General features: G+C 35.8%; 60 protein-coding genes and 1 pseudogene (1 of these 61 running past the window's edge). 36 read left to right on the top strand and 25 right to left on the bottom strand.

Going from position 1 to position 57,671, the window contains the following annotated elements; all coding sequences use genetic code 11:
* The 9 genes and pseudogenes from IW15_RS22775 to IW15_RS10240 all read left to right on the top strand — a co-directional run.
* The coding region (locus IW15_RS22775; protein ID WP_034711124.1) for a hypothetical protein at window positions 1-262 on the top strand (262 nt) is incomplete at its 5' end.
* 373 nt (window positions 263-635) lie between these two features.
* Window positions 636-1,580 (top strand): annotated as a pseudogene (locus IW15_RS10205) (IS3 family transposase).
* A gap of 1 nt (window position 1,581) precedes the next feature.
* Window positions 1,582-2,349 (top strand): hypothetical protein, encoded by a 768-nt coding sequence (locus IW15_RS10210; protein ID WP_131368541.1) that lies wholly within the window; start codon window positions 1,582-1,584, stop codon window positions 2,347-2,349.
* Window positions 2,331-2,972, top strand: coding sequence for a hypothetical protein (locus IW15_RS10215; protein ID WP_034711128.1), 642 nt, complete (start codon window positions 2,331-2,333; stop codon window positions 2,970-2,972). Before IW15_RS10210 ends, IW15_RS10215 begins: the two co-directional genes overlap by 19 nt.
* A 215-nt stretch (window positions 2,973-3,187) precedes the next feature.
* A complete protein-coding gene (locus IW15_RS23155; protein ID WP_051881927.1) occupies window positions 3,188-3,919 on the top strand; it encodes a hypothetical protein in 732 nt (243 codons plus the stop codon).
* Window positions 3,916-4,350 (top strand): hypothetical protein, encoded by a 435-nt coding sequence (locus IW15_RS10225; RefSeq protein ID WP_034711131.1) that lies wholly within the window; start codon window positions 3,916-3,918, stop codon window positions 4,348-4,350. Before IW15_RS23155 ends, IW15_RS10225 begins: the two co-directional genes overlap by 4 nt.
* A gap of 4 nt (window positions 4,351-4,354) precedes the next feature.
* Window positions 4,355-4,561, top strand: coding sequence for a hypothetical protein (locus tag IW15_RS10230; RefSeq protein ID WP_034711133.1), 207 nt, complete (start codon window positions 4,355-4,357; stop codon window positions 4,559-4,561).
* A 302-nt stretch (window positions 4,562-4,863) separates the two neighbouring features.
* On the top strand, window positions 4,864-5,217 hold the full coding sequence (locus tag IW15_RS10235; protein ID WP_034711134.1) for a hypothetical protein: 354 nt from the start codon (window positions 4,864-4,866) through the stop codon (window positions 5,215-5,217).
* Window positions 5,165-5,638 (top strand): hypothetical protein, encoded by a 474-nt coding sequence (locus tag IW15_RS10240; RefSeq protein WP_034711135.1) that lies wholly within the window; start codon window positions 5,165-5,167, stop codon window positions 5,636-5,638. The genes IW15_RS10235 and IW15_RS10240 overlap by 53 nt, the downstream gene beginning before the upstream one ends.
* 266 nt (window positions 5,639-5,904) lie before the next feature.
* On the opposite strand, the gene IW15_RS10245 is transcribed toward IW15_RS10240, so the two are convergent.
* The 5 genes from IW15_RS10245 to IW15_RS10265 form a co-directional block, all read right to left on the bottom strand.
* Window positions 5,905-7,083 (bottom strand): M28 family peptidase, encoded by a 1,179-nt coding sequence (locus IW15_RS10245; RefSeq protein ID WP_034711137.1) that lies wholly within the window; start codon window positions 7,081-7,083, stop codon window positions 5,905-5,907.
* Window positions 7,084-7,169: 86 nt separating this feature from the next.
* Window positions 7,170-8,354 carry a M28 family peptidase gene (locus IW15_RS10250; RefSeq protein WP_034711138.1) on the bottom strand — a complete coding sequence of 395 codons (1,185 nt, stop codon included), beginning with the start codon at window positions 8,352-8,354 and terminating at the stop codon, window positions 7,170-7,172.
* Window positions 8,355-8,457: 103 nt separating this feature from the next.
* A complete protein-coding gene (gene rplT, locus IW15_RS10255; protein WP_034711139.1) occupies window positions 8,458-8,802 on the bottom strand; it encodes a 50S ribosomal protein L20 in 345 nt (114 codons plus the stop codon).
* 119 nt (window positions 8,803-8,921) lie between these two features.
* On the bottom strand, window positions 8,922-9,119 hold the full coding sequence (gene rpmI / locus IW15_RS10260; RefSeq protein ID WP_034711140.1) for a 50S ribosomal protein L35: 198 nt from the start codon (window positions 9,117-9,119) through the stop codon (window positions 8,922-8,924).
* Between the two features lie 547 nt (window positions 9,120-9,666).
* The gene (locus IW15_RS10265) at window positions 9,667-10,488 is read right to left on the bottom strand and encodes an alpha/beta fold hydrolase (RefSeq protein WP_034711141.1); all 822 of its coding nucleotides are present in this window, start codon (window positions 10,486-10,488) and stop codon (window positions 9,667-9,669) included.
* A gap of 448 nt (window positions 10,489-10,936) precedes the next feature.
* Between IW15_RS10265 and IW15_RS10270 the strand changes: the two genes are divergently transcribed.
* Both IW15_RS10270 and IW15_RS10275 read left to right on the top strand, forming a co-directional pair.
* A complete protein-coding gene (locus IW15_RS10270) occupies window positions 10,937-13,144 on the top strand; it encodes a tetratricopeptide repeat-containing sensor histidine kinase (protein ID WP_034711142.1) in 2,208 nt (735 codons plus the stop codon).
* A 3-nt stretch (window positions 13,145-13,147) separates the two neighbouring features.
* Window positions 13,148-13,777: a response regulator transcription factor gene (locus tag IW15_RS10275; protein WP_034711144.1), complete on the top strand. Its 630-nt coding sequence runs from the start codon at window positions 13,148-13,150 to the stop codon at window positions 13,775-13,777.
* Between the two features lie 85 nt (window positions 13,778-13,862).
* On the opposite strand, the gene IW15_RS10280 is transcribed toward IW15_RS10275, so the two are convergent.
* Together IW15_RS10280 and IW15_RS10285 are read right to left on the bottom strand one after the other, a co-directional pair.
* Entirely contained in the window at window positions 13,863-14,429 is a 567-nt protein-coding gene (locus tag IW15_RS10280) for a hypothetical protein (protein ID WP_034711145.1), read from the bottom strand.
* Between the two features lie 135 nt (window positions 14,430-14,564).
* Window positions 14,565-15,644 (bottom strand): hypothetical protein, encoded by a 1,080-nt coding sequence (locus IW15_RS10285; protein WP_034711147.1) that lies wholly within the window; start codon window positions 15,642-15,644, stop codon window positions 14,565-14,567.
* Window positions 15,645-15,808: 164 nt separating this feature from the next.
* On the opposite strand from IW15_RS10285, the gene IW15_RS10290 reads away from it, so the two are divergent.
* Entirely contained in the window at window positions 15,809-16,372 is a 564-nt protein-coding gene (locus tag IW15_RS10290) for a hypothetical protein (protein WP_131368542.1), read from the top strand.
* A 106-nt stretch (window positions 16,373-16,478) separates the two neighbouring features.
* Here the strand turns inward: IW15_RS10290 and infC are convergent, their stop codons facing one another.
* Both infC and thrS read right to left on the bottom strand, forming a co-directional pair.
* On the bottom strand, window positions 16,479-17,039 hold the full coding sequence (gene infC / locus IW15_RS10295; RefSeq protein ID WP_084681414.1) for a translation initiation factor IF-3: 561 nt from the start codon (window positions 17,037-17,039) through the stop codon (window positions 16,479-16,481).
* Window positions 17,040-17,080: 41 nt separating this feature from the next.
* Window positions 17,081-19,000, bottom strand: a complete 1,920-nt coding sequence (gene thrS, locus IW15_RS10300) for a threonine--tRNA ligase (RefSeq protein ID WP_034711151.1) — start codon at window positions 18,998-19,000, stop codon at window positions 17,081-17,083.
* 94 nt (window positions 19,001-19,094) lie between these two features.
* Here thrS and IW15_RS10305 point away from each other — a divergent pair, with 94 nt between their 5' ends.
* Window positions 19,095-20,288, top strand: a complete 1,194-nt coding sequence (locus IW15_RS10305; RefSeq protein WP_034711152.1) for a DUF4932 domain-containing protein — start codon at window positions 19,095-19,097, stop codon at window positions 20,286-20,288.
* A 28-nt stretch (window positions 20,289-20,316) separates the two neighbouring features.
* A complete protein-coding gene (locus tag IW15_RS10310) occupies window positions 20,317-21,285 on the top strand; it encodes a dipeptidase (protein ID WP_034711153.1) in 969 nt (322 codons plus the stop codon).
* 4 nt (window positions 21,286-21,289) lie between these two features.
* On the opposite strand, the gene IW15_RS10315 is transcribed toward IW15_RS10310, so the two are convergent.
* Complete coding sequence (locus IW15_RS10315; RefSeq protein WP_034711154.1) at window positions 21,290-22,834, bottom strand: hypothetical protein; 1,545 nt, start codon at window positions 22,832-22,834, stop codon at window positions 21,290-21,292.
* Window positions 22,835-22,981: 147 nt separating this feature from the next.
* Here IW15_RS10315 and IW15_RS10320 point away from each other — a divergent pair, with 147 nt between their 5' ends.
* Genes IW15_RS10320 through leuB form a run of 4 tightly spaced genes read left to right on the top strand, consistent with a single transcriptional unit; the run spans window position 22,982 to window position 27,284 of the window.
* On the top strand, window positions 22,982-24,145 hold the full coding sequence (locus IW15_RS10320; RefSeq protein WP_051881931.1) for a 2-isopropylmalate synthase: 1,164 nt from the start codon (window positions 22,982-22,984) through the stop codon (window positions 24,143-24,145).
* Between the two features lie 21 nt (window positions 24,146-24,166).
* On the top strand, window positions 24,167-25,552 hold the full coding sequence (gene leuC, locus IW15_RS10325) for a 3-isopropylmalate dehydratase large subunit (protein ID WP_034711155.1): 1,386 nt from the start codon (window positions 24,167-24,169) through the stop codon (window positions 25,550-25,552).
* 18 nt (window positions 25,553-25,570) lie between these two features.
* On the top strand, window positions 25,571-26,170 hold the full coding sequence (gene leuD / locus IW15_RS10330) for a 3-isopropylmalate dehydratase small subunit (protein WP_034711156.1): 600 nt from the start codon (window positions 25,571-25,573) through the stop codon (window positions 26,168-26,170).
* Window positions 26,160-27,284, top strand: coding sequence for a 3-isopropylmalate dehydrogenase (gene leuB / locus IW15_RS10335; protein ID WP_034711158.1), 1,125 nt, complete (start codon window positions 26,160-26,162; stop codon window positions 27,282-27,284). Before leuD ends, leuB begins: the two co-directional genes overlap by 11 nt.
* A 65-nt stretch (window positions 27,285-27,349) precedes the next feature.
* Here the strand turns inward: leuB and IW15_RS10340 are convergent, their stop codons facing one another.
* The 9 genes from IW15_RS10340 to IW15_RS10380 all read right to left on the bottom strand — a co-directional run bounded on the left by IW15_RS10340 (window position 27,350) and on the right by IW15_RS10380 (window position 36,035).
* Window positions 27,350-27,535, bottom strand: coding sequence for a hypothetical protein (locus tag IW15_RS10340; RefSeq protein ID WP_034711159.1), 186 nt, complete (start codon window positions 27,533-27,535; stop codon window positions 27,350-27,352).
* Between the two features lie 186 nt (window positions 27,536-27,721).
* Window positions 27,722-28,327: a DUF4230 domain-containing protein gene (locus tag IW15_RS10345; RefSeq protein WP_034711162.1), complete on the bottom strand. Its 606-nt coding sequence runs from the start codon at window positions 28,325-28,327 to the stop codon at window positions 27,722-27,724.
* Window positions 28,328-28,329: 2 nt separating this feature from the next.
* Window positions 28,330-28,896: a TlpA family protein disulfide reductase gene (locus IW15_RS10350; protein WP_034711164.1), complete on the bottom strand. Its 567-nt coding sequence runs from the start codon at window positions 28,894-28,896 to the stop codon at window positions 28,330-28,332.
* Window position 28,897: 1 nt separating this feature from the next.
* Window positions 28,898-29,365, bottom strand: a complete 468-nt coding sequence (locus IW15_RS10355; protein WP_034711166.1) for a pyrophosphohydrolase domain-containing protein — start codon at window positions 29,363-29,365, stop codon at window positions 28,898-28,900.
* Window positions 29,366-29,630: 265 nt separating this feature from the next.
* Window positions 29,631-30,050 carry a hypothetical protein gene (locus tag IW15_RS10360; RefSeq protein ID WP_034711169.1) on the bottom strand — a complete coding sequence of 140 codons (420 nt, stop codon included), beginning with the start codon at window positions 30,048-30,050 and terminating at the stop codon, window positions 29,631-29,633.
* A 13-nt stretch (window positions 30,051-30,063) separates the two neighbouring features.
* Complete coding sequence (locus IW15_RS10365) at window positions 30,064-30,777, bottom strand: glycohydrolase toxin TNT-related protein (protein ID WP_034711171.1); 714 nt, start codon at window positions 30,775-30,777, stop codon at window positions 30,064-30,066.
* 464 nt (window positions 30,778-31,241) lie between these two features.
* The gene (locus IW15_RS10370; RefSeq protein WP_034711173.1) at window positions 31,242-34,172 is read right to left on the bottom strand and encodes a reprolysin-like metallopeptidase; all 2,931 of its coding nucleotides are present in this window, start codon (window positions 34,170-34,172) and stop codon (window positions 31,242-31,244) included.
* Between the two features lie 202 nt (window positions 34,173-34,374).
* On the bottom strand, window positions 34,375-34,872 hold the full coding sequence (locus IW15_RS10375) for a DinB family protein (protein ID WP_034711175.1): 498 nt from the start codon (window positions 34,870-34,872) through the stop codon (window positions 34,375-34,377).
* A 23-nt stretch (window positions 34,873-34,895) separates the two neighbouring features.
* A complete protein-coding gene (locus tag IW15_RS10380; protein ID WP_034711178.1) occupies window positions 34,896-36,035 on the bottom strand; it encodes an acyl-CoA dehydrogenase family protein in 1,140 nt (379 codons plus the stop codon).
* A gap of 190 nt (window positions 36,036-36,225) precedes the next feature.
* Between IW15_RS10380 and IW15_RS10385 the strand changes: the two genes are divergently transcribed.
* From IW15_RS10385 to purF, 5 genes are all read left to right on the top strand, one after another.
* Window positions 36,226-38,127, top strand: a complete 1,902-nt coding sequence (locus IW15_RS10385) for an endonuclease (protein ID WP_034711179.1) — start codon at window positions 36,226-36,228, stop codon at window positions 38,125-38,127.
* 157 nt (window positions 38,128-38,284) lie between these two features.
* Window positions 38,285-38,890 carry a SatD family protein gene (locus IW15_RS10390; protein ID WP_034711181.1) on the top strand — a complete coding sequence of 202 codons (606 nt, stop codon included), beginning with the start codon at window positions 38,285-38,287 and terminating at the stop codon, window positions 38,888-38,890.
* A gap of 3 nt (window positions 38,891-38,893) precedes the next feature.
* Window positions 38,894-39,589 (top strand): DUF3307 domain-containing protein, encoded by a 696-nt coding sequence (locus IW15_RS10395; protein WP_034711185.1) that lies wholly within the window; start codon window positions 38,894-38,896, stop codon window positions 39,587-39,589.
* Window positions 39,590-39,620: 31 nt separating this feature from the next.
* Window positions 39,621-40,340 (top strand): phosphoribosylaminoimidazolesuccinocarboxamide synthase, encoded by a 720-nt coding sequence (gene purC, locus IW15_RS10400; protein WP_034711186.1) that lies wholly within the window; start codon window positions 39,621-39,623, stop codon window positions 40,338-40,340.
* Between the two features lie 118 nt (window positions 40,341-40,458).
* Entirely contained in the window at window positions 40,459-41,958 is a 1,500-nt protein-coding gene (gene purF, locus IW15_RS10405; RefSeq protein ID WP_034711188.1) for an amidophosphoribosyltransferase, read from the top strand.
* An 83-nt stretch (window positions 41,959-42,041) separates the two neighbouring features.
* Here purF and IW15_RS10410 read toward each other — a convergent pair whose 3' ends face one another.
* The 3 genes from IW15_RS10410 to IW15_RS10420 all read right to left on the bottom strand — a co-directional run bounded on the left by IW15_RS10410 (window position 42,042) and on the right by IW15_RS10420 (window position 44,372).
* Window positions 42,042-42,755: a porin family protein gene (locus tag IW15_RS10410; protein WP_034711189.1), complete on the bottom strand. Its 714-nt coding sequence runs from the start codon at window positions 42,753-42,755 to the stop codon at window positions 42,042-42,044.
* Between the two features lie 281 nt (window positions 42,756-43,036).
* A complete protein-coding gene (locus IW15_RS10415) occupies window positions 43,037-43,603 on the bottom strand; it encodes a porin family protein (protein ID WP_165585182.1) in 567 nt (188 codons plus the stop codon).
* Between the two features lie 118 nt (window positions 43,604-43,721).
* Window positions 43,722-44,372: a porin family protein gene (locus IW15_RS10420; RefSeq protein ID WP_034711190.1), complete on the bottom strand. Its 651-nt coding sequence runs from the start codon at window positions 44,370-44,372 to the stop codon at window positions 43,722-43,724.
* Window positions 44,373-44,828: 456 nt separating this feature from the next.
* On the opposite strand from IW15_RS10420, the gene IW15_RS10425 reads away from it, so the two are divergent.
* Complete coding sequence (locus IW15_RS10425; protein WP_131368543.1) at window positions 44,829-45,575, top strand: hypothetical protein; 747 nt, start codon at window positions 44,829-44,831, stop codon at window positions 45,573-45,575.
* A gap of 89 nt (window positions 45,576-45,664) precedes the next feature.
* On the opposite strand, the gene aroB is transcribed toward IW15_RS10425, so the two are convergent.
* Window positions 45,665-46,711: a 3-dehydroquinate synthase gene (gene aroB / locus IW15_RS10430; protein ID WP_034711194.1), complete on the bottom strand. Its 1,047-nt coding sequence runs from the start codon at window positions 46,709-46,711 to the stop codon at window positions 45,665-45,667.
* A 103-nt stretch (window positions 46,712-46,814) separates the two neighbouring features.
* Here aroB and IW15_RS10435 point away from each other — a divergent pair, with 103 nt between their 5' ends.
* The gene (locus tag IW15_RS10435; RefSeq protein ID WP_228384340.1) at window positions 46,815-48,005 is read left to right on the top strand and encodes a pseudouridine synthase; all 1,191 of its coding nucleotides are present in this window, start codon (window positions 46,815-46,817) and stop codon (window positions 48,003-48,005) included.
* Between the two features lie 111 nt (window positions 48,006-48,116).
* On the opposite strand, the gene pncA is transcribed toward IW15_RS10435, so the two are convergent.
* Complete coding sequence (gene pncA, locus IW15_RS10440; RefSeq protein WP_034711196.1) at window positions 48,117-48,722, bottom strand: bifunctional nicotinamidase/pyrazinamidase; 606 nt, start codon at window positions 48,720-48,722, stop codon at window positions 48,117-48,119.
* Between the two features lie 205 nt (window positions 48,723-48,927).
* Here pncA and IW15_RS10445 point away from each other — a divergent pair, with 205 nt between their 5' ends.
* The 5 genes from IW15_RS10445 (at window position 48,928) to IW15_RS10465 (ending at window position 52,268) form a co-directional block, all read left to right on the top strand.
* Window positions 48,928-50,070, top strand: coding sequence for a DEAD/DEAH box helicase (locus tag IW15_RS10445; protein ID WP_034711198.1), 1,143 nt, complete (start codon window positions 48,928-48,930; stop codon window positions 50,068-50,070).
* Between the two features lie 236 nt (window positions 50,071-50,306).
* Window positions 50,307-50,843 (top strand): YfiT family bacillithiol transferase, encoded by a 537-nt coding sequence (locus tag IW15_RS10450; RefSeq protein ID WP_034711830.1) that lies wholly within the window; start codon window positions 50,307-50,309, stop codon window positions 50,841-50,843.
* Window positions 50,840-51,298 (top strand): DUF1569 domain-containing protein, encoded by a 459-nt coding sequence (locus IW15_RS10455; protein ID WP_228384341.1) that lies wholly within the window; start codon window positions 50,840-50,842, stop codon window positions 51,296-51,298. Before IW15_RS10450 ends, IW15_RS10455 begins: the two co-directional genes overlap by 4 nt.
* Window positions 51,295-51,675 (top strand): bacillithiol system redox-active protein YtxJ, encoded by a 381-nt coding sequence (gene ytxJ / locus IW15_RS10460; RefSeq protein WP_034711200.1) that lies wholly within the window; start codon window positions 51,295-51,297, stop codon window positions 51,673-51,675. The genes IW15_RS10455 and ytxJ overlap by 4 nt, the downstream gene beginning before the upstream one ends.
* On the top strand, window positions 51,675-52,268 hold the full coding sequence (locus IW15_RS10465) for a Crp/Fnr family transcriptional regulator (protein WP_034711202.1): 594 nt from the start codon (window positions 51,675-51,677) through the stop codon (window positions 52,266-52,268). The genes ytxJ and IW15_RS10465 overlap by 1 nt, the downstream gene beginning before the upstream one ends.
* Before the next feature lie 3 nt (window positions 52,269-52,271).
* Here the strand turns inward: IW15_RS10465 and IW15_RS10470 are convergent, their stop codons facing one another.
* Entirely contained in the window at window positions 52,272-53,684 is a 1,413-nt protein-coding gene (locus IW15_RS10470; RefSeq protein ID WP_034711204.1) for an aminotransferase-like domain-containing protein, read from the bottom strand.
* 94 nt (window positions 53,685-53,778) lie between these two features.
* Here IW15_RS10470 and IW15_RS10475 point away from each other — a divergent pair, with 94 nt between their 5' ends.
* The 6 genes from IW15_RS10475 to IW15_RS10500 form a co-directional block, all read left to right on the top strand.
* Window positions 53,779-54,663, top strand: coding sequence for a DMT family transporter (locus tag IW15_RS10475; protein ID WP_034711206.1), 885 nt, complete (start codon window positions 53,779-53,781; stop codon window positions 54,661-54,663).
* Window positions 54,664-55,001: 338 nt separating this feature from the next.
* On the top strand, window positions 55,002-55,601 hold the full coding sequence (locus IW15_RS10480) for a Crp/Fnr family transcriptional regulator (protein ID WP_034711209.1): 600 nt from the start codon (window positions 55,002-55,004) through the stop codon (window positions 55,599-55,601).
* Between the two features lie 41 nt (window positions 55,602-55,642).
* A complete protein-coding gene (locus IW15_RS10485; RefSeq protein ID WP_051881936.1) occupies window positions 55,643-56,257 on the top strand; it encodes a Crp/Fnr family transcriptional regulator in 615 nt (204 codons plus the stop codon).
* A 201-nt stretch (window positions 56,258-56,458) separates the two neighbouring features.
* The gene (locus IW15_RS10490) at window positions 56,459-56,761 is read left to right on the top strand and encodes a hypothetical protein (protein ID WP_034711210.1); all 303 of its coding nucleotides are present in this window, start codon (window positions 56,459-56,461) and stop codon (window positions 56,759-56,761) included.
* Between the two features lie 13 nt (window positions 56,762-56,774).
* On the top strand, window positions 56,775-57,161 hold the full coding sequence (locus tag IW15_RS10495; RefSeq protein WP_034711212.1) for a hypothetical protein: 387 nt from the start codon (window positions 56,775-56,777) through the stop codon (window positions 57,159-57,161).
* Between the two features lie 31 nt (window positions 57,162-57,192).
* A protein-coding gene (locus tag IW15_RS10500) for a CinA family protein (RefSeq protein ID WP_034711214.1) crosses the window boundary here: on the top strand, window positions 57,193-57,671 show its 5' portion. It continues 22 nt past the right edge of the window; the window shows 479 of its 501 coding nt (coding positions 1-479); it begins with the start codon at window positions 57,193-57,195; its stop codon lies off the right edge, out of view.

The raw sequence follows: 57,671 nt of genomic DNA on the forward strand, positions 1-57,671 counted from the left end.
GAATAATGGATATGAATTTAAATTTTATTTTCCAAAGTATAAAGATGAAAAAACCAGAGTGGAATTTAATTATATGACAAAAAATAATAATACTATTGAAGATAAAAGGATCGATTGTAAAACCGAAAATGGTTATTACATATGTTTTATTCCTGGGGAAAAAAAAGAAAAATCAATTGCAGGGGTTGCAACATTTTTTTCCGAAAGTGAAAATAAAAAAGAAACAACTTTTTCATCTGTAAGTATGTTTGTTAATAATTAAAGTTCCACCGCTCTGCGAAGTTTGTAACTTCGTAGCAGATAATAAAAAACCACCGCTTCGCAAAGTCTGTGACTTTGAGCTGATAACAATAAACCACTGCAATTGCGGTGGTTTTATTGTCTCCCAATGCTTGAAAATAAATCAATAAAAACACAATAATTGATAAATCTGCAACATAAAGGTATATACTCTATTATTCTATACTTACTAGATATAGATCTACATCTACATACTACTAATAGCTATCTGATTGATTACTAAAATGCTGTTTTTATTTTTTTCAATAAAAATTGCAGTCATTTTTAATAGAAAAGTTTGGATATCCTAATTTAGCGTCCAGTTAAAGTTAAGCATAAAACCTTAATTTTAACTTATGAAACGAGAGCGAAAAATCTACGATCCAGCTTTTAAAACCAAAGCCGTTCAATTAAGTAATGAGCGAACTAATATCTCGGAACTCGCACGAGAACTCGGAATTGCAGTCACATTACTCTATAAATGGCGTAAAGAGTACGAAGAATTTGGTGAAGGCAGCTTTCCTGGTAACGGAAATTTAAAGCATTGCTTTTGAAAGAAAATAAAAGAGCAAATAACTTCAATTTATTTTTTATCAAAACAACGCTATGGAAGCCCTAGGATTACCTTTGAATTAAATTCGTTGGAATATAGAATATCACAAATTACGGTAGCTAAATATATGAAAGAGCTGGGTTTGAGAAGTAAACTAAGTAAGAAATTTAAAGTAACAACCAATTCAAAGCACAATTATTTGGTGGTAGAAAACGTGTTGAACCGGAATTTCATTACAGAAAAACCTGCGCAAGTTTGGGTTTCTGACATCACATATATTCAAACCAGAGAAGGATTTTTGTACTTGACAACCGTTATGGATTTATACGATCGGAAAATAATTGGCTGGAGTTTAAGTGACACAATGAGTACCGAAGAAACAAGTCTTGCAGCTTGGAAAATGGCTGTCAAAAACAGGAAAATAGCTGATGGATTAATTTTCCATTCTGATCGAGGTGTACAATATGCAAGTAAGAAATTTGCGAATACCGTTGAATTTTATGGTGTTACAAGAAGTATGAGTCGCAAAGGAAATTGCTGGGATAATGCCGTGGCTGAGAGCTTTTTCAAATCACTAAAAACGGAACTCATTTATGGCAACAAGCTCATTACAAAAGAAAAAATGAAACTGGAAATCTTTGAATACATCGAAGTCTGGTACAATAAAAAAAGACGTCACAGCTCACTAAACTACAAGACAATAGAAGAGTTTAACAAGCAAAATAGAATCTATAAAAATGTAGCTTAACTTGTACTGGACTTTTTATTTGCATATCCAAAATTTTATTGATCCTGATGGTCGTGGGGCAGAAAGTACTCATACAGATAAATTTGGAAATGTAGTAAAGGTTATAGAAGACGGAGATTTAGGGGTCTATCGTCATAATAGTAATGCTAAAGAAACCCAACAGGAGCTTAATCAAAAATATTCAAAAGATAATACTTCGGGAGGTGGTGAGAAAATGGGAAGAACACTTGTTTGGAATTCATTTACTCAGTTTGATGGAGATAAAACACCAGCAGGTAAAATAAATTTTGGATCTTTCCAGGCAAGAGATTGGCTTAATAATTTTAGTAATGATGTTTCTAACGATACTGAAGCCAATGGAGGATTTGTGGCACGGATGAATTATGCATGGAATGGTGGCGGTGGTGATAAGTATGATTATAAGACTCAAAATGGCGGCGGGTTATACGCAGGTTCACAAATAGCAGACGGGGTATACGTTTCAGCAAGAGATGTCGGAAATTTTGCAGCAGGCAGAGCGGCTGCAATAACAGGACAAAATAAAATGGATTTCATGCTGAATGCAGGAGGTTTTAACATATCAGGTAATAGTAAAATGGGGCTTATATTTAACAATTCACACTGGAAAAGCAAAGCTCAGGAGCGAGGTTTTCCAGCTTACGGAGAACATTTTAACTCCAATTTATTTCAGCGTTTAGGTTATGAAAATGTAACGACAGCTGAAGGGATGATCAAAAAAAGTAAAATAATATGGGGGGACAAAAAATAAAAAGTATCTATCTGTTTTTACCATTATTGCTATCACTTATAGGATGTGGAAATTCCAATTTTGATAAATTGGAAGGCACCGGTTTTTCTTATCAAATAAGTGCAGGCAAAACAGATATAGTGCGTGTTAGATATACTACTGATGAAGGAGCACCTACAATTCAGCGTTTTGATACAAAAGGAAACCTTAAAGAAAAAGTTACTATTACTCCTTATAGTGGGTTAGGAATGACCGCAATGAAGAATGACACCATACAAATGACTTATATTATTGGACAGAGTGACCTTAATATGTTTTTACCTTGGTTCGAGAGAAACAAATATATTAATCCTAGTCGAATAGGCAATTATTCTATTCGCTATAACTACGAAATACAAAATGAATATAATATAGATCAAGATTCAGTACAGGTAGATTCATTGTATATTAATAAGCGCACACAAATTATGTCTTTGTTTTTAAAACAAAAATTAATTGCTAAAAAACCGATGTACTTATTTAGAGTTAAGTCTTCTGAAATAACACTTTATGATCCGGTAAGTAAATCGCATACACCGTATACATTTGCAGACAATAAGAATATTGTTGAGGAGTATTTTAAAAAAGTTCTTGCTTTGTATTAATCGTTAATATATATAAAAGTCATCAAATTGATGACTTTTATATACTTTAATTTAAAGAAACAACTTCTGAGATCATTGAGGAAAACTACTATTACCCGTTTGGATTAAAGTAAGAAAAGTATAACCAATTTTCAGGAAATCCAGCATATCAATACAAGTATAACGGTAAGGAATTGCAAGAGACTGGTTTTTAATCGTTTAAATGGAGAAACTATATGCCAGATGTAGGACGATTCTTTAATATAGATCCTCTTGCGGAAAAATATCAGTATAATTCTACTTATGCGTTTCAGGAAAATAAAATGGGTTTGGGTAAAGAATTAGAAGGAGCTGAATTATTGGAGGAAAGAGGTTTAATAACATCAACAGGTATGACAGAATATGATGTGTATACAAGGGAGCCACTACCTGATTATATGTCATATTTAAATTATAAAACTTCGACTCCTGATCCTGATTTAATGACTGCCGAAACGTATCCTACGAATTCGGCTGCAAAAGGAGCGGAAAATTCTTCTTCATTTAAAGGGGTAATAGGTGTTGTCGAATTATATAATGTTGTAAATAAGGGAATCGAAGGAGTGAAAGGGATGATTGCAACGGACAAAAATGTAAAAGCAGTTAATTATATGGGAAAATTAACAGATCAATTTAATATAATGAAAAGAGCCCAAGGTGTCGTAAATAAAGCAGATTTGAAACTTGATAATAAGAGGAAAACAGAAGTAAGCAATTATATATTCGATGGTTCTCTACCAAAAGATATTAATAAAAGAAATAATTCGATAGTTAATTTAGTTTCAAAATCTAATATTGTCAGTACTGCAAATTCAGTAATGCGGAAAAATGGAATAATTGTTCGTAATAGCCCTGAAGTGCAGAAAAGAAAAGAACTTGAACAGGAAAGGATGGATCGTCAAAAAAAACAACAAAACGGAGGACAATGAGAATAAAAATATTATTAGTATTGCTAGGGGTTATCTTAATATCCTGCAATACCAATTCTTCAGCTGAAAGAAAAATAAAAAAAACAGTTACGAGTTTTTTAGATGCTGTAGAAAGAGATAAACCAAATGAGTGTGTGAATTTAATTCATGATGGGAGTGGTTCATATGGAGGAATCCATATGGATGTATCTTTTCTCTATAAGCATTACAAAAAAATAAATTCAGAAGTAGATTTAAAAAAAAACATCAAAGTAAAGGATACTATTTATGTAGGTGCTAAAATGAAATATGTTCAGTATAGGATTAAGAATAGTAATCCAAATTATTTACAGAAACCATTAATTATTACTTTTATATTTTATGATCAGGTAGGATATGATAAAATTTTTAATTCAAGTTTTTTAGACAATAATATGCTAAATTGGGAATAAAAGGATGAGAATAAAAATATTACTATTAGGTGCTATCTTAATATCCTGTAATACCAAGATTTCAGCTGAAAGAAAAATAAAACAAACGGTAACTGAATTTTTAAGTGCTGTAGAAAAAGATGATGGGAGTAAGTACAAATCATTAATCTATAAAAGTGAAGAGTACCCTGGTGTAATATCTATGGAAAAGCATTTTTTACAAAAAAATTAATGCTATAGTTAATTTAAAGGAAAATATAAAGATAAAAGATACTATTTATAATACAGCAAAACGGAAATATGTCCAATATTATATTAAGAATAGTAATCCAAATTATCTCCAGAAACCATTAATCATTACTTTTATATTTTATGACCAAGCAGGATATGATAAAATATATAATCCTGGCATTTTAAAAAATATGTTAGATTGGGAATAAATTCCCTGCTCCTGCACGATTGTATCGTGTGGTGAAGTAATAATAACAAAACCACCGCTCAATAGCGGTGGTTTTGTATGTTCCAATTATTGATATGATTTTATTTGCTACACCGCTTTATTTTGAATTAAAAGCAAAGAAGTTTACCGAGTTACTTCTACACTTCGAGGTTTTAATATTTAATATAAGTGGCTCAACATATATGAAAATGGCAGGAGCTTATCAAAAAGGATTATTGAGCTCGCCACATGCAATTCTTAATTATAATCTTATTGGTAGTGTATTATTCTTTGGTAATAGTTACGGTCCAGCACCATATTATGGCGAAGAGCCATATTCTGGACGGAGAATTTTGGAAGGTATAAAAGCTGGTGAAAAAGAAAACAATAAATATTATGAAAAATTATCTTTATATAACATCATTATTTTTAAGTATAATATCTTGTAGTAATGATTTAGGAAGTCAGCAATTAAATCAAAGTGAAATAGTTTCCAGCAAAGGAGAAAGAATATATATATCGACAATTAACTTAGGTGTTACTGGTGATAAACAATTTACAATAGTGACAAATAAAAAGATAATATATGTAAAAGATTTTGATAAAACGAATAGTTTAAAAGGTCTAGATCCTTTTATATATAGTTTTTCTAATGATACATTGAATTTCTATTTTAGAAATTCTGTTAGATATAAAATTCCATTTAACACTGAATCAATAAAAGTTGATTATTTTGAATTGAATAATGCTGATTATATAGAATTGTATAAAAAAACTTTTGAAAATAAGCTGTATCATTCAGTACCTAATCATAATAATTCAGATGGCTATCCTAATATGCCAAAGCCTCCTAAAGAAAATTCCAAATAGACAAAAACCACTGCAATCCGCAGTGGTTTTTAGTACGATCGAAATACAAATTTCTGTTGTAACTGATCATTTGATAGAATAAAAAGAGTTGATTTTGCTTGTCATTCTACTAAACTGCTTTGTAATAGATTAACACTGATTATTGTTACGATAGAATTCCATTTTATTAATTTGGTGTAAATCAATCGCATCATGAATAAACCAACAGCAATAACCACAGCTCAAAAGCTATGGTTATTTTATGAAATTAACATTACATATTTCATTTACCTGTCAATCAAAATCTTTCTGGCTACCGTTTGGTTATTTGCTTTTAAAACACCAATGTAAGCTCCGTTTGGGAGACCTGAAATGTCAATTTTTGTGATGTCAGCCGTTCTTAATAGGGTATTTCCAAAGAGGTTGGTAATTTCAAAGCTGAACTTTTTTATGGCCGGATCCGGTAGCTCAATATTGAGAAAATCTTTTGCTGGATTAGGATAGATATGTACTGTTTCAAGAGAATTTTCTGAAAGAGCTTCTCTATTTGCCGACGTGCTTGTAGAGGCAACTGCAAAATGCTGTAAGGCTCCTACAGAGGCTTTCCCTATTTTAAAAATATAGACAGGATCTGTATTGGCAAAAGTATCGCTGGTGGAGTGGGGATAGGGGCTTCTTATTTTTTCAAAGAAACCTGTAATCACTTCTCCTTTCTGTTCAAAAGGGATATAATCGGTACTTTCTGCAGGGTCTACTGCTGTTTGTAGCGGGGAATACAGGGCTGTACAGTTTCTCAGCTGTTGTGTTACGGCAGCAGATGCTGCGTTATTACTTGATAGTCCGCCCTGATCTTCATCACAGAAAACCGTATTGTTATTATTTCCCATAACACCACCTACCTGATCCAGATTAAAAACCAGTTTAATATCCAGCACGCGGGTTGTTCCCTGATACGCAATATTATTGGCATAATGACGGCTTCCCCTTAAACCTTGCTCTTCACCGGAAAAGTGGATGAATTTTATAGAATACTCCGTAGGAACATTTCTTAAAATTCTTGCTGCTTCCAGAATAATAGAAGTTCCGCTTCCGTTGTCGTTTACTCCCGGGCCATTAAGACTGTCGAAATGTCCGCAGATGATCACATATTTGTTGGGATAAACTGTTCCGGTTTTAGTGATCACCAGATTTTTGGAACTTGTACTTCCGAAAGTAAAAGGATCTTCTACAATCTGGCTTGCTGTATATCCATAAGAAAGATACTTGTTTTTAAGCCAGTTTAAAGCATTCGCATTATTCGTGGAACCTGTTGTTTTGATCCCCAGATTGGAGAACTCCTGAAGGTTGGTCGTAATATTGGTTTGAGTAACCATATTAGCCCTGTTTTGATACGCCTGAATAAAAGATTGGGCGGCGATGCTTTGCATCCCTAATGATGAAAGCATGAATAAAGTGATTTTTTTCATGGTATTTATTTTGTAATGGTGATCGTAAATATAATAATAAATCCCAAGTTGTTGACTTGGGATGAGTAATAATTATGTTAGTTCGGTTATTTTTCGATAATAATCTTTCTAGTGATGCTGTTCTTATCCGTTTTTATGGTCACAAGATACGTTCCGTTGACAAATTTTGAAGCGTTTATTTTTTTCTGATTTTCAACATTCACGATTGAGCGTCCAGACATATCATTGATTTCAACGGCAAAATGCTTGATCTCTTTTGGCAGATCAATCGTAAGCATATCTTTCGCAGGATTAGGATAAACCTTTACAGATTCTAATGGATGGGAAGTAACATCATTCACCGCTAATAAAGTAGTTGAAGCCACTGCAAAATGCTGTAATGCTCCAACCGCCGCTTTTCCCACATTGTATACATAAGTAGGATCTACATTGGCGAAAGTATCATTTACAGTATGTTCATTGTTACTTCTGGTATATTCATAAAATCCGGTGATAATATCTCCGTTTTGCTCAAAAGGAATATAGTCTGATGCATAGGCATTCGAAATAAAAGTTTGCAGCGGAGAATATAGGGTAGTACAGGTTGCCAGCTGCTGCGTAATGGTATTGGATGCTGCATTGTTTCCAGTCTGTCCCGAAATATCTCTTTCACAGGTAATGGTATTGTTTACATTTCCTATTTTGCCGCCTACCTGGTCAATATTAAATACAAGTTTTATGTTCAGTGCCCGCACTCCATTTTGAAAAGCCACATTATCCGCATAATGATAGCTGCCAAGAAGACCCTGCTCTTCACCGGAAAAATGGATGAACTTAATAGAATATTCTGTAGGAATATCTTTCAAAATTCTGGCTGCCTCCAGCAAAATAGAAGTTCCGCTTCCGTTATCACTTACTCCGGGGCCTACAATGGTGTCATAATGCCCGCAGATAATAACATATTGGTCCGGATAAACCGTTCCTGTTTTCGTAATGATTAAGTTTTTAGAATTAACCGTATTTCCCTGGCTCGTATAACTGAAAGGATCTTCCGTAATCTGGCTTGCTGAATATCCATAAGATTGATATTTCGCTTTAAGCCAGTTCAGAGCATCGGTATTAGCAGGAGAACCGGTAGTTTTCACACCAAGATCACTAAACCCCTGAAGATTGGCTGTAATATTGGCTTGAGTAACCTGGTCCGCCCTGTTTTTATAGGCCTGGATAAAAGTTTGTGCCTGAAGGCTGTAAGTTGATAATGAAAATAGAAGAAAAGCAGTTAATTTTTTCACTTTTTTAATAAAGTTTTATAGAGTCAATAATTCAGCAAATGTAGATAATAAAAAAATCCCGAGCAAAAAACCCGGGATTATATTGATAACAAAAAATTGTACATTATTTTACTTGATCTACAACAGCTCTGAAAGCTTCAGGGTGATTCATTGCTAAATCTGCTAAAACTTTTCTGTTAAGTTCGATGTTGTTCTTTTTAAGAGCTCCCATAAACTGAGAGTAAGACATTCCATGCTCTCTAGCTCCTGCGTTGATACGCATGATCCAAAGTGATCTGAAGTTTCTCTTTTTCTCTTTTCTACCACGGTAAGCATATTGCATTGCTTTTTCCACGGCATTTTTAGCTACAGTCCAAACGTTCTTTCTTCTACCGAAAAAACCTTTAGCTTGCTTAATAATTTTTTTTCTGCGAGCTCTTGAAGCTACGGCATTTACTGATCTAGGCATAATTTAAATTGTTTTTTTGAAAAGGGCGGTAAACTGTTTCATTACACTTATCTGCACCGTTTCAGGGTTAAAATTGTTGAATTTTTAATTCTTATAAACCGAATAATGGATTATAAAAACTACTTAATTGCTAATTGACGTTTAACGCTTTTTTCGTCCACTTTTGCAACATAAGAAGTTTGCGTAAGATTTCTCTTTTGCTTAGTTTCTTTCTTTGTCAAAATGTGGCTTTTGAAAGCATTTTTTCTTTTAATCTTACCGGTTCCGGTAAGTTTAAAACGCTTTTTAGCACCTGATTTCGTTTTTAATTTTGGCATTGTTTTGCTTTTTTATGTTTTTGTTATCAATATCTGTTTGGTTTCCTAGAAGTTTAGGAATAATAGGGTGCAAAGATACAAAAAAAACATTAATCTTTTCCCTGCAACACAAGACTTTCTGAGAACTGATCATTTTTGAAAAAAATAGAGTTATGTTATGGTCTATTTTGAACGATCTTATTTGAATCTGTTTTCAAAAAAATAGTTAATTGAAATAATAAAAATACATTGTTGTATTTCCGTTCAATAAAGTGATAGTAGGGTAGAATCAGATATTTTACATTTCAGAAAATTTTCAAATAGTTGCTTTTTATCCTTGCAGATCAAGCCGATTGAGCAGATTATTCAGTTCTAAATTTAAAGAGTATAGCAATTAATTCTCCGAAGCGATATAGTAAGCGTATACGTATTTCTCTTATCATTCTATGTTATAAAGATCTGCGTAATTCGTTTAATCTGTGAGAACATCAATGGCAAAGCAAGATACCCTGAAATAAAAAAGCAGCAGGCAAAATGCGCGCTGCTTTATATGAGTATATAGAGTTAATTATGATTTGAAGAACTCCAACAGATCTTTATTAATCGTTGCAGCTTCTGTAGTCGGCATCCCGTGAGGAAATCCCGGATACGTAATTAATTTTCCGTTTTTAACAAGTTTAGCAGCCACTACACCAGTAATTTCATACGGAACAATCTGATCATCTTCACCATGCAGCACCAATACAGGAACGTCTACACTTTTAAGATCTTCTGTGAAATCGGTTTCAGAAAAAGCCTTTATACAGTCGTAATGAGCCTTGATTGATCCCATCATTCCCTGCCTCCACCAGTTTCTTCTAATCCCTTCGGATTCTTTGGCACCTTCTCTGTTATATCCGTAAAAAGCTAAAGAAAAATCTACAAAATATTGCTGTCTGTTGTTCGCTGTATTCTCACGGATTTCATCAAAAATAGACATAGGAACACCATTCGGGTTATTTTCTGTTTTAACCATTATTGGGGTAACAGCACTGATCAAAACGGCTTTAGCAGCTCTACCTTTGCTGTATTGTGCCACATAACGAATAACTTCACCACCGCCTGTAGAATGTCCTACATGGATAACATCTTTTAAATCCAGTGCTGTAACGATTTCTGCAACATCTGATGCATACGTATCCATATTATGTCCGTCAGCAGTTTGTGTAGATCTTCCATGACCCCTTCTGTCGTGAGCAATGACCCTGTAACCCTGCTCTAAGAAGAATAACATCTGAGCATCCCAATCGTCGCTGGATAATGGCCATCCGTGATGAAAGAATACGGGTTGTCCTTTTCCCCAATCTTTGTAATAAATCTCTGTTCCGTCTTGTAATGTAAGTGTACTCATTGTTTGTTTTTTATGATTAATAAATTAATAGTGTATTTTATTTTTGTATTCACAAATGTAGATGTAAAATATTCACAATACATTGATCTAAGATAATATATTGATTACAAAATAAAGGCAACGGATTGCATTATTAACACTAATGTAATGAAAGAGTTGAAGAATCTGCTATCTTATATAATTAGAATATAGCTGATAACAGGGATTGTTTTATTCTTCGTTTATTTATAATATTGACTAGTATAATGAATAAAATTTCTTTATTATTTACAAACAGGAATGTTTCAAACTTCCGGATTGCGTATTTTAAGATCCGGCATCTAAGAAATGAAAAGAAATTGCAGAAATGGAAATCTTTCACTGAACAGCATAGCTCCGAAATAGATTAGCAGGTATTTCCTATATTTACGTTTTTACTATAATACAATTTAATAGAGTTAAGGGTTTGATGCACAGGTTTTTATTTATATTTGCTTTACTTGTTTTTCCTTTTTTTGCTCAGGCACAAGATGTTGTAAGCAAATTAGAGAAGGAATATAACAATGCTTCAAACAAAACAATAGAGCAATTAGACCTGGCTCCAAAATACGCTAAAGCATTATTTTTACATAATTTAAAATCAAAATCCTACCAGATTTTAGAAACCAGCATTCCCATTGCAGCAAGACAAACTGATGGGAAATATGCCACCATTTTGTATGCTGTTCAGGCTATGAATTATCGTCTTGATAATAAAGACGCTCTATCTTTAAAGAGTCTGGACATGGCAAAAATGTATAGTTTAAAAACAAACAGTAACGAAGCTAAAGGTTACTTTCAGTATGCAAAGGGTTGGCTTCTGATACGTAATAATAAAACGACTGATGCTGTTGCCGCCTATCTCAAAGCTATTGACTATTATGAAAATTCACCAACAACTTCCACACTGTACGGACGATACGCTACCGTAGTCAAAGAGCTGTCTACTATTTACTCTAACCTCAATGAATACCAGCTGGAAGAAAAATACAGTAAGCAGTTTCTCTTGCTGGCATCCAGACAAAATGACCCTAACCTTATCTTTGATGCATATATGCGAATGGGCTACGTATATGAACAAAAATATGGTCAGAATCCATCGGATATAGAGTTGAGAAATAAAGCAGAGCAGTATTATTTGCAGTCTATTAAGACTTTCAACAAAAATAAAGATGCAATGCTCAATAAGACTAATCTTTCTTATGCAGTCATCAATTTAGCCAATTTGTATACTGGTTTTGATAAAGATAAGGCGATGCAGTATGCCCGCCTAGCCAACAGCGTGAGCCTTGAAAACGGTGATGCCATTCATATCGCTTCATCATTTGGGATTTTGGCGGAGTTGGCAATGCAGGATAAAGACTATGATTTAGCAAAGTCTTACTTTCTGAAAGCCTCGATGGAAATTGGAAAAAGCCCGGTTAGAGATTATAATATAGAATTATCTATTCTTGAATCTCTATCCCAAATTAGCGAACAGCAAGGCAATTACAAAGAAGCGCTGACGTACTATAAAAGTTATGTAGATAAATATAAAAGTGTTTATGACCAGGAAAAACTGGATATTACTAAAAGATTGGAATCACAGTTTGATAAAGAACGACAGGAGCAAAAGTACATAAAGCTGCAGCTGGAAAGTGATAAAAAGGCACAGCAAATTAAGTTGATCAACATCCTTCGGGCACAGCGTGAGCAGGTTTACAACAACTTAAGACTGGTGGAGGAAAATCAACGGGAACGACTTAAGTTTTCAGAACTTGAATCAGAGAAAAAAGAGCAGCAACTTCGGTTGGCAAAATTAGAAACCAAACAAAAGAACAACGACATCAGCAACTATAAAAAGCTGTTGACATTCAAGGAAAAGATCAATACTTACTACATTGTTTTTATTTTTATTTTCATTGTTTTGATCATTTTATTGCTGTATGCCTATAAGCAACGGGCAAAGTCTATGAAGCAAAGGGACGAACTGCATGCCTTAGCTATGGAAAAAGAAAAACAAAACTCTAAAATATCCACACTTACTGCATTATTGGAAGGTCAGGAGCAGGAGCGTGGCCGCTTAGCAAGGGATCTTCATGATGGGTTGGGTGGGCTGCTTTCAGGAACTAAACTTCAGCTGTCTTATTTAGACCCTTATCAATCCGAAAAAATGGAAGAAGGAATTTCAAAATCGATTAAGCAGATTGATGGCGCTGTAGAAGAGCTGAGACGTGTAGCGCATAATTTAATGCCCGATTTATTAATGAAATACGGCTTGGAAGCAGCGATTCAGGAATTTGCTTCCCGTATGTCGAACAACGCGCTAGACATTCATACCGAATTTATCAATTACACTAATTCCATATCAGAAGAAAAGCAACTGATCCTATACAGAATCATTCAGGAATTGGTCAACAACGCGATAAAACATGCCCATACTTCCGAAATTATTATTCAGATAAGTGAAGAAGAAAATGTAGTACATCTAACGGTAGAAGATAATGGTAAAGGTTTTGACCATACAAAGCTAGATGTAAGAAAAACAGCAGGTTTTCACAATATAGAATCAAGAGTCCAATTTTTAAAAGGAACGATGAACATCACCTCCGAATTGAATATTGGGACCAGTATAGAACTTCAAATTCCCATTCATTAACACATGATAAAAGTAGCCATAACAGACGATCATCCACTTCTATTAGAAGGACTGAAAAACATTTTAGGAAATAGCGATACAATAGATGTAGTAGATTGTTTTAAAAACGTTTCAGAAATGAATGCAGGTCTTGCAAAACAAGCTGTCGATATTTTGTTGTTAGACATTAATTTGGTGGATACTAACAGCATTGAACTCATAAAACCATTAAAGAAAAAGTATGAGAATCTTCAGATTATTATGCTTAGTGTTCATAACGAACTGCCTGTGATTAATAGTACTTTGTCTGAAGGTGCTTTGGGGTACATTCAAAAAAATGCTTCAGTTTCCGAAATTTTAGAAGGGATTGCCACCGTATATGCCGGTAACCAATTTTTATGCTCGCAAACCAAGTCTGTTTTAGAGAAAAAATCAGCGGATGGATTACATCAGGTTCCGAAGCTGACGAGAAGAGAAAAGGAAATTTTAGCCGAAGCGGCAAAAGGACTTACAACCAATCAAATGGCAGAAAAGCTTTTTATCAGCCCGCACACCGTAGAAAGCCACCGAAAAAATCTTATTGAAAAATTTCAAACCTCTAATCTCAGTTCAGCCATTAAACTGGCCATAGAATACGGTTTGATTATCGAATAAAAGATTTCATCCCATACAAAAAGTCCTGCTTTTATGATGTAAGCAGGACTTTTTTATATAAATCAAATAATTGGGTGTGTTATAATTAATCTTTGAATCTCAACACGGCCTGGAACAGATTTTTCTTTGCTGTTAAATCATATTCATCGTTATATACAGGCTCATACATTAATACATAAGCATTTCCTTCAAAATCGTTTAAATTGATGGGCTGATCCAAAATAATATCATAAAACCTTGTAATAGTACGCGTAGCAGTCCATTGTTTTAAGTTGCCTTTAGGATTTTTATCAAATCTATGATCTTTTGCATCGGTGTAGTACCAATACGATGGTGCCTGATCCGTCAAAAACAGTTCTTTACCCTTATTGTACAATTCCTCCGCCATACCCGTATTCTGAAACCACGGAACCTCGTGATTGTAAAGACCTGCAGCCGACGTATACACATCCTTATTCGTAGTGGCTCCAACTAAAAAGCCTTCCAGATTGACAGCGGTAATTTCAAATAGAAAAGTTGATTTTTTCAGTTCATAAACATCGTTTACAGGCTCAATTACTTTTCCGTCTTGTTTAATAACTACTTTTAATGATTGTGCAAAAGCGAGGCAATTTAATAAACAAAAAAGGAGGGTTAAACTTATTTTTTTCATGATATATCTTTAAATAATTACAGCAAATATATTAGACTTTACTTCGACAAACACTGGCTGGTTTCAGGGGTTTTTATCTTATTCTAAGCTTGCATCAATAACAATAGTGCTTTTATTTTCCTTAATTAACCTGGGTTAATTAAAAAGATCAGCCTTCAGCTTGATTTTTATGAAAGATGACTTTTGTTTTTTACCAATTGATGGAGCTGAAGTTGTAGGATAAACTACAGCATAAAAAGTTTCATTGTCTGCCCAAAAAGCTTTTGTTCCGTCAGCTACTTTGAAGTTAGTAAAGTTTACATACAGAAGATCTTCCTGAGTATGGCTTTGTTCCAGATATTGGCTGACTGTAAAATCACTTCCTGTGTCATTGTTGGAAACGATATAAGAAATTCTGTTTTTCCTGGGAAGAATTTGAGGATAGCCGCCTGTAAATAGTTGGAAATTAGCTGACGGCTTTACATTATAAAAAGAATAGTATACATCTGGAGTTTCTACTGAGTTTTCTTTGAAAACTTCTAAATTAAGGTAAGGAGATTGGCCGATATATTCATTGGATAGCACGCCATCTTCCGTAACAAGATTCTCATGTTGAATAATCACAGTTTCTTTTCCGTTGTCAGCGTATACCCAGTTATTACCTTTCAGTTGTATATGTGGATTTTTTACTAAAACTTCATTGATTCGGGTTTTAGAAGCTGTTGTAAATTCCTGCTCCGAAACTTCAACAATTGAACCGTATGTATTGAAAGACTTATTATTAAAATCGTTGGCCTTTTTAAAAGTACTGCTTCTGATTTCATAAAGATTCACACCTTTTAAAGTTAAATCAAATGCCGCTGTGAATTCCGATTTTAAAACAAAAGCTTCAATGCTGTTTGAAATGTTATTATTAATGCTGTAATGAATAGAGTAGAAGTCATCAAACTCTTCAAAGCCATAATAATTATCCAGTCTATGATAAGCGATTTTCAGATGAGCAGCATTTTTACTTGGACTTACGAAAAACTGCACAGAATCCAGCTTGGTAAATAATTGAAAGGGAACATCCTGAACATTATCTACCCCTTTTATCTTTTTGAAATCGCCAAATGTTATTCTTTTCTGTGTAACTTCAATTTCCGGTTTGTTGATTTCTGATGTTGTACTTTGTTGATTACATCCCACCAAAACAACGGCCATAGATGAGATAAAGAACTGATATGGAATTTTCATTTTCTATATTTTATTTTTCAGCCAAAGGTATCAGTATCCAAAGCTGCGGCCAAGAAAACAGCTTAATATGGAGGATAAATGGCTGAAATCAGGGATATATTGAGAGATATATTTTAGACAATTTTACAAAAGATAAATTAAGTAGTGCAAATTATTTTATATAGATGAAAAATATAATAATCAACTTTTCAGTGATGATAGCTTTGCTGGCTTCCTGTTCACCTGCTACAGAGAAAAAAGTGGACAAAAAAGCAGATTCTACAGAGGTAAAAGTAAATGCAATTCCTGCACCTAGCCCGGAAAACAATACGGTATTAAAATCATATATCCCGGTGGATCTTTCAACTTTAGTTCCTATTGATGTATTGAATACCAAAAGTACAGATGTGTATGAAAAATATGGTATAGAGTTCTCTGGTAACTGCTATTCGTGCGATTTAGCAAGCTTATCCATCACAAAGGATACAATGATATGGACTAATGTCTGCGATGAAAATGATACGTTTAAAATTGATGATTTCTCATACTCTACCGAAGGAAGCAAAACTATAGTAAAAACATCAGAAAGAACTTATATTATAACCCAAATAGATAAAGCACCCATTTATGAGCTGGTTGTAGAAGGGAAAAAGCTTGAATTAAATAATAAAAGAGTATCCAGATATTTTACCACCAAAAAAGCTCTATCTCTTTTCAAAGAGCACGACTGCGGCGATTTTGAAGGATAACTCAACTATCTATATCTTATATAGTTTACCCTGAAAAATTTAAAATAAAAAACCCTCAAAGTAATTTGAGGGTTTATATTTTAAAGTGCAGATATAATCTACTCCATTATTTTGCTGGTTTTTTAGGACTCATCATCATAATCATTCTTTTTCCTTCAAGTTTAGGAAGTTGGTCTACCTTTCCAACGTGCTCTAATTCCTGAGCCAGTTTTAGAAGTAGGATTTCTCCCTGATCTTTAAAGATAATTGAACGTCCTTTAAAAAATACGTAGGTTTTTAATTTTGAACCTTCTTCAAGAAATTTTTCAGCATGCTTTTTCTTAAAATCGTAATCGTGATCATCAGTCTGAGGTCCGAAACGGATCTCCTTTACTACCACTTTTACCTGCTTAGCTTTAAGTTCTTTCTGTTTTTTCTTTTGCTCATATAAGAACTTTTTATATTCTAATATTCTTGCAATAAACGGTTCTGCCTTATCGGAAATTACTACAAGATCCAATTCCTGCTCTGCAGCAAACTGCCTTGCTTTATCAATTGGATAAATTCCCGGCTCTACGTTATCGCCCACCAAACGAAGCTCTCTCACACGAATTTTATCGTTGATTAAGTGTAAGTCCTCTTGTACAGGACGTCTTTGTGGGCCCCTGTTGTTAAATCTTTGTGCTATTGTATTAAATTTTATTGGTTAACTTTCTATTTGAGCAATACTTATATTGCTGCTTCTTTTTTAAAATAACTGACGAAATCCTCCATCTTCATCACTCCAAGATCACCCTCTCCACGTCTACGGATAGAAATGGTGCCGTCTCTTTCTTCATTTTCTCCTATAACAAGCATGAATGGGATCTTTTTCAATTCCGCATCACGGATTTTTTTCCCGGTCTTCTCATTTCTGTCGTCAATCTGACCGCTAATATCGTGATTTTCTAAAAATTGTGAAACTTTTTTCGCATAATCTACATATTTTTCACTGATTGGTAAAATAATGAACTGATCAGGGCTCAACCACAACGGGAAATCTCCCGCAGTATTCTCAAGCAAAATAGCGATAAAACGCTCCATAGAACCGAATGGTGCTCTGTGGATCATCACCGGTCTGTGTTTCTCATTATCATTTCCGATATAGTGAAGGTCAAATCTTTCCGGTAAGTTATAATCCACCTGGATGGTTCCTAACTGCCATTTTCTTCCCAATGCATCTTTCACCATGAAGTCTAGTTTAGGACCATAAAAAGCAGCTTCACCGTATTCGATCACTGTTTTTAATCCTTTTTTCTCAGCCGCATTGATGATTGCATTTTCTGCTTTCTCCCAGTTCTCATCAGAACCGATATATTTCTCTTTGTTTTCAGGATCTCTTAAAGAAACCTGAGTCACAAAATCTTCAAATCCTAAAGATTTAAACACGTACAATGTTAAATCAATTACCTTTTCAAATTCTTCCGAAAGCTGATCAGGAGTACAGAAAAGGTGAGCATCGTCCTGAGTAAATCCACGAACTCTTGTTAAGCCGTGAAGCTCTCCACTTTGTTCATATCGGTACACCGTTCCGAATTCTGCATATCTTTTCGGTAAATCCCTGTAGCTCCATTGTGAAGTTTTGTAGATTTCACAGTGGTGAGGACAGTTCATTGGTTTCAGCAAGAATTCTTCTCCTTCATTCGGAGTTTTGATCGGCTGGAAGCTGTCTGCTCCATATTTATCCCAGTGTCCGGAAGTTACGTATAATTCTTTAGACCCGATATGTGGGGACATTACAAATTCATACCCGCCTTTTTTCTGAGCATCACTAAGGAAGTTTTCCAGTTTTCTTCTCAAAGCAGTTCCTTTTGGCAACCATAATGGAAGTCCGGCACCTACTTTTTCAGAGAAAGCGAAAATTCCCAGTTCTTTACCTAATTTTCTGTGGTCTCTTCTTTTTGCTTCTTCTAATCTTTCAAGATATTCAGTAAGATCTTTCTGTTTTGGGAAAGAAATACCATATACTCTTGTTAATTGAGGATTTTTCTCATTTCCTCTCCAGTAAGCTCCCGCTGCATTTAATATTTTCATCGCTTTCACGATTCCTGTAGTAGGAATGTGTCCCCCACGACATAAATCCGTGAAGTTATCATGAGTTACAAAAGTGATTTCTCCATCATTAAGATTAGAAATCAGTTCCACTTTGTAAGGATTGTCAGCATATGTTTTTAAAGCCTCTTCTTTAGAAACCGGATATAATGAAAACGTTGAATTTTTCTTAGCATTTTCCAATACTTTCTTTTCAATCTTTTCAAAATCCTTTTCCGATAAACTTTCGTCTCCGAAATCTACATCATAATAAAACCCGCTTTCAATCGCAGGACCTATGGTCAGCTTAGCATCAGGATAAAATTCTAAGATCGCCTGCGCCAAAAGGTGGGCAGAAGAATGCCAGAAAGCTTTCTTTCCAAGATCGTCATTCCATGTCAAAAGCTGTACCGTAGAATCCGTGGTTATAGGTGTGGTGGTTTCTACTTGTGTACCGTTTACAACTGCAGAGATGGTATTTCTAGCCAATCCCTCGCTTATAGATTTTGCCACATCTAAAGGAGTAACTGCTCCTTCAAATTCTTTGACGCTATTGTCTGGAAGTGTAATTTTTATCATTGTTTACTAAGAAATTTTAAGTTGCAAAAATACGCATTTTTTATTTAAAATAGTATATTAACGTATATTTGAAGTAAAGAATTAATACAAAATCATGAAAAGTATCTTTGCATTTTTTGCACTCCTGTTTTTTACCCTTGCTTTTTCCCAAAAAAAGACCTCCAAATTTTCGGTTTCTTATCATAAAAATATAGAGACCTACTTCCTTGCTGAAATTCTTTCGGCAGAGCATAGAACATCAAATAAAGACTTTGAACTTTTTAAAATTAAGGAGTGTTCCGCCTATCAACCTATTGTTAAACAGGCACTGAGCAAGTACGGACATTTGAAAAATTCTAAAATCGCTCTGTTAACCGCTAAAATTAATGATACGTTATTACAGAAATACGGCATTGGAAATGATGCGATGATGAAGCCGCTTTTGTATCATAAAGAATTTCCCTTGAAAGGTTGGAACCAGGAATATGCTTTTGAGAGCAATGTACTGACCCAATCCCAAAATAAAGAAGTCACTTTTCTTATCAAAAATTACATTGCTGAGCTTGAACGTTTCTTTGATCAGGAAAAAGTAGGAGACTTCTTTAAAGAAAACAGTGATTTTTATAAAGGTGGAATGGCAGAATATGAAAGGCAGATCCCCGCTGATTTTACCTTTGCAATGGAAAAGTTTTATGGAGAAAGTTTCAATAAATATGTAGTACTTATTTCCCCTATGATGATGTGCCCTATTGATGATAATGAAGGTCGTGGAATAGGAACTGATGTGGAAAACAAATCAGGAAATAAAAGCATTTATGAAATTGCAAGTCCGTTTATGAGGGTACAAAAGCCGGGACAATTCGGCTATGATAATCAGTTTCAGGCACGATTTTTAACTATTCATGAATTTGGACACTCATTTGTCAATAAAGAAGTGTATAAGTATAAAGATCAGCTGGGAAAATTTAAAGATCTGTTTGAAAAATCAAATTTAAAAGAGGTGATGACCAAAAAAAGCGGTATCGCTGATTATCAGACCTGTGTGGTGGAACATTTGGTGAGACTGGGAGAAATTCAGACGGCAAAAATTCAGCATGATGATGAACGGGCCCGTAAACTGGAAGACTATCATCTTAAGAATTACTTTATCTTTTTGCCTCAATTAGAAGAAAAAATAAAAGAATATAACATTCATAGAGCTCAATATAAAACATTCGGAGATTTTGTTCCGGAGCTGATCAAAGTCTTTGAAAACAGCAATATAACGTTCATCAATACAGAACTTGACAGCATCCAAAAGACAAAATAATTAAAATTAAAAAATATACAGTACATTAATGAATACTATAAATATAGACTTACACTGCGACTTACTATACTATTTACTAAAAGCCAATACAAAACCTGATGATAAGGAACTCGGGTGTGGATTGCCTTATTTGCAGGAAGGAAATGTAAAACTTCAGGTAATGGCTATTTATGCAGCTACTCAGACCAATAGCACCCATGAAGGACTTGCCCAAAGTAAGTTATTTGCTGATTTGCTGGAAAATGAGAATTTTTTTCTTTTTGATCCTAAAGAAGATATTAAAAAACAGCAAGATCATCGGGTAGGAGTGCTTGCCTCTATTGAAAATGCGTCCTCGTTTTGTGAAGAAGACGGTTCATTGGATTTAGGTTTCAGAAATTTAGAAACCATCATCAACAATACAGAAAAAGTGTTCTATATAGGCATTACCCATCATTCTGAAAATCGTTTTGGTGGTGGAAATAATGCGGAAGCAGGATTAAAAGCTGACGGAAAAGTACTAATCGATTATTTATCGGATAAAAATATAGCCATTGATTTAGCCCATGCGAGTGACCAGCTTGCCTATGATATTCTGACGTATACAGATCAGAAAAATTATGCTATTCCTATTCTGGCAAGCCATTCCAACTACAGGAAAGTGTACAAGAATAACAGGAATCTTCCCGATGAACTGGCAAAAGAAATCATCCACAGAAAAGGATTGATAGGACTTAATTTCATCAAAGATTATATCGACCATCACCATCCGGAAAGGCTATACGAACATATCGAATATGGTCTCAACCTCGGCGGTGAAAACAGCATTGCATACGGCGGTGATTTTTTTCATGACAAAGACCATCCCGATCAGTCAAGATATCCTTTTTTCTTTGATGAATTTAATGATGCGACAGCTTACAATGTAATCAATGAAAGACTGACAGAGCAATTTTCAACTGAAATCATGGAAAAGATAAGCCATACCAATGCTTTGGAATTTATCAGAAGAATGTAAAGCTTTAGCGTCTTCTTTTATATTTTACTTTCCCTTTAATAATTTCAATGACATCCACATGCTGGACTTTAGATTGTACCCAGCCGTGGATGTCAATATAAAATAGCGATCTTCTGTAATATTCATTGGCCGAAAAAGCTTCCAGTTTTTTATCAAAGATTTCAAATGCTTGCTGTCTTTTATGTAAAACCAGGTTGTTTAAATTTTTGAAAAACAGAATGCTTTCAAAATGAAATTCGTCCGGCTGTTTCATCTTCTGGGCAAATTTTGAAGTAGATTTAATGAATTCATCATAATCTTCATCATTTCCGGATTCATGTTTGGCCATCAAAATCAAAATTCTCGTATGGAACAGTAAATCTCCCTGTACGTTGCCTTTAGACTCCAGTATTCTCATGGAGTAATGTATCGATTCCTGGTATTTTTTACTTCCAAAAAGCATGGCTGCCATTTTCAGATAAAAGATCATAAAGTGATGCTCATCGATTTTGTCGCGGAGCTTCTCCATTTTCAGTTCTATTTCAGGAATAAGCTTTGTTCCCGTAAAAAATTCACCTTTTATAAAGTGAATATTCATTAATGCATTATAATGCGTCAGGAAAATAAGCGACTGAAGATTCTCATTCTGGGCAAAATTTTGTGAATAAACGGTTGTATTGAAATCATGAAGCTGTTTTTCGAGCATATCAATATTTCCATACATGAAAAGAATTTTAAGAAGGTAGGTGTTTCCTTTGATGTACCAAACTGGATGGCTCATGATCATTTCCGGATTCTGATGAAATAATTCTACCCATTGATAGGCATATTTTAAGGTGTATTTATATTCCTGCAGAAGCTGGTTTTTCCAGACATGAGCTTTATAATACCATAGTTTTTCCGTGAAATTAAGGGCTTGAAGACGTATATTTTTAATCTGTGCATTAAACAGTTCCAACACTTTTTGGCGGCCTTCATCATCTTTTACATAGCCATGAGTCAGCATTTCGCTGTAAAGCTTTAGCGAAAGGTTAGAAAGTTTAATGGTATAACGGTTTTGACGGCTTATTTCCGAAGATTGTTTGATGAGTTCGTCTGCACGCCCGGCAATACTCCTGGTAATGAATTGGGATTCAATCACTTTTTCCAAATCTATAATCTCTGAGGCGATGGTTTTTTCATCCAGCTCAAGGGCGGTCTGTTTCGTTTTATCCAATATTTTCAACGCCTGCTTGTAAAGGCCTTTCTGATACAGAATATTGGCGAAATCGAGCTGTTCCCGAAGCTGGATCCGGTAATTCTGGTGGCTTGGGTTCATTCGCAGGCTTACCAGGATCTGTTTGTAAAGATGGGCTTTCAGATTAGAAAGCTGCTGTTTGGTGGAAATTTTCTTATCAATGATAAGATGCTCATCATATTCCTTCATTTTATCCATTTCTGAAAAAAGAAGGAGAAATTTTGCATCCACATTAATACCCAAACGGTTGACATATAACTTAAACTGCCGTTTTTCGGAAGTCGTCAATGACTTGATTAATACAAATAAAAAATCTTTCTGCAATTCTGCCATTGTAAATTTATTGAATTCAATTTATTGATTTTCAGAATTTTGTAATCTGAATTTAGTCTTTTGAATATTGTAATTTTTAAAGAAAATAAAAATAAAAACATATTCCAAACACTAGTTTTGAATCAAAATTAAGTAAAAAACTTCATTATGAATTCCGAAAAAATCGAAATTTTTGATACCACGCTGAGAGATGGGGAACAGGTCCCGGGATGCAAGTTGAATAAAGAACAAAAATTAATCATTGCAGAAAGGCTTGATCACCTGGGAATTGATGTTATTGAAGCCGGTTTTCCAATTTCCAGCCCGGGAGATTTTGAATCCGTATCAGAAATTTCTAAACTGGTAAAAAATGCTAAAGTCTGTGGGTTAACCAGAGCCAACAAAAAAGATATAGAAGCAGCAGCGGAAGCTCTGCAATATGCAAAAAGACCCAGAATACATACGGGAATCGGGACTTCAGATTCTCATATCAAATATAAATTCAATTCTACACGGGAAGATATTCTGGAACGTGCTGTACAGGCTGTAAAATATGCCAAAAGCTTTGTCGAAGATATAGAATTTTATGCAGAAGATGCCGGGAGAACAGATAATGCGTATCTGGCGAAAGTGTGCGAAGAAGTTATAAAAGCCGGCGCTACGGTACTTAATATTCCGGACACAACAGGATATTGCCTGCCGGAAGAATACGGAATGAAAATAAAATACCTGAAGGAAAATGTAAAAGGCATTGAGAACGCTGTTATTTCATGTCATTGCCACAATGATCTGGGATTGGCCACTGCAAACTCTATTGCCGGAATTACCAACGGAGCCAGACAGATTGAATGTACGATTAACGGACTAGGGGAGAGAGCAGGAAACACGGCTTTAGAAGAAGTGGTGATGATCCTGAAGCAGCATAAAAATTTAAATCTGCATACCAATGTGAATTCCAGGATGCTGAACGAAATGAGTACCCTTGTTTCTGATTTGATGGGGATGCCGGTACAGCCTAATAAAGCTATTGTGGGAGCGAATGCATTTTCCCACAGTTCAGGAATTCATCAGGATGGCGTGATTAAAAACAGAGCAACGTATGAAATTATTGACCCGGAAGAAGTGGGTATCAACGAATCATCGATTGTTCTTACCGCAAGAAGCGGGCGTTCTGCACTGGCATACCGGTTTAAAAATATAGGATTTGATATCACTAAAAATGAACTTGATTTTCTCTATCAACAGTTTTTGAAAATCGCGGATATCAAAAAAGAAATTGATAATAATGACCTGCATATGATCATGAAGTCATTCAACCTTAAAATTGGGTAGAAATTAAAAGGAAAGTAGATAATGAATAACAATAAAACACTTTTTGATAAAGTCTGGGATGCCCATGTCGTGGAAGTTATTCCGAATGGCCCGCAGATTATTTATATCGATAAACATCTGATCCATGAGGTGACAAGCCCGCAGGCTTTTGCAGAACTGGAATCAAGGAATTTGGAAATTTTCAGGCCCAAACAAATTGTTGCTACGGCAGATCATAACGTTCCTACCTTACACCAGGAACTTCCTATCCGGGATGAATCATCAAGAAACCAGGTAGAACAGCTTGCAGAAAACTGTAGAAATAAGAATATTGAATTATACGGATTAGGGCACCCATATCAAGGAATTGTACACATCATCGCCCCGGAATTAGGCATTACACAACCCGGAATGAGTATCGTCTGCGGAGACAGTCATACTTCTACACACGGAGCTTTTGGAGCGATTGCTTTCGGGATAGGAACGAGCCAGGTGGCGCAGGTTTTTGCAAGTCAGTGTTTGCTGCTTAATAAACCGAAATCCATGAGGATTACCGTAAATGGGAAGTTAAATGAAAATGTTCAGCCTAAAGATGTGATTCTTTATATCATTTCCAAGATTGGAACAGACGGCGGAACCGGATATTTTTGTGAATATGCAGGAAATGTATTTGAAGAAATGTCGATGGAAGGAAGAATGACCATCTGCAATATGAGTATTGAAATGGGAGCACGAGGAGGAATGATCGCTCCAGATGAAACCACATTTGAATATGTCAGAGGAACGGTTTTTGCTCCCAAAGAAAAAGAATGGGAGAAAAAATTAGCCTATTGGAAGACTTTGAAAACGGATGATAATGCCAAATTTGATAAAGAGCTCTCTTTTGATGCTGCTGACATACAGCCGATGATCACCTATGGAACCAATCCTGGAATGGGTATTCCCATCAACAGCGTTATTCCGGATCCGCGAAATGAATCTGAAGAGAAAGCTTTACTATATATGGGACTGAAAGCAGGTCAGGCGGCATCCGATATTAGGGTAAACTATGTATTTATAGGAAGCTGTACCAATGCAAGAATTGAAGATTTCCGGTCTGCAGCCCGTTATATTAAAGGAAAAAATAAGTCTGAAAATGTAAATGCGCTGATTGTTCCAGGTTCTCAAAGTGTAGTAAAACAGATGTATGAAGAAGGACTTGATAAAATTTTTAATGAAGCAGGTTTTCAGATCAGACAACCCGGATGTTCAGCATGTCTGGCAATGAATGATGATAAGATTCCTGAAGGAGAATATTGTGTTTCTACCTCAAACAGAAACTTTGAAGGGAGACAAGGACAAGGAGCGAGAACGATTCTTGCCAGTCCGCTTACGGCAGCAAAAGCAGCAATAGAAGGAAGAATATCAGCTTTCGAAAGTTTAAACTAACCGATTGATAAAGTAAAAATGCAAAAATTAGTCACCATACAGTCACAGGCAGTCCCGTTGCCCGCAGAAAATATAGATACCGACCAGATTATTCCGGCCAGGTTTCTGAAAAGTATTGATAAGAAAGGCTTTGGAGCACATCTCTTTTGTGACTGGAGATATAACGTTCATACTCATGAACCCAATCCGGGTTTTGTATTAAATGACAACCGGTACAAGGGCGAAATATTGGTAGCCGGAAATAACTTCGGATGCGGAAGCAGCCGCGAACATGCAGCCTGGGCGCTGGCAGATTATGGTTTTAAAGTAATCATATCAAGCTATTTTGCGGATATTTTTAAAGGAAATGCTCTCAATAACGGGCTTCTTCCGGTGAAAGTCTCCGAAGAATTTTTAAAAGAAATTCTCAATGATATCACCGCAAATCCGGAACATGAAATTGCGGTTGATGTAGAAAAGCAAACGATAAGTTTCAAGGATAAAACAGAACATTTTGAACTTGATCCCTATAAAAAAATATGTCTCCTGAACGGCTATGACGATATTGATTTTTTAATCAGTAAGAAACAGGCTATACAACAATTCGAACTAAAAACACAAAAAATGTATGAATACTAATTATTTTAAAATAGCCGTTCTTCCCGGAGACGGAATCGGGCCGGAAGTTATTGCAGAAAGCATCAAAACCCTTAATGCAATCGCAGAAATTTTTCAATACAAATTTCAGTTTACCTATGGATTAATGGGTGCTGAAGCTATTTTCCAAACCGGAAATCCGCTACCAGACGAAACCTTGGATCTATGCAGGGATTCTGACGCGGTACTTTTCGGAGCTATTGGAGATCCTTCGTTTGATAATAACCCGGATGCAAAAGTAAGACCTGAACAGGGACTTTTAAAACTCCGTAAAGAGCTTGGTCTTTATGCCAATATCAGACCTTTAACAACCTATGCTTCGCTAATTGATAAAAGTCCGCTGAAAAGGGAAATCATTGAAGGAACGGATATTCAGATTTTCAGGGAATTGGTGAGTGGAATTTACTTTGGGGAAAAGTATACGGAACCCGAAGGAGCGTATGCGTATGATGTCTGCAGATACAGCTCAGAAGATATTATCCCAATTGTGCATATGGCATTTCAGGAAGCAGGAAAAAGGAGAAAAAAGCTGACTCTTATTGATAAAGCCAACGTACTAGAAACGTCAAGATTATGGAGAAAGATCTGCCAGGAAATAGCACCGGAATATCCTGAAGTTAAGCTCGATTATATGTTTGTAGACAATGCCGCCATGCAGCTGGTTCTTAATCCGAAACAATTTGATGTTATCGTTACCGAAAATATGTTTGGAGATATTATTTCTGATGAAGCAAGCGTTATTGGTGGTTCTATCGGTCTTCTTCCTTCTGCGTCCATTGGTGATAAAAATGCCTTGTTTGAGCCTATTCATGGGTCTTATCCTCAGGCGAAAGGAAAAGGTATTGCTAATCCTGTAGCGTCAATTCTGAGTGCAGCTATGATGCTGGATTATCTGAAATTGGGAGAAGCCGCAGATAGGGTAAGAAAATCTGTAGAATATGCTATCGAAAATAAGTATGTTACGGAAGATCTTAATACCAAACAGTCTTATTCAACGAATGAAGTGGGGAGTTTTATTGCAGATCATATCAAATATTCTGAAAAATCATATTATAATCTGGAGAATATCAAGATCGGGAAATCCACTATCGTATAAAGTTCATTTTAATTAATATATTAGAAAAAAGGTTCTGCCTCGTTTGAGACAGAACCTTTTGAAATTTATTCTTTCGTATTATCGGTTTTTCCTGATTTATTCTTAGATGATTTTTGAACATCTTCCTTATCAATATCAGGTGGGTTGCTTTTTTTAGATGAAGCAGGAATATTCTGGAAATCCTGATTTTGCTTTTTTGTTTCCGAATCGTTAGCCGGTTCAGTCTTTTTATTTTTTCCTTTTGAGTCCATAGCTTTATATTTTAAGAATCAAATCGATCTGGTGATCTGTATTTTCTTCTGTATATCATTCAAAGCCTTTGCCAAAACGAAATATAAATAGGAATTTTATTGATTATTTACACAATTAAGTCAATTCCTGTTAATTGAAAGTATTAGGATAATGAAAAACTCTTATCTTTTTAAAGATTCAATTCTTTACATCCCTAAAATCCCCAGTTTTCCGGTTTCGTCTTCTATTTTGTAATTCAATGCTTTTGCCAATACAAAAATGTTATTGAGATTCTCCATTAACTGTTTGTGTCCTTCGTTTCTCAGCTGATTCTGATCGATGGATTTAATCGCAACATCTTTAGCTTTTTGCGTTACATTTTTAATGTCTTTCTCAGAAATTCTGTTGAAAAATGAATCATCCATTGATTGAATTTCTACGCTTGGAGTAATTCTTATATCTGCATTGGGAAGTTCAGTAATAATCAGCTTTTTATTAACAGAATCTACCTTTATTTTCATTTGGTTAAGGTCATAGGAAACCTGCGCATTTGTTTTGGTATAGGTGATGATGCTGTTGCTTGAAACTTCACTTCCAAGAACTTCATATCCCATTTTTGTTTTCTGCATGCTGGAAGTATTCTGTTCGATGACTACCATTTTATTCATCTTGGAAATCTGGTTGGTCAGAATGTAATAATCTGATTTCTCCGTCTTTCCTCCAAGATGTAAGCATGATTTCAATCCCAAAAACAGGAACAATACAATGAGAGCTCCTGCAACAAATGATATAATTACTTTATAATTTTTCAAATCTATTTCTTAAAAATTTCTTTGATTACAGACGAGTCGTCCTTCTTTAAAATTTCCACAAGATCTCTTTCAATATAACCTGTGGTAGGCATTTCTATAATTCGGCCAATTTCCTTACCGTATCTTTGAACAATAATGGTGGGTACTTTTTGAATATTGTGAAGGCTTTCCTCTCCGGAAGGAGATTCTTTCTTTCTGTTAACCGCAATAATCGTCAGCTTATTATCAGGATATTTCAATTCCTCTAAAATTTTCATCAGTCTTGGAAAATCCCTGTGGCTGTCTTCGCACCATGTTCCCATGAAAACCATGATGGAATAGGTGTTTATTTTTGCCTTTCTCAGCTCGCTGATGGCTTTCTGGTCGATAGCATATTCATCATGTTCTTTAGTATACCAGTCGGCATAAGGTGCTTTAAGGAACTGTTCTTTCAGTTGATTACCCAAAAGCATTTTACCGTCATTTTGCGTTTCAACTTCACGGTTTACCACAACTTTTTGAGCGTTAAACTGCTGAACAGCCAACATCAAACTTGAAAGGGCAACCATATTGGTAATAAATTTTTTCATATTATTTCTCGATAATCGTTTTTAAATCGGCTGGAGAATAGTATTTGTTTTTCAGAACTTTATGGTCTGCCTGTCTGTATACATTAAATTTTTCTCCGGATTTTTCATAAAAAGATTCTACTTCTTTTTCTTTATAAAATTCAACGGTTTCTTTTGCCTGATCTTCATTATCACATGCTTTCGACATATTAGAACGCTGAACTTCGTTGAATAGCTCTACAAATTTGCTGCCAAGTCCGAATTCAAGAACTGCACCGCTTAAAACATATTGTAAATCACAAAGAGCATCTGCAATTTCTACGATATTGTTATCTTCAATAGCTTGTTTCAGTTCATTAAGTTCTTCCTGTAAAAGTTCTACTCTAAGAGCACATCTTTCAGGAGAAGGGATTTGCGGGGTTTCTAAAATAGGGGCTTTGAAAGTAGTATGGAATTCGGCTACTTGGTTCAGACTATCAATTTTATCCATGAATTTTTTATTTATGGCAAAGATAGAAAACGATTTGTAAATGATAAAATGTATGGGGTAAAATGTATTACTGAAGGGGAGTTTCTGATCATCACTAGATTATATTAAATAGGATGCTCACGCAGATTTTAAGATTGAGCAGATGATTATGTTTAATGATTTGAGTTATTTGCTTGATCTGCGAGCAATATTAATATTAATAAGAAAAATCCACAGCTGAAAACTGCGGATTTTTGGTTGAAAGTTTTTGATGATATTCAATCAGTTATTCTAATTCCTCATATTTCCAGACTCCTGAAATTTCTAAAAGAGTTAATCCCGGCTGCTTTTCTCCATAGTTAAATACGCAAAAATACTTGGAGTGACAAGATTCGCAGTCAGTTCCAAAATATAAGGTGGGTAAATCATGGAATGTTAGTTCTCCGAGAAACAACATTGGCTGTGATGTTTCAGTAACAATTCCTTTTTTTAATAATTTGTCTTTGGATAATACCTTGTCTTCATGATACACTTGAAAAATTGGGAATCCAGATTGGTAAGGAATGATTTCTATTGTATTTTCATGCCCGCACTCACAGCAGGTGAATGTTGTTACAGATGGAGAAGCAGTTTCGTCTTTATTGAAAATGGTTTTTGCTATAGAAGCCTTTTCACGAATGCCTATTTTTTTTGATATTGAATACATCTTGATTGATTTATTACTGGATAACTGTACCTACTAAGCCATTGTATTTTCCACTAGGACTTTTTTTGATGGTAATTTTTACATATCCTTCCTGTGCTAATTTATTCCATGTTTTCTGATAGCCGGTCGCTATATCGATAGGAATTTTCCACATCGTTTGTTTACCACCACCCACTTGATTAAACCAAGGAATTACATCTGCCGTTTGAGACTTGAAAGGTAATAAATTATTCAAAACATCAATTTCATAATAAAAATCATATGAAGTTTCAGGTTGATTTAATGCTCTTTGTGAAAAAGTATACACATATCCATTTAATATAGGGCTTGTAAAACTGCCTCCTAAATTAGGAATTCCGGTTCCGTTATAGTTGCCGATAGCCCCGCTGTATCGGTCAAATTTTTGTCCCGCATGAAAGGAAACATCATCCACGATATTGTATCCGCCGTTGGCAGGTGGCCAGCCGCCATTTAGATTATTAGCTTTAAAGAGTGCTTCCAGATCACTCCATTTCCCTTGTTTGTATAAGTCAAAAGCCTGGTATCTGATCGTTGGGCTTACAGTACCAGCAGGATCATAGGTTAAAGCAAACTCGTCAGCATTTTTATAAAAAACATGCGTGATTTGTCCGGTTGTATCCGTTGTTTCTTCATCCCTATCTGGGCTACAGCCAATTGAAAAGGTAGCAATTGTTAAAAAAAAGAAATACTTAAATAAATGTTTCATATGTAAAATTTTAATTATGTAAAGAATGAGTAGGGTAATCTGGATATCCTATCATCATAGGATATCTGTTACAGAATAGTTTTCTTTACAGTGTCTTTCGACTTCCGGTCTTTTACATAAAAAAAATGTTTGGAGATACTGATCATCTGGAACCAATCGTAAAAACGATCTCAGAACTACCCTAATAATAAGTTGGGTAAAACAGTACAATAATTGAATAATTTTGAGTGATAAATTTAAATCAAAAAATCAAATAATGTATAATTTTTCAAAATAAAATATTATATGTGGATTAATTATAATGATAAGTATCTTTTTAACAATATATTATACTTAAAAATAATAATGAATTAAGTTATCCTTAATAAAGTTTTGAAGAATGACCTTGTTTGAAAATCTGGATCTAATAATTGAAATAAAAAAGGCTGCCTGAGCAGGCAGCCTTCCAAGTGTTTACTAGGTTATTAGTTCTTAATGAATCTCTTACCGTTTTCTCCAATTTGGATCATATAAGCTCCTTTTATAAGATGACTTATATTAACGGTTCCTCTGTCAAGTTTTCCTGAGTTAATTAGTTTTCCACCCATGTCGAAGATTTTATAATCTTCAGATGACGTATTTGAAATAGATATAATATCTCTTGCCGGGTTCGGATACACCTTGATATCCTCGTTTAGACCAGTTGTGGTTAACAGATCATTTCTTCCTGAAGAAACAACATTTACCGTATAGTCTTCAACCTGTCCATACGTAATAGAGCCGCAAGGTGTTGTTGGAGTTGTGCTGTATCTCATGATCACTCTCATTCTTGTTGATCCTAAAGTGGCTGTAGACGGGATGGTAACACTTCCGGTAACCGGAGTTGTGGTAGATCCTGCTTTAGACCAAACAAGCTCTCCGCTGTCTGTAAAACTTCCATTTTGGTTATAATCAATGTAAACCGCATAGGCTTCACTGTATACGGTAGAAGTCCAGGTAGGAGTTACGGAAATGGTATAGGCGCTTCCTCTGGTCACATTAGTGGAAACAGAAGTGAAATCTTCATATCCTGCAGTTCCCGTAGAGGTATTATTGATAGTACCGAATTTCACATTTCCAATTCTTTCATCTGCTGTATTGGATGAAGAAGCGGAACAGTAAGTAACAGCGCTTCCTGCAAGAGTAGTTACACTTACTGAATTGCTGGAAACGGAAGCATTTCCTGCAGCATCTTTTGCTTTAACAGTAAAAGTGTAAGTAGTTGATGGGCTTAAACCTGCTACAGTATACGTTGCAGACGCAGTAGAGCCAATGAGGGAACTACCTTGGTAAACGTCGTATCCTGTAACCCCTACATTGTCTGTTGCTCCGCTCCAGGAAAGATTCGTGGTTGAAGAAGTCGTTCCGGATGCAGCCAGAACAGGAGCGGTAGGCGCTACGGTATCTGTTGTGCCTGAACCTGCATTTACAGTAATGTTTGCATTGTTTACATCAAAAAATATGTGGTTGGAACCTTTTACCATTAATCTTCCGCTAGTGGTAGAAGAATTTGGAATGGTCACAGCCTCTGTTCCGTCATTTGGAGTTCCTGCCAGTAGCGTAGCCCATGTATTTCCGTTATCAGTTGACCAAAGAATATCTACATTGGCAGCATTCACGCCGTTGGCTGTTGTACCGGCAACACTCCATGTTACAGTCTGTGAAGTTCCGCCGGTGTAAGTTGTTGCTGAATTTTGTGAAGTGATGCTGAAAGGTCCCGCAGTTCCATTAACAGTGATCACAGCATCATCTGAGTTATTAGCAGATCCGCCTGCTCTGTTGTCACGAACTGTGAATCTGAAATTCAGTGTTCTGGCTACAGAAGGAAGTGCTTCGACCGTGATTTCCGAACCGGCTGTTGTGGTGGCGCCCGTTAAAATAGAGGCCATTCTTGGAAAATATCGGGTCGGAGAGGTTGTAGGTGTCCATGATCTGAAAGTAGGACCTGTAGTTTTCGTTGCACTGGCTGCAGAACTCGCTCCTGTCTGTGAAGATGAAGCGTTATCCATTTGTTCCCAGATATAAGTCAGTGAGTCGCCGTTCGCATCCGTTCCGGTTCCTGTCAACATAAATGGAGTTCCTTTAGGAATAGTATAGTCTAATCCTGCGCCTGCCGTCGGAATTGAATTTCCGGTGGAAGTGTTTACAGAACATGTTTTAGCTTTAATATTATTGGTAATTTGCTGGATGCTTATCGCATGGAAGAAAGCATCGGAATGAGGTTGGATATCCTGAGCTGTAATTCCTGCATAGCCCATAATGGTTGATCCGGAGCCCGGTTCCATATTAGCACCTGTTCCTTCATTATTCATGGAAAAGGTGTGATTTCCTCCAAACTGATGACCCATTTCGTGAGCGACATAATCAATATCGAAATTGTCTCCTGATGGGATAGCGTCGGCAGGTGAGGTGTAGCCGCTTCCTTTTGATCCGTTGGTGCAGATACAGCCGATACATCCGGCATTTCCGCCTCCTCCTGATGCGCCAAACAGGTGACCAATATCATAATTGGCTTCACCGATGACAGAGGTCAGGGTTGATTGAAGCTGAGAATTCCAGCTGCTCATTCCGGAAGCTGCCGAATAGGGATCCGTAGAAGCGTTGGTGTAAATTACAGCATCATTATTGGCAATTAATACCATCCTTGCTGCAAAATCTTTTTCAAAAACTCCATTGACGCGGGTCATTGTATTGTTCATTGCCGCCAGAGCGTTTGCTTTGGTTCCCCCGAAATAAGTGGTATATTCTCCTGTAGAGGATAGTGCCAGTCTGAAGGTTCTTAATTGGGCATCGTCTGCATTAGGTCTTGCGGTAAGGTTCATACCGGCAGTTCCTTTTTGGGCTACATCAATTACCTTACATTCGAATTTATTAAGATCATCTTTTTTATCAGACTTTTTATAAACAACATAGGCAGATAAATCCTTTGTATAAGGCTCGATAAAAACTGCAGATTTGTCACCGTAAATTTCCATGGAAGACAGGCCGAGTGGTGAAATACTGAAGTATACCGTAGAGTTTGAATCGCCCAGGCCTTCACCTACATAAGATTTGATATCAGGATATCTTGCGGCAAGCTCAGGAGCGAAATTTGAATTCTCTCTGACTTTGAAATTTTCCATTTTTCCTTCAGAATTCGGAAAAGAAATGATAGTCTCTGATTTTTGTCCTGCTGCAACTCTTTTGGGAGCTTTGGCAAGTGCGCTTTTCAACCCATTAAAATCAAGGCTGAAGATCTTTGGATTGTTGATGTTGGTCTTATTCTCAAAAATCTCTGATGGTGTTCTTTTTGAGTTTTCAGTCCAAAGTCGGTCGGTCTGCGCGAATGAAATGCCTGAGATAAGAAGCATTCCAATCATGGATAACTGTTTTTTCATATAAAATTTATTTTGATTGTGGTATATCAAAGCTAATAAAAAATATATTACGAAAAACAAAATTTTTTAAGAAAATTTTAGACTTCATCCGTAAAACATTATGCTATACATTGAATATAATTAAAAAGTCTTTGTCTCTTAAAAAGAAAATAGCACACGCAAAATACGTGTGCTACTTGATTATTAACAAAATAATTCTAAATTACATTTTGTCATCGGCGGTCGGTCCGTATAAGCCGGGAACTTTATTTCCGGTGGATCTTAAATACACAACCAATTCACCTCGGTGATGGTATAAGTGGTTAAACAAGAAACCACGGATTACCTGAATCTTTTGAGTAGGAGGGAATAGAACGTTTCCGTTCATTTCCATTTTCCATTCATTGAAATAAGTACCCTCATCAGAATTTTCTAAAACCTTCTGGGCTTTGGCAACATTCTCTTCAAATTTAGCAACAATATTTTCAGCTTTAGAAATGTCACCTTTATCGTACTGATAAGATCCCATATCAAAAACATCCTTATTGAATGTGTCTGCATACCAATTGTAAACTTCTGCAATATGCGAAGCAAGCTGGCCGGTTGTCCAGTTTTTCTCAGAAGGTTTCCATTCTAAAGCAGTATCGGGAATTGCTTTTAAAATTTTTCTTGTGTTTTCCGCTTCATGCAGAAATTCACCTAAAAGGGCTTTTTTAATCATTTATATTTGGTTTTTAAAAAAAATTATCTTGTAATATCTCTTCCTATAACAAGTCTTTGGATTTCAGAAGTTCCTTCACCAATAGTACATAGTTTAGAATCTCTGTAGAATTTCTCAACAGGGAAATCTTTGGTGTATCCGTAACCTCCGAAAATCTGTACTGCATTATTAGAAATTCTTACACAAGCTTCAGAAGCGTATAGTTTTGCCATTGCTCCTTCTTTTGTCATTTTTTGCTTAGCATTTTTCAATGTTGAAGCTCTCTGAATAAGAAGTTCGGCAGCATCAATTTCTGTTGCCATATCTGCAAGCATAAAATTCACGGCCTGAAATTCTGAAATAGGCTTTCCAAACTGATGTCTTTCTTTAGCATATTTTAAAGCAGCTTTGTAGGCTCCTCTTGCTGTTCCTAAACTTAAAGCTGCAATAGAAATTCGGCCACCATCCAAAATTTTCATGGCTTGCTTGAATCCTTCTCCAACTTCTCCTAAACGGTGAGAATCCGGAACACGAACACTGTCAAAAATAAGCTCAGCTGTTTCTGAAGCACGCATTCCTAATTTATTTTCTTTCTTACCTGAAGAAAAACCAGGCATTCCTTTTTCCAATACGAAAGCAGTAGAATTGTTTTTTGCTCCTATTTCTCCTGTTCTTGTCATTACCACGGCTATATCTCCTGAAATAGCGTGCGTAATAAAGTTTTTGGCCCCGTTGATTATCCATCCGTCACCATCTCTCACAGCAGTCGTAGACATCCCTCCGGAATCCGAACCTGTATTGTGTTCTGTTAATCCCCAGGCTCCGATTACTTTTCCGGTTGCTAATTGCGGAAGCCACTTGTTTTTCTGATCTTCATTTCCGAATTCATAAATATGATTGGTGCAAAGTGAGTTGTGCGCAGCTACAGAAAGTCCAATAGAAGGATCTACTTGAGAAATTTCGTCCAGAATGGCAACATATTCATGATAGCCTAAACCTGAACCTCCATATTGTTCCGGAACAACAACACCCATAAAGCCCATTTCTCCTAACTGGTGAAATAAATCTTTTGGGAAAGTCTGGCTTTCGTCCCATTCCATAATGTTCGGTCTGATATTTTTCTCAGCAAACTCTCTTGCTGTTTCAGCGATCATTTTAATGTTGTCAATTGTCTCTGTATTCATATAGATAATAGTTAATTGCCAAAGATAACCAAATTGACGGAAAGCCAAAAAAATTATTTCACACATAGCGTCATATCCTTAATAATTTAAATATCAGTTTCTTATATTTTGCTATTTAATGTTTTGTTAATAAACTTTTTGCAGTTTTGGTTATTTTAATTTACTATTTTAGCTTCCCAATTTTTAAAGAATGAAAAAAATTCTACTTCCTATTATTTTATTTTCGTCATTTTTTTCCGCGCAGGCTCCTGCAGGGTATTATGATGGAACCGCCGGATTGACCGGATATGCCCTGAAAGCAAAAATTCATACGATAATTGCGCAAAATACAATCAGCTGGCATTATGGAGACCTTCCTAATTATTATAACCAAACTGATCTGGATAAATATTATGACCACGATGCCACCAATACGACCTATTTATTAGATCTTTATTCCGAAATTCCGTCAGGTCCGGATGCTTATGAGTACATATCAACACAGTTGATTTCCGGTGCCGGTGCAGAAGGGTTAGGGTACAACAGAGAACATATGATGCCTCAAAGTACTTTTAGCACCAGCTCAAGTGTGAGTGATTATCCTATGTATTCTGATTTGAATTTTCTGATTCCTGTAGATGCACGAATCAATCAGTTAAGGAATAATTATCCTTATGGAGTTGGAGGAAATACCAATTTCTATGTTTTCACCAATGGATCGCGGATAAGCAATGGATCAATTCCCAATTATCCTTATGTAGGAAGGGTTTATGAACCTATTAATGAGTTTAAAGGCGATATTGCCCGAACGTTATTATATTTCGCAGTACGGTATGAAGGGAAATTAGGTTCATTCAATACCGCATACACAACTTCCGCAAATATAACTCCTGCTACCGATCAATGTCCGCTTGACGGCACAGAAGAAAGAGCTATTGATTTGCCTTATATTGAAATGCTGAAACAGTGGAGCGCTCTAGATCCCGTTTCTCAGCGAGAAATCGACAGAAATAATGCTGTCTATGCTATTCAAAAAAACAGAAACCCTTTTATTGATCATCCAGAATGGGTGAATGTAGTCTGGTCCGAAACACCGGATGGTGTTGCTCCGTTGGCTCCGACTTCATTAACGTCCACCCAACAGAATGCTAATTTCGTAACACTTAATTGGAATGCTACTTCGGATACGGACATACTAGGATACAGGATTTACATGAATGGTTCCGCAACACCGGTTGCTACCACTAAAAATACATCTATAAGCATCGACCATCTGGATCCGTCAACTACCTATACTTTTACTGTCAAAGCTTTTGATAAAGGATACTTGGAGTCACCTTTCAGTAATGTGGCTACTGCGGTTACTTTGCCTTCGGATTCTTATTCCAAAGATCTTATGATTGTAAAGTATATTGAGGGTTCAGGAAATAATAAAGCCCTGGAAATCGTCAATAAAACCGGTCATGAAGTTAATTTAAATAACTACAGGATCAATATTCACCTGAAAAATCCATCCACCGGAAACTTTTATAATGCAGATACTTATGAATTGGAAGGGAAGGTTGGAAATAATGAGAGTTTTGTTATCCTGAATCCCAATGCTACATTATCATGCTACTCTAATAGTCAGGCGAAATTTGTGACCGCTTCAGATCCTATGACCTTTACAGGAGAAAATTATGTAGAGCTGGCTTATAATAAAACTCTTACTGTAGATGCAATTGGGGTGAAATACACAAGTAACAGCAATGCAAACATTTCTTTGTACAGAAAAGCAGCCATCAACCAGCCAACAACTACATTCAACAGCAGTGAATGGGATTCTTATCCAATCAACTACTGTCTCAACTTAGGAAGCACGCTGTCTGCTTCTGATTGGGTTGCCGGAAATGAAGAGTTTACAATATATCCGAATCCGGTAAATGAGAATATCTTTGTGAATGGTAAAATTGAGGGGATTAAAGATGCAAAAATCTTAGATTTCTCAGGAAGACTTATATATTCCGAAAAAATTCCGTTTAAAAATAAGAAGAACATTTCTGTACAGAACATCACTGCAGGAAATTATTTATTACAGCTGGATGGAAAGGTATATCCGTTTATTAAAAAATAATTTCAACTACTTTTTTTTAAAGATAAGCGGTTGTATAAACCGTAAAAACCTTGTATTGAATGCATAATTGATATAAGCAGATTCACTAATAATTAATATCTATAAGTGTTTCTGCTTATATCTTTTATTTATAAGTAATTATGCTTATATTTGCAAAATGATAGCGGTCATTACCGGTGATATTATAAATTCGCAGCACGCAGACACTGAAGTTTGGATTACCAAACTAAAGAATCTCCTGGAATCCTGGGGGAGCTCACCCCTAACATGGGAAATTTACAGAGGAGACGAATTCCAGTTTAAATGTAATATTGATGTTGTTTTCTGGCGTTTTTTAGCCATAAAATCTCTTATAAGAAGTCAGGAAAATTTAGATGTAAGAATTGCCATAGGCATCGGTGAAGAAAATTTCTCCTCAGAGAAAATCACGGAATCTAATGGAACCGCTTATGTGCATTCCGGACGATTACTGGATGAATTGAAAAGTGGCGGACATACCGTTTCCATTAAAACTTCCAATGAATCGGTAGACCGGGATCTTAATATACTCCTGAAATGGTCTTCCAAAGACTTTGACAGCTGGACGATGGCTACTGCAGAAATCATTCATGAAATGATCATGAATAAGGACAACACTCAGGAAGATCTCGCAAAGAAATTTGCAATTTCTCAATCCTCAGTAAGCCAGCGATTGAAACGGGCTAACTACGAGCTTATCATAGAAACTAATCAATATTTTAGAAAGAAAATTTCGGAACTGTAAAAAATGATTTTCACTAAACTCATATTGGCTCACCTACTCGGAGATTTTGTTCTTCAGCCAGATTCATGGGTTGCAGATAAAGAAAACCGAAGGCTGAAAAGCAAGTATCTGTATTTTCACGTTCTCATTCATACTGTTCTCAGCTTTATATTTCTTTGGGATGTACAGCTGTGGTGGGTAGCTGTTTTGGTGGGTGTTTCCCATTTCATGATCGATGCCTGCAAGCTTGTTTTCCAAAAGACGAAAAATAAGAAAAGGTGGTTTTTAATCGACCAGCTTCTTCATATCCTGGTTATTGCAGGAGTTTCATTCTATTTTCAGGAATTTAATTTTGAGTTTTTAGAAAATCAAAATTTCCTGAAGATACTTATGGCTGCCTTGTTTTTAACTACTCCGGCTTCAATTTTTATTAAAATTTTACTGTCTTCATGGACGCCGGTTCCGGAGACCAATAATACAATACAAACCGAATCTTTAGCAAGTGCAGGAAAATATATCGGAATTTTAGAACGTTTATTAGTCTTCACTTTTATTATGGTAAACCACTGGGAAGGAGTGGGGTTTATGGTCGCTGCAAAATCTGTTTTCAGATTCAGTGATCTGGCACAGGCCAAACAAAGAAAACTAACGGAGTATGTACTGATCGGCACGCTCTTAAGCTTTGGAATGGCTGTTTTGATTGGAATTTTAATTCAATAATATAAATCTAACTATAAAGACAATTTTAGAAATGGAAAAGAAAGAAATGTTGTACGAAGGTAAAGCGAAACAAGTTTTTGCTACCGATAACCCTGATCAAGTAGTCGTGCGTTTTAAAGACGATGCTACAGCATTTAATGCTCAAAAAAGAGGGCAGGTTGATTTGAAAGGCGAAATGAACAACGCCATCACCACTCTTATCTTTGAATACTTAAATGAAAAAGGGATTAAAACTCATTTCATTAAACAATTGGACGAGAGAGAGCAATTGGTAAAAAAAGTGTCTATTATTCCTTTAGAAATGGTGGTAAGAAACTATTCTGCAGGAAGTATGGCACAGAGACTAGGAGTAGAAGAAGGAATCAAATCTCCGGTAACGATTTTTGATATCTGCTACAAAAAAGATGAATTAGGAGATCCGCTTATCAATGATCATCATGCTGTGTTCTTAGGAGCTGCAACGTATGAGGAACTTACTGAGATGTATAAATTAACAGGAGAGATCAATGAAATCCTGATCGATCTTTTTGATAAAATGAATATCATTCTTGTAGATTTCAAAATCGAATTGGGTAAAACCTCAGACGGTGAAATCATCCTAGCTGACGAAATTTCTCCTGATACCTGCAGACTGTGGGATAAGGATACAATGAAAAAATTAGATAAAGACCGTTTCCGTAGAGATTTGGGAGAGGTAACTGAAGCATATGTTGAGATCTACAACAGATTGAAGACATTGCTTGCTAAATAATTGAAGCTTAAAGCCAGAAGTTGGCAGCTGGAAGTCCTTAGAAATCAAAAGAAGTTTATCATATAGCTTCGGATTTCAGACTTCCAGCTTCCATCATTATAATTTAGAAAAAATAGAAATGAAAAGTTTAGACATTCATAAAAGTGAATATTTAAAACAATTTAAAGACCAGCCTTACGGAAGAAATCTCTTCAGAACGCAGGACGAAGAAAGACTGGATGCTCCCAATGAGGAATGCGGTATTTTCGGAATGTATTCTGATGATGATCTTGATACATTTTCTCTTTCGCAGTTCGGGCTTTTTGCATTACAGCACAGAGGCCAGGAAGCATGTGGTATTTCTGTTTTGAAAAATGGAAAGATCAATAACCTGAAAGATGAAGGATTGGTTTTAGATGTTTATAAAGAAATCCAGGATCCGGAAGCTTTTATGGGAAATTCTGCAATAGGGCATACCCGTTATACCACTGCAGGAGACAAAAAGAAGTATAATTTTCAGCCATTTTTTGCCAAAAATGAATATGATCAGATTATACTTTCTATTGCACATAACGGTAACCTTACCAATGCAAGAGAATTGAAAAATGAATTGGAAGCAGAAGGGGTAGTATTCAGAGCCACTTCGGATTCCGAGGTTATTTTAAGATTAATTCAAAAAAATCTTGACCTTGGGCTGCGTGCTGCTATCAAAGCTACCATGGAAAAAATTGAAGGCGCTTATTCTGTGGTTGGAATGACGAGAAATAAATTTTTCGCTTTCCGTGATTTCAATGGAATCCGTCCTTTAGTATTAGGAGCAGTCAATGAAAATACATACGTTGTTGCTTCAGAATCCGTAGCATTAGATGCCGTAGGTGCTCAGTATGTAAGAGATATTTTACCGGGAGAAATCATTTACACCAATGAAAATGAGCCTGGTAAACTTAATTCTTACATGGTTAATGAAGAAAAAGGGAAACAAAGAATCTGTTCTTTTGAATATATTTACTTTGCAAGACCCGATTCTACATTAGAAAATATCAATGTTTACGAAATCAGAGAAAAATCTGGTGAGAAAATCTGGGAGCAGGCACCTGTAGATGCTGATATCGTGATTGGGGTTCCGGATTCCGGAGTTCCGGCTGCTATCGGTTTTTCAAAGGCTTCAGGTATCCCTTTCCGCCCTGTTTTAATTAAAAACAGATACATCGGAAGAAGTTTCATCGTTCCTACACAGGAAATGAGAGAAAGGGTAGTGAACCTTAAGTTGAACCCGATCATTTCAGAGATTAAAGATAAAAGGGTAGTCATCATAGACGACTCTATTGTTCGTGGAACCACATCAAAAAGACTGGTAAAGATTTTAAAAGACGCAGGAGTAAAAGAAATTCATTTCAGAAGTGTTTCTCCGCCGATTATAGCACCTTGCTACCTTGGGATTGATACACCGTCGAAAGATGACCTAATCTCTGCAAATATGACTACCGAAGAGCTTAGAGATTATCTGGGAGTAGATTCTTTAGAATTTTTAAGTACAGAAAACTTAAAAGAAATCTTAGGATCTTCCAACCACTGTTTCGGATGCTTTACAGAAGAATATCCTGTAGAAAAAGGAGAAGAAATAGAACTGTTCAATTAATCATTGAATGACAATAAAAAATGAAAAGGCCAGGTTTAATAATAAGCCTGGCCTTTTCTATAGAAGTTAAAAAATTGGTTGTATTAAAACTTATAATTTAAACCCAGTTGAAATACTCTGTGGTTTAATGGATCTGTACCTTCAGGCTTGCTGTTTCTCATGTCAGTAAGACTGTTTACATATCTTGCATTGATTCCTAAATGCGGAGTGAAATCATATCCTAATCCTAAACCAAGACCCAGGTTGAATTTGTTCACATCGTCTTTATTAAGGTCTTCTGAATGAGATGCTGTTTGAGTAGTAGTAACTCCTGCTGTAGTTGTGGAAACTGTTCTGTCACCCTTCGTTTTACCATCTAGGAAATAACTGAATTCAGGACCTGCTTCAATATAAAAATTACGGGTAGGTCTCATTTGAAGCATCAACGGAACTGAAACATAGTTCATCGTTATTTTATCTTCATTTTTAGTCTTTACATTGGTTGCTCCCGTTGTTACATCTGTAGACGAAAGAACACTTCTTGCTCCTAATTGGTTGTATAGTACCTCCGGCTGAACACTAAACTTTTCAGAAAGTGGAATATTAACAAACACCCCAGCATGAAATCCAATTTTTTGATTGTTAAGGCTTAATTCCTGCGAATTGAATGAAGCCGCATTTCCTCCCCCTTTAATACCAAATCTAATAGGTGGCTTTTCTTGTTTAAGTGGAGCCGCTGCTACTGTTTTTGTTTCCGTTTCTTGAGCAAATGCTAATGTGCCAACGACCATTGCTAGTCCTAGGAATAACTTATTCATAATTTCGTTTTTTAATTTTACTATTTAATTTTTGTCCGAATATTCAACCAGACAGGATTTATTTTGCAAATTCCTTGCCAAAGTCTCTAATCCTTGATTAATAGGCCTTTGCAAGCATGTTTAGTGTTGAAGAAATGCTTGTGTTTTTTTTTAAAATTAAAAAGTATGAACAAAAAAATCGGATATTAATTGAACTTTTAATGAATATAATGGAGTTTTATTGACAGATTTTTTTACTTGAGAAATATTCTAATTCTTATACAAAAAGAGCAGCCTTATTACTAAAACTGTTCTTTATTACTATTTTTTTTAATATGCATTTTAAATTTATAAGCTACACCAACCTGAAATGTATTATTTCTCACTGCATCTCCAGTATTATGTTTATAGATGTACGTTAATCCTGCTGTAAATCTTGCAGTAACTCCAAAATTAGAAGTGAAGAAATAACCGGCTCCAATACCTATTCCCATATTGAATGTATTATAATAATCTTTAATGATCTTTATGTTGCTTCTCCTTGAAGTTATACTGATATTGTTTCCCGAAGTTCTTGTTTCAGTCCAGCTGTCTTTTGTTTTTCCTCCTAATAATAATCCGAATTCAGGACCTGCTTCTACATAAAGATTGGGGAGAAGATTATATTGAAGTATAACAGGCAGCGATACATATCCTAATGACAGGGAACTGTTGTTTTTCATTCTTACCACAATGCCGGGAAGATCATAGCGGGTATCAATTTCTATTTTAGAACCTACCTGGTTATAGGAAAATTCAGGCTGAAGACTGAATTTGCCGGCAATTGGGATATTTGCAAAGATTCCTGCATTAATATAGACTGATATCATTGAAGGGTGCATAATATTAACCAACTACATAATACACAACAAAAAAAGACCAGCTTTAACAAGTAAAACTGGTCTTTCTATTGAATTTAAAATTTGTTACTGAATGTTGTAGTGCCTATTATTTGAATTTATAAGCTAATCCTACTTGGAATACGTTGTTTCTTACAGCATCTCCAGAATTATCTTTGTAGATATCTGTAACTCCAGCTGTATATCTAACAGTAAGTCCTAAGTTTTGAGTGAAATAATACCCTGCACCAATACCAATACCTAAGTTAAATGTATTGAAATCATCTTTGTTAAGAGATGCTGTTTGGCTAGAGTTGGTATTTCCGTTCGTAGAACTCTTAAATTTGTCTTTAGCGCTTACCAAGAATCCGAATTCCGGACCTGCTTCTAAATAAAGATTAGGAAGTGCATTGTACTGGAACATTACCGGTACTGCAATATATCCTAGGTTTCTAGAGTAATCTGCTTTGTAGGTATTTCCTGCTGCTGAAAATTCTCTTGTTACCTTTGATCCTAAATCGTTATAAATAACCTCTGGTTGTACACTGAAAGAACTTGCTAACGGGATGTTTGCAAAAACACCAGCATTAAATCCGATTTTTGATTTTGAATCGCTTAAATCAGCTCCGTTTGAAAGTGAAGAAACGTTCATTCCACCTTTTACCCCAAATGTAACTGGGTTTGAAGATGAAGTAGGTGTTGTTTGAGCGAATGCTAATGAACTTGCAGTTACTGCTAATCCTAAAATTAACTTTTTCATAACTTAATTTTTTTATTTTTTACTATTCTAATTCTAAATTTTACTACTGTCAATTTTCCGTTGACGCAGAGTATCTTTCAAATTGCTTGCCAAAAACAAATTTTATGATAAATGTCAGTGTTAAAATAAGTTGTTAAAGAAAATACTAAATAATTAAATGTCTGATTATGAGTATTTTAAATTATTAATTAAACACTTGTTTAGAAACGGTATAAATAATTATTACTTACAAAAGCAGTTTTTCATAAAAATTTACTAAAAAACGATCATAATTATATAATTTATTAACACTCCTTGATTAGGCTTATAGTCACAATAATAGATAACAGAATGAAGAATTAATACTCATTAATGATTATGTGTAAAATTGTAATACATGCCTCTTGTGTATATTCGGCTGTTTTTTTTAGACTACCTGCTCTAAAAAGTGTATTATTACATACTGGTACAATAAATATGGAACATAAAAAACTAATACAATTTATTGCAGCAATTATAGGATTGGCGATGATTACGATGTTTATATCAATGTCGAATACGATATCATATCCTTTCAATATCTACTTAATGATTGGGGTATGTGTTGTAATGCTGTTGCTGGTCATGAAGCTGATTTATGATGTTTTTACAGCAGATCCATTGGTGCCGGTCCTTTATCATGATCATCCCGGCCGAAAAATATTCTTCATTTCACCTTACAGAAGCACGACTTTAAGTGTCGTAATGATTGTATTCCCTTTGTTTTTCTTTTATCTTTTTGCTCAATTATTTCCTGTGTTTATGAAAGATATTCAAACTGAATCTGTCATTAAGGTTATTACCATAGCAATATTCTCTGTTATTATATTGTGTGGAGCTCTCTATTGTTTATTTGAAGGGATAAAACTCTTCATTCGCAGGAAAAAAGTTGTACAGCTGATTATTAATAATGACAGCTTTGAGTTTTTACCTATTTACGACTTTGGTTCCACAACCCGAAATACCAATACGTTATCTATGTTTTTTCGTAAAGAAATGAAGAAGGCCTATTTCACCGATCAGCTGAGAATAGAAATGGTAAAAGACAAATGGCAGGGAAATAAAATAAGAATGTATGTAGAAGGGGTCAGGTTTTACCTTCCATACCTTTATAATGATACGAATGAGCTGGAAGAGGTATATCAGACGCTCCAACAGCGTTTGCAAAAGGCAAACAGCCTATAAATGACAAATTGCCCAAAAATAGGTAATGGAAATTAACTTATTTTTGGACAATTTTAGAAGGTATTTTTTAATTATAATGAAAATCTGGATTAAAAATCATTCAGTTTCCTGTAAAAATCTAACGCTTTTAAAATGTTTTTCTGGCTGCAGTGATGATCGAATACACATGAACCTATTCCTGAAAGCAGAGAGAAATTAATTTTACTTTCCGTATTTTTTTTATCGTTTAATAACAATGCGGAAATATCTTCATCTTTAAAATCACTCACATCTAAATAAGGATAATACCGTTGGATATTTTCAATGATTATGGTTGAATCCTGCTCAGAAATCAGGCCCTCAAGATAAGCCAGGTGGGCTTCACAAATCATTCCCATTGCAACAGCCTCTCCATGAAGGATAGGATTTCCCTGCTCCAGGCATAAACTTTCAATAGCATGACCGATAGTATGACCGAAGTTTAATGTTTTTCTGATATTTTTTTCATGAAAATCTTTTTCAACAACGTCCTGTTTAATATCCATAGAGGTCTGAATGTGCGGAATAATGCTTTCTACATCCAGTTTATGAATCTGTATAAGGCTTTCCCAATGTTTTTTATCGGCAATCAGTCCGTGTTTCAGCATTTCTGCAAAACCGCTTCTTACTTCTTTAAAAGGAAGGCTATCTAAAAACTGAGGGTATACAAAAATCTGTTCAGGGAAGGTAAAAGTTCCTACCATATTTTTAAAATGCATCAGGTCAATTCCTGTTTTACCGCCGATGGAAGCGTCACACATGGATAAAAGAGTAGTGGGAATATTAATAAACTGTATTCCTCTTTTATAGGTAGATGCCACAAAACCGCCCATATCGGTAATCACGCCGCCACCAAGATTGATGATCAGGGCTTTTCTGTCCGCCTGCATTTCCGTTAAAATTTCCCAAAGGTGATTGGCAGTCTGGATATTTTTCATTTCCTCACCGGCCTCAATCTCTAAAATTTCAAAACTCAAATCTGTCTCCAAATTGCCTAAAAGAACCGGCAGACAGTACTCATGAGTGTTTTCATCAACTAAAATAAAGATTTTGCTGAACGATTTTTCGTGCAAAAAATCATTTAATTGAGAGAAATTATCGTGTAATAATGTTATCATTTTTGGAATTTCTGTTACGTTAATTATAAAACTATATTGCAAAGTTATGATTCTTAATTTTTAACTCGTAACTAAATTACTATCTTTGCAGAAATTTTTTAGAATGAGCAGAGATAATAACAATTCAGAAAAGCCAAAAAGACCAAGAATTTCAACAAGAAAGAATTCTGATGATTCTCGTGCTTCAAGATCCGTAAATTCTTCAGGATCAAAACCTTTTAAGAAACCTTTTACAAAAGATAGCGGAAGAGGCTCCGAACATACTGGTTCCAATTCAAAGTTTGAGAAAAAGCCTTTCAAAAGAAGTGAAGGGAGTTTTGAAGGCAGAGATGAGGATAAAAGCTCGAAGTTTGAGAAAAAACCTTATATCACAACCAGAAATGAGGAGAAAAAATCTTTCGGAAACTCTACACCCAAGAGAGGCGGTAGTGCAAGAAGTCAGGACGCTAAAGCCAGAGATAAGTATGAAAGAGGCAGCCTGAAATATGGCCGCAGACCGTCTTCCGGAGATGATAGAAATGAAGACAAAGCAAGATCTTTTGTACAGAAGAGAAGGTTCAACAAAATTGAAAAAGATGTTCATAAAGACACTATCCGTCTAAATAAATACATTGCTAATTCAGGAATCTGCAGCAGAAGAGAAGCTGATGAGCTGATTACCCAAGGCCTGGTAGAGGTGAATGGAAAAGTAGTTACTGAAATGGGCTATCAGGTAGAAAAGACTGATAAAGTAGTTTTTGACGGACAAAGCATTACTCCGGAAAAACCTGTTTATGTTCTTTTGAACAAGCCTAAAGGATATATTTCTACAACCAAAGATGACAAAGCCAGAAAAACGGTAATGGATCTTGTGGCAAATGCTTCTCCATACCGCGTTTTCCCGGTAGGAAGATTAGACCGTTCTACAACAGGGGTTATTCTTTTAACCAATGATGGGCATATGACGAAGAAATTAACGCATCCATCTTTTGAAGCGAAAAAAATCTATCATGTAACGTTGGATAAGAAATTAACGAATGAAGACATGAAGTTGATTTTGGAAGGAATCCGTTTGGATGAAGGAATTGCTACGGTAGATCAGATTTCATTCATTGAAGGGAAACCTAAGAATGAAGTAGGAATTGAGATCCACATTGGATGGAACCGTGTGATCAGAAGAATTTTCCAACGACTTGGATATGAGGTTGAGGCCTTAGACAGAGTAATGTTTGCAGGTATGACGAAAAAGAATATCAAACGTGGACACTGGAGAATCCTTACGGAGCTTGAAGTGAATAACCTGAAAATGCTTTAAAAGCTTATACGAAAAGTAATAATTTTTAATTCTTACTTTGATTTTCAAAAAAAATAAAAAGCGTAGTAAAATTATTTACCACGCTTTTTTGTATTATAAAGAGATGTGTTTCTATCCTAACATAGTCACTCCTTTCTGTAGCATATCGTAGATGGCGTCTCTGCCGTTGTCAGGTTTTACATTCACCGCTTTTGTTCCATTAAAATGCAGACATGTAATATACCCGTTGCTTACTGCATCCAGACAGGTAAACTTTACACAATAATCCATGGCAAGACCTACCACTTCAAGCAATTGAATATCATGGTATTTCAAGAAATCATCCAGACCGGTTTTCATGAAATGGTTATTGTCCTGGAAGCCACTGTAGCTGTCAATTTCAGGGTTTTTTCCTTTTTGAATGATATGGGTTACTTTATCTCTGTTTAAATCTTTATGGAATTCTGCTCCAAAAGTCCCCTGAACGCAATGATCCGGCCACATAAACTGTGGAACACTGTTTAGAATGATGCTTTCTCCTACATTTCTTCCGTTATTGCTGGCGAAGCTTTTATGGTTAGAAGGATGCCAGTCCTGAGTTAAAACAATCTGATCATACTCATTTTCTTCCATCAGAAGATTAATATAAGGAATGATTTCATTAGATCCCGGAACAGCTAATGCTCCACCTTCACAAAAATCATTTTGTACATCTACTATTATTAATGCTTTTTTCATATTTAGATTTCTCGAATTTTAAATTTACAAAAAACTAATCTTCAAAAATTTGTCCAAAACAGAATTATCGGACAAATCGGCATTCTCTGAAACATTTTGGTATAAAGGTTTTTCAATCTAAAAAGAAAATAATTACAACCAGTATCAGGTTTCAGGTTATAAACCAACTGTCAATAGCTTATCTTTGCAGGAAATAAGTATTTTTATGTCATTTGAGTCGTTAGGATTATCACACAATATTATTCATTCTGTCAACAAATTAGGCTATCTGAAACCATTTCCCATTCAGGAGCAGGCTATTCCTGTCATTATGCAGGGAAAGGATCTGATGGGAATTGCACAGACCGGTTCCGGAAAAACGGCTTGTTTTGTAATGCCTATTTTAGAAAAATTACAGCATACAGAAAGTAAAAAAGACCGTAATATTCAGGTGTTGATATTGGTTCCTACCCGTGAGTTAGCGATTCAGATTGATGAAGTGTTCAGGGCTTTCACGGAGAATTTAAAGCGTGAAATCCGTACGATGGCTGTATATGGCGGGGTTTCTATCAATCCACAGATGAAAGGAATGTTTGGGGTAGAGATTCTGATCGCAACACCCGGACGTTTGCTGGATTTAATTGATCATAAGGCGCTGAGCATTTCAGGAATTCAACATTTGGTGATCGATGAAGCTGATAAAATGTTTCAGTTAGGCTTTGAAGAAGAAATGAATAAGCTTTTCGCGATGATGCCGGTCATGAAGCAAACGACTTTATTCTCAGCAACGTTGAATGATAAGGTTGCCGAAATGAAAGAACGTTTATCCATCCATCCTACCATTATTGAAATTAAAAAAGAAGAAGTTGAGATCGATAATATTGAGCAGTTGGCTTATCACGTTTCTCCGGAGAACAAAGGTCCTTTCTTACGGTATTTAATCAAAGAAAAGAAGGTTGAAAAAGCTTTAATTTTTGTTTCATCTACCAAATCTGCAGATAGTTTAGTGGAAAAACTTAAAAAGAATAAAATTAAGGCAGTAGCCATCCACAGTCAAAAATCACAAGGTGCCCGTAGAAATAATTTAGAAGAATTTAAAGTAAACGGTGCCCAGATTCTGGTTGCTACAGACTTAATTGGCCGTGGTATTCACATCGAGTCTTTACCTTGCGTTATCAATTACGAATTGCCCCGTTCGCCTTTAGATTACATTCACCGTATTGGTAGAACAGGTCGTGCCAACGAAAAAGGGACTGCCATCAGTCTTTTAACGGATGATGAACTGCAGCACTTCAGAGTGATTCAAAAGAAGATGGGCAAGAAAGTGACTTTACAAAGAACAGAGGATATTAACCTTCACGGTTATTAGCATATAAATTTCAACAAAAAGCTTCGATGGTAACAACATTGAGGCTTTTTTTAGCCATAAATCTGTTGGTTAATTTACACATTCCTGGCTTATAAATTATAATAGGGGACAATTAACATTTTTTTCATTTTAGATTCTTGAATTTTTGATAAATTTACAATAACAAATAGTTAAATAAATTGTCTAAAAAAAGAGTCGCCGGACAAAACGACAACCATACAATTAAAACTGATACAATGACCAACTTAGACCAGAAAAGGTTTCCAATAGGCGAGTACCAACAGCCTGCAAACATTTGCGATATCAAGCTTGATGAATATATTAAAGTCATCAAAAACTTTCCGGAAAAGCTTAAAAACTTAATAGAAGACCTTTCTGATGATCAGTTGGATACCCCTTACAGGGAAGGAGGCTGGACGGTAAGACAGCTCGTTAATCATATTGCAGACAGCCATATCAACAGTTTTATTCGTCTTAAACTGGCCTTAACGGAGGATAACCCAACTATACGCCCCTATGATGAAGCCAAATGGGCGGAACTTCAGGACAGTGTAAATATGCCGATAAAACCTGCCATGAGAATGATTAAAGGAACGCACCAGAGATGGGCTGCGTTGCTTAAAAGTCTCACCAATAAACAGTTTGAGCGGACTTTTCATCATCCGGAGCAAAACAAAGATTATGATTTAAGAAATTATCTTGCAATCTATGTTTGGCATTGCAACCACCATTTTGCGCACATAGAAAATCTGAAGATCGAAAAGGGCTGGTGAAAAAAAGTCTGCATAACCGAGCTGATTTTGAGGAAATCCGGCAAAGAATTTCCGGTCTTTCAGAAGATTCTCCTGCAAAATGGGGAAAAATGAAGGCTGCCCAAATGATGAAGCATTGTGATCTTGTTCTGCAGGTGGCGTTGAAAAACATTGATCTCCCGCGTGTCAATGTCATTTTTGGGGCAATAGGAATTATGGCAAAAATAGAAATGCAGCTATTTAATAATGGAATTCCCCGAAACATGCCTACTTTTCAAAAACTTATCGTTAATTTTGAATGTGATTTTGATGAAACCAAAAAAGAACTCTTACAAACATTAGAGGCATATTGGAAAGCATTTGAACATAAAAATCTCCCTGACAGACATGAACTTTTTGGTGAAATGACAGAGAAAGACTGGGGATTTTTAGAATATAAACATCTGAATCACCATTTTAAACAGTTTAATATATGAGTTTTTTTGATAAAATATTTGGCGGAAAGGAAGAGCAATCGCAACAGAAATCTTTCTGGAAAAAAATACAGTCTGAGGAAGATTTAGCAGCTGCTATTGAACAATCGCACACAGGACGGATTGCTATATTTAAGCATTCTACAAGCTGTTTTATTAGTAAAACGGTATTGAGGAATTTTGAAAAAGAATTGGAAAACAGTGATCAGCAGGCAGCAGATTTGTATTATCTGGATTTGCTGGCTCACAGACCTATTTCAAATAAAATAGCTGAGGAATTCGGGATCAGACATGAAAGTCCCCAATTAATTGTAATTGAAAACGGGAAGGCGGTTAAAAACGCTTCGCATCAGGACATATCTATAAGCCAGCTTGTATAATGAAGAACATCAACAATTATTTAGCTCAGGTCTTAAATGTTCCCATTGAAAAGGTGAACATGTGCAGTCTGCATTATGAAGTAAAAAAAATTCCGAAAAACCAGTTTCTTTTACAGTATGGTGAAATCTGCAGATATATTTTCTTTGTAGAAAAAGGCCTTATAAAAATGTATTCCATTGATAAAAACGGAAAAGAACATATTATTCAGTTTGCTCCTGAAAGCTGGCTGATATCCGACCGAAGCAGTCTTTATTTCAATGAAAAATCCAATTATTACATAGAAGCGGTTGAGGATTCTGAGATTTTATTTCTACACCCTGATTTTTTCAATAAACTGGTTGAGCAGTTTCCGAACAGCATTGAGAGAAGTGATATTCTGCTACAGAAGCATATCAGAAGTCTTCAGAACAGGATCAATTCTTTGCTTGGTGAGACAGCAGAAGAGCGATACATGAAGTTCATCAAAATGTATCCTGATTTGCTGCTTAGAGTCCCGCAATGGATGATCGCCTCTTATCTCGGTATTACTCCCGAAAGTCTTAGCCGTGTCAGAAAAGAACTGGCCAGAAAAAACTTTGTTCCAGATAAATAGCCGTTATAGTTTTTTAGCCATATTTCCGACCTGCTGGAGTTTAAGCCTGGTTTCTTCAGACCATGGGAGGCCTATACACAAACGCATACAGTTTTCAAACTGATCCTGGAGGGTAAACATCCTGCCGGGAGCAATGCTTATATTTTCCTTGATGGCTAGGTCATACAGTTTTCTGGTCTGGATATTTTTATCAAATTCAACCCAGAGAGAAAGTCCGCCCTGAGGCCGGCTTGTTTTTGTGCCTGCAGGAAAAGATTCGGCGATGGTCTGCACATAATTCTGATAATTACTCTGAAGCGTTTTCCGCAACTGATGAAGGTGTTTTTCATATCTTCCTGTTTTCAGGAAATTGGCTACAGCCTCATTCACAATCGAAATAGAGGAAGTGGAGTGGAGGAGTTTAAGTTTCAGGATTTTATCTTTATATTTTCCGGGGGCAATCCATCCGACACGGTATCCCGGTGCCAGTGTTTTTGATATGGAGCTGCAATATAAAACGTTCCCTTCTTTATCAAATGATTTACAGCATTTAGGGCGATGGGATCCGAAATAAATATCTCCATAAACATCATCTTCAATCAAAGGGATATTGTGTTCTGCCAGTAATCTTACCACTTCTTTTTTGTTTTCATCGGACATACAGCTTCCCAGCGGGGTATTGAAATTGGGAATCAACAGACAGATATCAATAGCAGGAATTACTTTTTTCAGCGTTTCTATTTCAATTCCTGTTGAAGGATGCGTGGGGAGTTCCAGTACTTTAAGCCCTAAACCGGTTGCTAACTGCAAAATACCCGGATAGCACGGACTTTCTATAGCAATGGTGTCTCCTGGCTTCCCTAAAGCCATTAAGCAGAAGGATAAAGCATTCATACCGCCGTTGGTGGTCACCAAATCGGTCTCATTAAAATTTCCACCCCATGATAATGATCGAAGAGCGATCATTCTTCTTAATTTAAGATTACCCTGAAGTTCTTCGTATTCCGTTCCGCCTGCTTTTAAGGCTCTTGTTGCGCTTACAATTTCTTTTTTAAGCTTAGCCAGCGGCAAAAGATCCCCGGATGGAATGGCAATAGAGAAAAGGGTAAGATCATTTTTACCCATATTTTCATATACGGTACTGATCAGTTCATCGGGTTCATTATGATTGGCAATTAAAGAAGGACGGCTGGCTTCGGGCAGAGGCAGGGTAATCGCAAGAGAAGCACTGACAAAATACCCCGATTGCGGTTTTGAATCAATAAGCGATTGGGATTCCAGTTCCAGGAAAATACGTTTTGCCGTATTCATACTGATCTGGTGTTCCTTGCATAACGTTCTTACGGATGGAAGTTTATCACCCGATTTTAAAGCGCCGCTTCTGATCTGTGCGGCAATCCCGTTAGCTATTTCTGTGTATAAAAATTCTTTACTCATAGTTCAACTGTGCTCATGTAAATATACAAAACTGATACTGTGTTTATCCGTTTATCCTTTCTAATTTTGCTTCAATAAATAAAATGTACATCAAATGATCACAGAAAAAATATCAAAAGAACAGGCTTTAAGTGGATGGATTAACGGTTTTATCGGGGTTTTACTGTTTAGTGGATCTATGCCGGCCACAAAATTAGCGGTAATGGATATGAGTCCCATTTTTGTAACGATTGCCCGTGCTGGAATTGCCGGTGTCCTTGCATTGGGTGTTTTATTGGTTTATAAAGAAAAACGTCCAGCAAAAAATCAGATATTTCCATTGATACTGGTGTCAATTGGCTGTGTGATTGGGTTTCCGCTTCTTTCTGCATTGGCACTTCAGTATTTAACTTCGGCACATTCTATTGTATTTTTGGGAATGCTCCCTCTGGCAACAGCCATATTTGGAGTTTTCCGTGGTGGAGAAAGGCCACATCCTGTATTTTGGTTTTTTTCGATTGTTGGCAGTCTTTTAGTAATTGGGTATGCAGTTGCTCAGGGGATTTCTGCATCGCCTATAGGAGATATCCTGATGTTGGTAGCGGTAATCTTATGTGGAATGGGCTATGCTGAAGGTGCAAAACTTTCTAAAACATTAGGGGGATGGCAGGTGATTTCGTGGGCGCTGGTGCTGTCTTTACCGTTGATGATTCCATTATTCTTCATCTATTTTCCGGATAACATACAAGATGTTACGGTGAATGGATGGTTTGGATTGGCCTATATTTCTTTGTTCAGCATGTTTATAGGTTTTATATTCTGGTATAAAGGGTTGGCGCAGGGCGGAATCACAACCGTGGGTCAGTTACAGCTTTTACAGCCGTTTTTTGGATTGGCGCTGGCTGCTTATTTTCTTCATGAGCAGGTGAGTATGGGAATGCTCGGAGTAACTGTTGGGGTTATTCTATGTGTTGCTGGAACTAAAAAATTTGCTAAATAAAATATATTGATGCTGTTTATAAATATTCAATATATTTCTTATATCCATAATTTTATTATGGATTTTTTATTGCTGAACCTTCATGTTATTAAAAAATGGAATGTTTTAAGATAATTACCACAAATATTTGTAAATATGTAACACATAATTTCATATTTAAGTGAGATTCAAATAAATAATCTTTAAATTCTTAATTTACTTAACAAAATTAACTTTTTTTAACAATAAAATAAAAAAATCGGTTTAAGATTTGCTAGGGATAGTTCAAGATTCCAATTTGTTTTTACTAGAATAATTGACTTAAAAACTTTAACCCAACATTAAAAAAGCAAATTATTATGGTTATTAATGAGAATATTTTACGCTCAGCGGGAGCTAGCATGATGTGCTACAGTCCCTCGGAATATATTTTCAGCGAAGGCGATGTACCCACCTATTACTACCAGATCATAAGTGGAGAAGTGAAGCTCAACAATTATAGTGAAGATGGAAAGGAATTTATTCAGAACATTCTGTCAGCCGGACAGAGCTGTGGAGAATCAATCCTTTTTATTGGCAAGCCTTATCCCATGAATGCAGAAGTTATTACTGAATGCCGGGTTCTGAGACTTCCTAAAGCGCAGTTTTTTGATTTATTGAATCAGACCCCACAGCTGTTCCTGGAAATAAGTACTTTTCTGTCTCAGGGTCTGTACTATAAGTTTATTATGATGCAGAATATTTCTTCTCAGCATCCTGCCACAAGGATCCGGGGACTCATGGATTATCTTAAAAATTTACATGGAAGAAGTGATGCGCCATATTCCTTCCTGATTCCTTTCACCAGAAAGCAGGTGGCAAGCCTCACAGGACTGTGTGTAGAGACCGCTATAAGAACAATAAAAGGAATGGAAAGAGATAAAATCGTTAAAATTAAAGATCGTAAAATTTTATATTAAAAAACAAATTTGTGTGATTAAAATTTAAAAAACACATTATTATGAAAACAATAAGCTGTATGAATATCGATGGAAGTCTTTTACGGGCTTTCGGTGCGGAGGATAAATCATATAAAAAAGGAGAATTAGTATACAGGGAAGGCGATCATGCGATGTATTATTTTCAGATTGAAGAAGGAAAAGTGAAGCTTAACAATTATGATGAAAGTGGAAAAGAATTCATTCATAATATATTGGCAAAGAATCAGAGTTTTGGAGATTCAATGCTTTTTTTGGAAAAGGCTTATCCAATGAATGCTGTTTGCCTGCTACCATCTGAAGTTATCAGAGTGCCTAAAGACAACTTCCTCGAACTCCTGAAAGAACATCCGCATCTGTCGGTATCTATGAATGCCTGCCTTTCGCACAGGCTTTATTTCAAATCGATTATGATCCAGAGCATGGCATCTCAAAGTCCGGTCTCAAGGCTTAAAGGTCTTATGGATTATCTTAAAAGTTACCATGACGGTGAATGCGGACAGGCCTTTAATGTGGAGCTCACCAGGCAGCAGATCGCCAGCCTTACCGGTCTGAGAGTAGAAACCGTTATCAGAGCATTGAAAAAAATGGAGAAAGAGAATATCCTGTCTCTGGAGAGCAGAAAAATTCTCTATTAAAAGTGTTAGCTATGATCCGGATCATAAAAAAGTGAATTATAGAGTTGTATATTTGGAAAAGAACTCAGTATCAAAATAATAAATAAAAATATAGTTCTTAAGGTATTAAAATACCGGCATATCCATTAAAAAACAATCGTAATAAATAATAAGTCATGTAGAGTTTCTCTATGTGGCTTATTTTAACCGCTAACTCAACTCATGAAGGGTCAAAAAATAGTAAAGGCGCTGAAGCATAAAAACTTCATAAGAGTGAATAATGAAGGCTCCTGGTTTGGAGAGGGCGCTACTATTTATGCGAAAGAGATCAAAGAAAATATCTTTTTGCTGTTTGTAATTTTGAAGGATATTCATATTGAAAATATTCAGGCGCTGATTGCCCACTTCGATTGTTTCAGTAGCATAGGAACGAAAGAGCCGGAGCAGATTATGTTTTATCTCTCTATCAAAGATAAAGAAGACCTTCATTATTTTGAAAAATATTTAAAAATTTCTGACAATTAATACCTGAAAAACTATGATTTTTGAAAACGACACATTAAAATTCTGGAGTCTGCACGATAAAAATAATGTTATCGAGAATGAATCTTTGTTTCCGAGTGTTATTAATTCTTACGGAGTTACAGCATTTTTGATCAAGTCTCTGGAAAAAATAAAAAGCAATGCCCAGTGTGACATTATAAAGAACGTTATTGATACATATATTCAGGAATATATTCTCCATATCCGCGAATATCACAATGAAAGTGCTGTCATTGAATATGAAAAAGATTCAGCAATAGAAATTGAAAGCCCTTCTTTTACCTTGTATGCAAAAACAGCTTACTATAAGGTTTTGAAGGAAGAAGAATATCTGAATAAACTACTGAGCACCTTAGGGGTTGAAAAGGAAACTCTAGAATAAATCCCACATCACACCAAAATCACTTATTATTATGGAATTTCAAAAGAACCTATTAGAATATATCAGCCAGTCGCTATTAACTACCAACGAAACTATTTCTATTGTAGAAAGCGTTACTTCAGGCTGTTTGCAGGTTGCATTTTCACAAATGCCGGATGCCTCTTTATTTTATAAAGGTGGAATGACGGCCTATATGCTTCCTGAAAAGGTAAGACTTCTGAATGTTGATCAGGAAGAAGCCGAAGAATGCGATTGTGTTTCCGAAAATATAGCACAGACAATGGCACTGCAGGTTGCAAAATTATTTCAGTCCGACTGGTCTATAGCTACCACCGGATACTGTACCCCAACCAAAGAGTCTGATTACAAAATATTTGCTTACTTCTCTTTTTCATACAAAGGAGAAATTGTCCTGACCAAAAAACTGGAACTGCATCATAAAACACAGGCCCTCAATGCTCAATTGTATTATACAGAATTTATCCTGGGATGCTTTAAAAGTGAGATGAA

The organism is Chryseobacterium soli (assembly GCF_000737705.1).
Classification (GTDB): domain Bacteria; phylum Bacteroidota; class Bacteroidia; order Flavobacteriales; family Weeksellaceae; genus Chryseobacterium; species Chryseobacterium soli.

Bases quoted from the DNA above. Each gene is read 5' to 3' on its own strand.
- IW15_RS10365 (WP_034711171.1), bottom strand. From the start codon at position 30,777: ATGAAACATTTATTTAAGTATTTCTTTTTTTTAACAATTGCTACCTTT.
- IW15_RS10420 (WP_034711190.1), bottom strand. From the start codon at position 44,372: ATGAAAAAGTTAATTTTAGGATTAGCAGTAACTGCAAGTTCATTAGCA.
- IW15_RS10270 (WP_034711142.1), top strand. From the start codon at position 10,937: ATGCACAGGTTTTTATTTATATTTGCTTTACTTGTTTTTCCTTTTTTT.
- IW15_RS10230 (WP_034711133.1), top strand. From the start codon at position 4,355: ATGAGAATAAAAATATTACTATTAGGTGCTATCTTAATATCCTGTAAT.
- IW15_RS10265 (WP_034711141.1), bottom strand. From the start codon at position 10,488: ATGAGTACACTTACATTACAAGACGGAACAGAGATTTATTACAAAGAT.
- purC (WP_034711186.1), top strand. From the start codon at position 39,621: ATGGAAAAGAAAGAAATGTTGTACGAAGGTAAAGCGAAACAAGTTTTT.
- IW15_RS10340 (WP_034711159.1), bottom strand. From the start codon at position 27,535: ATGGACTCAAAAGGAAAAAATAAAAAGACTGAACCGGCTAACGATTCG.
- IW15_RS10285 (WP_034711147.1), bottom strand. From the start codon at position 15,644: ATGAAAATTCCATATCAGTTCTTTATCTCATCTATGGCCGTTGTTTTG.
- IW15_RS10290 (WP_131368542.1), top strand. From the start codon at position 15,809: ATGAAAAATATAATAATCAACTTTTCAGTGATGATAGCTTTGCTGGCT.
- pncA (WP_034711196.1), bottom strand. From the start codon at position 48,722: ATGAAAAAAGCATTAATAATAGTAGATGTACAAAATGATTTTTGTGAA.
- IW15_RS10240 (WP_034711135.1), top strand. From the start codon at position 5,165: ATGAAAAATTATCTTTATATAACATCATTATTTTTAAGTATAATATCT.
- IW15_RS10215 (WP_034711128.1), top strand. From the start codon at position 2,331: ATGGGGGGACAAAAAATAAAAAGTATCTATCTGTTTTTACCATTATTG.
- IW15_RS10465 (WP_034711202.1), top strand. From the start codon at position 51,675: ATGAAGAACATCAACAATTATTTAGCTCAGGTCTTAAATGTTCCCATT.
- IW15_RS10360 (WP_034711169.1), bottom strand. From the start codon at position 30,050: ATGTATTCAATATCAAAAAAAATAGGCATTCGTGAAAAGGCTTCTATA.
- IW15_RS10475 (WP_034711206.1), top strand. From the start codon at position 53,779: ATGATCACAGAAAAAATATCAAAAGAACAGGCTTTAAGTGGATGGATT.
- thrS (WP_034711151.1), bottom strand. From the start codon at position 19,000: ATGATAAAAATTACACTTCCAGACAATAGCGTCAAAGAATTTGAAGGA.
- leuC (WP_034711155.1), top strand. From the start codon at position 24,167: ATGAATAACAATAAAACACTTTTTGATAAAGTCTGGGATGCCCATGTC.
- IW15_RS10350 (WP_034711164.1), bottom strand. From the start codon at position 28,896: ATGAAAAAATTTATTACCAATATGGTTGCCCTTTCAAGTTTGATGTTG.
- IW15_RS10280 (WP_034711145.1), bottom strand. From the start codon at position 14,429: ATGAAAAAAATAAGTTTAACCCTCCTTTTTTGTTTATTAAATTGCCTC.
- IW15_RS23155 (WP_051881927.1), top strand. From the start codon at position 3,188: ATGCCAGATGTAGGACGATTCTTTAATATAGATCCTCTTGCGGAAAAA.
- rplT (WP_034711139.1), bottom strand. From the start codon at position 8,802: ATGCCTAGATCAGTAAATGCCGTAGCTTCAAGAGCTCGCAGAAAAAAA.
- IW15_RS10225 (WP_034711131.1), top strand. From the start codon at position 3,916: ATGAGAATAAAAATATTATTAGTATTGCTAGGGGTTATCTTAATATCC.
- IW15_RS10310 (WP_034711153.1), top strand. From the start codon at position 20,317: ATGAATACTATAAATATAGACTTACACTGCGACTTACTATACTATTTA.
- IW15_RS10315 (WP_034711154.1), bottom strand. From the start codon at position 22,834: ATGGCAGAATTGCAGAAAGATTTTTTATTTGTATTAATCAAGTCATTG.
- IW15_RS10375 (WP_034711175.1), bottom strand. From the start codon at position 34,872: ATGATTAAAAAAGCCCTTTTAGGTGAATTTCTGCATGAAGCGGAAAAC.
- IW15_RS10495 (WP_034711212.1), top strand. From the start codon at position 56,775: ATGATTTTTGAAAACGACACATTAAAATTCTGGAGTCTGCACGATAAA.
- IW15_RS10305 (WP_034711152.1), top strand. From the start codon at position 19,095: ATGAAAAGTATCTTTGCATTTTTTGCACTCCTGTTTTTTACCCTTGCT.
- IW15_RS10385 (WP_034711179.1), top strand. From the start codon at position 36,226: ATGAAAAAAATTCTACTTCCTATTATTTTATTTTCGTCATTTTTTTCC.
- purF (WP_034711188.1), top strand. From the start codon at position 40,459: ATGAAAAGTTTAGACATTCATAAAAGTGAATATTTAAAACAATTTAAA.
- IW15_RS10395 (WP_034711185.1), top strand. From the start codon at position 38,894: ATGATTTTCACTAAACTCATATTGGCTCACCTACTCGGAGATTTTGTT.
- rpmI (WP_034711140.1), bottom strand. From the start codon at position 9,119: ATGCCAAAATTAAAAACGAAATCAGGTGCTAAAAAGCGTTTTAAACTT.
- IW15_RS10370 (WP_034711173.1), bottom strand. From the start codon at position 34,172: ATGAAAAAACAGTTATCCATGATTGGAATGCTTCTTATCTCAGGCATT.
- IW15_RS10490 (WP_034711210.1), top strand. From the start codon at position 56,459: ATGAAGGGTCAAAAAATAGTAAAGGCGCTGAAGCATAAAAACTTCATA.
- IW15_RS10425 (WP_131368543.1), top strand. From the start codon at position 44,829: ATGGAACATAAAAAACTAATACAATTTATTGCAGCAATTATAGGATTG.
- IW15_RS10450 (WP_034711830.1), top strand. From the start codon at position 50,307: ATGACCAACTTAGACCAGAAAAGGTTTCCAATAGGCGAGTACCAACAG.
- IW15_RS10470 (WP_034711204.1), bottom strand. From the start codon at position 53,684: ATGAGTAAAGAATTTTTATACACAGAAATAGCTAACGGGATTGCCGCA.
- IW15_RS10245 (WP_034711137.1), bottom strand. From the start codon at position 7,083: ATGAAAAAAATCACTTTATTCATGCTTTCATCATTAGGGATGCAAAGC.
- IW15_RS10480 (WP_034711209.1), top strand. From the start codon at position 55,002: ATGGTTATTAATGAGAATATTTTACGCTCAGCGGGAGCTAGCATGATG.
- IW15_RS10410 (WP_034711189.1), bottom strand. From the start codon at position 42,755: ATGAATAAGTTATTCCTAGGACTAGCAATGGTCGTTGGCACATTAGCA.
- leuD (WP_034711156.1), top strand. From the start codon at position 25,571: ATGCAAAAATTAGTCACCATACAGTCACAGGCAGTCCCGTTGCCCGCA.
- IW15_RS10485 (WP_051881936.1), top strand. From the start codon at position 55,643: ATGAAAACAATAAGCTGTATGAATATCGATGGAAGTCTTTTACGGGCT.
- ytxJ (WP_034711200.1), top strand. From the start codon at position 51,295: ATGAGTTTTTTTGATAAAATATTTGGCGGAAAGGAAGAGCAATCGCAA.
- IW15_RS10415 (WP_165585182.1), bottom strand. From the start codon at position 43,603: ATGATATCAGTCTATATTAATGCAGGAATCTTTGCAAATATCCCAATT.
- IW15_RS10355 (WP_034711166.1), bottom strand. From the start codon at position 29,365: ATGGATAAAATTGATAGTCTGAACCAAGTAGCCGAATTCCATACTACT.
- IW15_RS10435 (WP_228384340.1), top strand. From the start codon at position 46,815: ATGAGCAGAGATAATAACAATTCAGAAAAGCCAAAAAGACCAAGAATT.
- aroB (WP_034711194.1), bottom strand. From the start codon at position 46,711: ATGATAACATTATTACACGATAATTTCTCTCAATTAAATGATTTTTTG.
- IW15_RS10380 (WP_034711178.1), bottom strand. From the start codon at position 36,035: ATGAATACAGAGACAATTGACAACATTAAAATGATCGCTGAAACAGCA.
- leuB (WP_034711158.1), top strand. From the start codon at position 26,160: ATGAATACTAATTATTTTAAAATAGCCGTTCTTCCCGGAGACGGAATC.
- IW15_RS10390 (WP_034711181.1), top strand. From the start codon at position 38,285: ATGATAGCGGTCATTACCGGTGATATTATAAATTCGCAGCACGCAGAC.
- IW15_RS10320 (WP_051881931.1), top strand. From the start codon at position 22,982: ATGAATTCCGAAAAAATCGAAATTTTTGATACCACGCTGAGAGATGGG.
- IW15_RS10275 (WP_034711144.1), top strand. From the start codon at position 13,148: ATGATAAAAGTAGCCATAACAGACGATCATCCACTTCTATTAGAAGGA.
- IW15_RS10235 (WP_034711134.1), top strand. From the start codon at position 4,864: ATGATTTTATTTGCTACACCGCTTTATTTTGAATTAAAAGCAAAGAAG.
- IW15_RS10445 (WP_034711198.1), top strand. From the start codon at position 48,928: ATGTCATTTGAGTCGTTAGGATTATCACACAATATTATTCATTCTGTC.